The sequence below is a fragment of the Peribacillus sp. NPDC097264 genome (genome assembly GCF_050277925.1).
Classification (GTDB): domain Bacteria; phylum Bacillota; class Bacilli; order Bacillales; family DSM-1321; genus Peribacillus.
The window spans coordinates 518,368-570,373 of the sequence record NZ_JBNNSR010000001.1 but is presented as its reverse complement, the minus strand read 5'-3'; the positions used below and the strand labels follow the sequence as shown (position 1 = coordinate 570,373).

The window sequence follows — 52,006 nt, the reverse complement described above, 5'->3', positions numbered from 1 at the left end:
TTTTTTGCCATAGAAAAATCCCCTCCCAGATAGACTGTTAAGAACATTTTATCATGTTCTCTTTTTACTCCGTCTACCTGTAGGGGATAATACCAGTAAGCTAAATATGGCATACATTTTTTTAGATATTTCTTGTTAATTGAGTATAATTAAGGGTGGATATCAAACACTAGTAATTGCTATAATTCATTCCTAAAAAGAGAGGATGGAGCGGTCTTGGAGAACGAAGAGAACCAAAATAAACAGAAAAAAGGAAGCCGTACAGGTTATTTTCTATCAGGCTTAGGAGGCGCCATCATTGGGGCTCTGCTGATTTTATTAGCATTCCCGGGCGGTGGGGTATTAAATGATGAAATAAACCCAAACCAGACGGAAAAATCAACGGATGGTGAAGAGGCCAAGCCAATTCAGCAGAAAGTTTCCGTAGAGGTCACAAGTGCTGTTACGGGTGCGGTTGATAAGGCAAGCGATGCAGTTGTTGGCATCTCCAATATTCAGGAAACTTCCTTCTGGGGCGGAAAAGGAAACGAAAGCAGTTCAGCCGAAGCGGGTACTGGATCTGGAGTCGTATATAAAAAGGATGGTGGCAAAGCCTATATTGTCACGAACAATCATGTTATCGAGAATGCTAATGAGTTAGAGGTCACGTTAAGTGATGGAACCAAGCTACCTGCCGAGCTACAAGGAAGTGACCCTTGGACGGATTTAGCTGTCGTGGTAGTGGAAGCGGATAAAGTTAAGACGGTAGCAGAGTTTGGCACAACCGAAAAATTAAAGCCAGGTGAACCCGTCATAGCGATCGGTAACCCATTAGGACTTCAATTCTCTGGATCCGTTACACAAGGAATCATCTCAGGAGTAGAGCGTACCATTGAAGTGGATATCGATGAGGACGGACAGGTAGACTGGAATGCAGAAGTTATCCAAACCGATGCGGCGATTAACCCAGGAAATAGTGGCGGGGCCCTCGTAAACATGTCCGGTCAGGTCATTGGGATCAATTCCATGAAGATTGCGGAAAATGCTGTAGAAGGCATTGGTCTATCCATCCCGATTGATTCAGCGATTCCTATTATCAGTGATATTGAGAAATATGGTGAAGTGAAACGTGCCTACTTAGGTGTCAATCTGGCATCAGTTGAGGAAATTTCACAGTATCATCAGCAGAATACATTAAAATTGCCAAACAAAGTAACCTCTGGTGTGGCTGTGACTGGCGTTCAAAGTAACTCACCAGCGGCAAAAGCAGGCCTAGAGGAATTTGATGTAATTGTTGGTATGGATAATGAAAAAATTCATGATATCGTTGAATTAAGGAAGTACCTGTACAATGAAAAGAAAATTGGTGACACTGTAAAAATCACTTATTACCGAGACGGAAAAAAGGAAACCGCAGAAATTAAGCTTTCAAGTGGAGAAATCTAAAAGCAATAAAGCAGGGGAGTTTTGCTTTCCCTGTTTTTTTGCTTGTGTTTTTATTATCGTTTGATACCATTACTTGTGGATATTTTGCCGAATATGATGAATACTAAATGAATTGTGGATAAGTGGCATCAATAGATTGGCCAATAAAAAATGAAAAGGAGAATGAGGAATGAACCTATATTGTTGTCAGGAACACGTTGATATGGCGCTCGATGAAGTTGTATATGAGTGTGAAACGTATCCGTTATTAACGCTGGTTTCAGAAGAAAATAAGTTATCAACAACCTGTGAATATTGTCGAAACGTGGCAATATATCTAGTAGGGAACTAATATTCCCATACAAGATGTGGATAGAAATTGTGGATATGTGGATAAGTTTTGTGGATAACCTGTTCGTAACCTATTTGGAAAGACTAAAATACTGGAAAAAGTCATAATGAAAAACCACCGGCACTTTCTTTTAGAAGGGCTGGTTTTTTGTTATTTAGGAAGCAAATATAGTCCAATATTCTTTATAGGGAAGTCTCTTAAATCTTAACTTTTGGATTTGGAAAGGATTTGCTTGTTTTGTTTATGGGTCTCTCTAAGGTATGATAATAGGAGGTACTTCCAACAATTGAACTAAAAACATATGGAAAGTCAGAGGATATATATGAAGATAACGATCATTACGGTTGGCAAGCTCAAAGAAAAATACTTAAAGCAAGGAATGGCCGAATATACAAAACGGCTAGGAGCCTATGCTAATATAGATTTTATAGAAGTGCCTGATGAAAAGGCACCAGAAAACTTGAGTGCAGCGGATATGGATATCGTCAAGCAAAGAGAAGGTGAACGGATCTTGGCGAAAATCAGCCAGGATACTTATGTGATTACGCTTGAAATCAATGGGAAGCAGCTCACTTCTGAGCAACTTGCGACCCATATTGACCAACTTGCCACTTATGGAAAAAGCAAACTTGCCTTTATTATTGGTGGTTCACTGGGGCTTAGTGCCGATGTGATTTCTAGAAGCGATTATGCCCTTTCTTTTTCTAAAATGACCTTTCCGCATCAACTCATGAAGTTAGTTTTGTTGGAACAGATCTATCGGGCGTTTCGGATAAATAGAAATGAGCCATACCATAAATAATCACCCAATCGATGATGGGTGGTAGCGTTAGCTAGGTAAAGAATTTAATCTTAACGTTATGAAAAGAGGGTAACCATATGAATAAAGAGTCCATTTATGGATTAACATTTGAACAATTGACAGCTTGGCTTTTGGAGCATGGCCATAAAAAATTCCGGGCAACCCAAGTCTGGGAATGGCTTTATCGGACGCGCGTTACGGATTTCTCTGAAATGACAGATGTTAATAAAGAGTGCATTCAACTGATGGAAGAAAACTTTGTCATCCAGACTTTGACTGAACATGTTAAACAGGAGTCGGCGGATGGGACAATCAAGTTTCTATTCAAATTACTGGATGGTAACCTGATTGAAACGGTCATGATGCGCCATAAGTATGGGATATCCGTTTGTGTCACTACCCAAGTAGGCTGTAATATAGGCTGTAGTTTTTGCGCAAGCGGTTTATTAGCGAAGAGCCGTGACTTAACTGCTGGAGAAATAGTGGAACAGATCATGAATGTTCAACTCCATCTTGATCAGTTGGGACAAGGGGATATCGTCAGTCATGTAGTCGTAATGGGGATTGGCGAGCCTTTTGATAATTTCGATAATATGATCGACTTTTTGAAGGTCATCATGGACCATAAAGGGTTGGCTATTGCAGCAAGACGCATTACTGTTTCCACGAGTGGGCTGGCTAATAAAATCTATGAATTCACCGATACTCAATTACAGGTTAATTTGGCCATTTCTTTACATGCCCCGAATAATGAACTAAGAACGAGAATCATGAAAATAAATCGTGGCATTCCAATCGAAAAATTAATGAAGTCATTGGATTATTACTTGGAAAAAACGAATCGTAGAATTACGATTGAGTATATCCTATTGAGGGACGTCAACGATCATCGAGAAGAAGCCGAACAACTTGCCGAATTGCTTGATGACAAGAAACATCGTTTATATGTAAACTTGATTCCATATAACCCTGTAGATGAACACAGTCAATATCAAAGAAGCGAGAAGGAGTCAGTGCTAGCATTTTATGATACGCTGAAAAAACGAGGCGTGAATTGTAAAATCCGTCAGGAACATGGTACGGATATAGATGCTGCCTGTGGTCAGTTAAGAAGTAAACAAATCAAAAAAGCAGAGGCCAACTGAGAAAGGCCCCATGTATAGAAAAAACAGTATGTTTTTGCACACATACTGTTTTTTTATGCTGAAAGATGAACGGCCATGCTTCTAAAAACAAGAAAAATGGGGCTGTAAGGATACAGCCTCATTTAAATGAGAAGTTGATTATTTAGCGATTTCTTTTACAGAAGCGATTTCATATGTGACAATTTCGCTACCGATAATTGGTGATTCTTTTTTAGCTTCATCTGAAGAAGGTTCTGGACGTTTATGTGCAGCTTTAAACGCGTCACTGTTTCTCCATGCAGTAAAGCTGTCCATGTTTTCCCAGTACATATTCACGTTTAGTTCGTCGTAGTCCGTTAAGTTTTGTGTTAACAATACTTCAACTTTAACGAAGCCTTCTGTCGTATCTAGAGGGCCTGGTGCCGTAAAGCCTGGTGCCATTACTGCTCCCATTCCTTTTTTTACTTTGATTTTATTCGCTACGATTATCATCATTAATCTCTCCTTTTAAGGTTATTTAACTGATTCATTACATACATATTTTAGCACATTATTAAGCTTATAATCCATTTTGATTAATCAATAACTGTTGATTATGAATTCTATACTGGATTTGCTGTTTTGAGTATATATCGAACCATCTTATTATTTGTCTTTCAAAAAGTATTATACCCGGATGGCATGAAAGGAAGTCTTTGAAGCGGGAATTGGTTTAGGAATTATAAGGTTTATTGATGCATATCGCGTATAATAGAATTTAGTATAAGGAAATAACAATTACGGAAACAATAAAGCAAGATACTAAACAATAAAAGAGGCTGTTATATGACTGAAATTAAGTTTATTGATTATAAATTAAGTGATGAAATCGTTCGGGCGTTGGAAAGCCTAGGCTATCAGCATCCAACGGAAGTGCAACGTGAAGTGATTCCTGTTGCTTTGCAAAAAAGGGACCTGGTCGTGAAGTCGCAAACGGGAAGCGGAAAAACGGCTGCATTCGGCATACCGCTCTGTGATATGGTCGATTGGCAGGAGAATAAGCCACAGGCGCTCATTTTAACACCAACGCGAGAGCTTGCCGTACAGATTAAGGAGGACATTACGAATATTGGTCGATTTAAACGGATTAAAGCAACTGCGGTATATGGGAAGTCTCCCTTTGCCCAGCAAAAAGCGGAGTTGAAGCAAAAGAGCCACGTGGTTGTGGGTACGCCTGGACGTGTCCTTGATCATATTGAAAGAGGTACATTCGCTTTAGACCGATTAACCCATTTGGTAATCGATGAAGCCGATGAAATGTTAAATATGGGATTCATCGAGCAAGTGGAAGCCATCATTAAAGTACTGCCGCAGGATCGTGTGACGATGCTGTTTTCCGCTACTTTACCAGATAGCATAAAAAAACTGTGCCATAAATATATGAAGGAACCTTTGGATATTGAAATAAAGGCAACCGGCTTAACGACTGAAAAAATCGAACATGCTGTTATTGAAGTCAAGGAAGATGACAAGTTTACCCTGCTTAGAGATGTTACGATTGTCGAAAATCCAGATAGCTGCATCATTTTCTGTCGCACAAAAGACAAGGTCGACCAAGTATGTGAGCAGTTAGTGGAATTAGAGTATCCATGCGATATGATTCATGGAGGGATGCTTCAGGAGGACCGCCTGGCAGTGATGGACGAGTTCAGAAGAGGTGAATTCCGCTATCTAGTCGCGACCGATGTAGCGGCACGTGGAATTGATATTGATAATATCACCCATGTCATCAATTATGACCTACCACTTGAAAAGGAAAGCTATGTCCATCGTACAGGTAGAACAGGACGTGCGGGTAAACAGGGGAAGGCAATCACATTTGTGACTCCATTCGAAGGTAAGTTCCTCACCGAGATTCAAAGCTATATCGGATTTACGATCCCTACCATGCCGGCTCCATCAAAAGAATATGTCTTGGACATGAAGAATGATTTTGAAGCGAAGCTAAAGACACGGCCAAAAATTAAAAAAAGTAAAAGTGAACAGCTTAACAGACAAATTATGAAGCTGTATTTTAATGGCGGCAAGAAAAAGAAAATCAGGGCCGTAGATTTCGTGGGTACCATTGCAAAAATAGATGGAGTAAAGGCAGAGGACATCGGCATTATAACCATTCAGGATAATGTTTCCTATGTAGAGATATTGAATGGAAAAGGTCCGCTGGTCTTGAAAGTGATGAAGAATACGAAAGTCAAAGGCAAGGTTTTGAAGGTTTCCGAGGCAAATAAACGATAAATGGCAGGAAGAATCGGAAAAGACGTACATATATCTTTTCCGATTCTTGTAAGGCCGGTTTCGCTCTAATACTAGTGAAACAACGGAAACATTCACCTTTCTACGGAGTGCCACATCAGAGGCTACCCGGAGACTTCACTGGACATCCTATCCTTGGTTTTCCCGGCGAAAAACATGTGCGAAGATAGAAAGAGCTTTATTACCGTGAGTTACATAGTGTTAGCAATTGATATAAAGGTCGTCCTAAGGGATGATCTTTTTTTGTGTGCAGTTTTAATTTATGGGTAAAAATCGTAGCGGGCTTTCTGGTTTAATAGGGGAATGGTTAAAATGGCTCATGAAAGTAAAGAAGTGGATATGACCTATATACTTTATGCCTGTTCAACTATAAAAATTATACCAAAATATTCATAAAATAGGTTGTTTTTGGGTTTGTGGTAGGTCGATTAGAGGTAAATAAAGATAAGTGGAAAAAGAATCCAATACATACTAGTCTAAATCATTGATCTGCATTAACTAATGGTTCTCGGTATTCTTTTTCCCTATCCAAAGATCTCGCTGGAAAGTGTGCGGTCTTTTACTTATTTATAGGGGGGAATTTTGATGGTGTCTAAGTTAAGGGGTATTTCGCTATTGTTTATTTGTATGCTGTTGTTATCTGCATGCAGCAGTTCTAGTGGATCTTCGGAAAAAAAGAGCGATAGCAAGAGTAAGAATAAGGATTTAGAGGTATCCATTGAGGATGCATCTTTTGTGTTACTTGGAAAAGATGATGGTGTGGCTGAAGAAGGTACAGAAAAAGGAGTCCTGGCGGTTAAATTTAAGTTGAGTAATAAATCAAAGGATGGCATTCGACTCTCAACAAGAGATGGATTTAAGTTATACGATGGCGATGAAGAGACAAATGCCATTTCAGATGCATATAACACCAACGTAGGGATTGAGTTTGAGTCTAGTGGCGATTTGGGTGCCGGCAAAACGAAAACGACCACAGGCTTTTTTGAAGTAGAAAAAGATAAAGAGTATGAAATAGGGATAAAAGCGGCTTCAGAAGACTATGAAAAGAAAATTGAAGAAGTGATCATTAAGGTGAATACGGCAGATTATGCTGAAAGTTTTGATGCCCTTCAAGACCCGGCGAAAGCGTTAGCTGCTTATATTGATTCGATATACCTGGATAAGGACAATAGTGATTATGAAAAATTAGTATCTGCTGACAAAGCGGTTATACAGGAAGAAGCGAAAAAGGTATTCAAAGAGAAAATAAAAAGGTACTTTGTGGGGAAATTGACTGATGAAGAAGTAGATAAACTTTATGCTGCTTATAAATCGGCTCAGTCACAAAAGGCCGAGTTTAAAACGGTCACATCTGCCAAGGCAAATGGAAAAGCCGTGGTGCTAATTGAATTCTCAACGGTTTCATTGCGAAACATATATGAAGACCTTTCAGAATACCAATATGAATATAGAGAAAAAACGAAAAAATACGATGAAAAAGGTACCAAAAAGTATTTAATATCTAAATTCGATAAAATCATAAATAACCAAGAAGTAGAAGAAGGCGAAGATTTAAAGATTCATATGATAGAAGAGGATGGAAAGTGGAACGTTAATTCATCACAAGATGGTCAAGAAAGATTAACGAATATTTTTGCTGCAGGATCAAAATATTAAAGGAGCAGTGAGATATGTCGAAAAAAGCTTGGATTATAAGTGGGGTCTCCGCTGTTGCCTTAATTGCCGTGGTCTTGGTCACCATGCTTTTCGTTCAACAAAACAATAAACCCAAAAAAGTAGTGGCATCCTTTACAGAAGCAGTTGAAAAGAAAGATACGGACCAACTTAAGGAGTTACTCGATCCTGATAAAAAGGGAACGGTGGTAAATAATGCATCCATTAAGGCATTTGCTACGTACTTAAACAAAAATGACTCGAGTTTTGATGCCATCAAGGACGGATTGGATGAACAAGTAGAAGATAAGGATTTTTCGGCAACCAACCAGCAAGTCAGCTTGGTGGAGTCGGGGAAAAAATGGGGCATTTTCAAGGAATACAAAATGAGAGTCAAAACCGGATTCATTAAAGTGACGGGACAAAATGATGAAGATCAACTATCCCTTTCTGTAGATGACTTGAAGGAATCCGTAAAAGAGAGTAAGAAGGGCACGTATGGTCCATTTTTGCCTGGGACGTATAACACGGTCACTACAGTAAAGAACAAACTGGGTACTTTCATGAAAAAGGATAAGATAGATGTCTGGGGTGGATCTAAGGAAGTCACGCTTGTAGTGGATCCTGATTCCTTGGCTAGAAATGATAAAGATGTACAAAAATCGGTCATGTCCGCTGTCGATGTTTTCAATCATGACTGGGCCGTATTTGAAACCAGCAGTTTTGATACCAAGAAGCTTACCAATGTTTCGGATGACATTAAAGATGATACCTCCATTGTTGCGGAAAACTTTGAACAGGTCAAAAATTATGTCGATGAAGTACATTCACAATATTTAGGGGCCGTCATTAATCTGGATGATTTGGATATCAGTTACTTTGATAATCAGTGGAGAGCGGAAGCAGTAGCTGTAGTGTCCTATCACAGCAAAATGAAACTCAAAAACAAAAAGAAAATGGATGACCTTTCTTATAAAGCGGTGCGTGACTTTTCCATGATTTATAATGCCGATAAGAAGAAATGGATTATTGAAGAAATTAAGGAGTATGAGGCTGACGGAACGGAAGAGGATTGGGAGAATAAAAAGGAAATGAAAATTAAAGATCCAAAACTGCTCAAATGGAATCGCAAAGACAGTAGCAAGGGCTTGTAAGAGTGTGCAAAGCGGGAATAAAGAAAAAGGGTTTCTTCCATGGGGAGAAATCCTTTTTCTTTGGTTCCAAAGGAAATGGCTTTATAGAATTAAGATTTTTTCTTGCTAAAGTCACAAATTTTATTATTCAAAAAATAAATAAATCGATTCTAGAATATAATAATCGACATGAAACCTTTATAATTGGAGGTTTTTTATAAAAGGAAAAAATACTTCCATTGATAATGATTATCAATGATGATAAATTTAAAGTACGATTACTGTATAGTCCGTATTATGCTTATAGGGAAGTCCTTTTAGTCACTTCTTTGGCGGATAGGGTTTTCCAGTAAAGTACAGGGGAGCATCCCAATCTTGTACCCCTTAAGGATCTATTCACACAAAGTCTCACAACAGCATTGTTAGAGTTAGAGCAACACGAAGGAGGAAAAAAAGTGAATAAGAATAGAACGGACTTTCTGATGCTTGACACAGGAAGTTACTTTGGAAAGGCAAGGGTGAATGACCCGCAATATCAGGATGACTTTACCTTTGTTGATACATATGAACTGCCCAATATAGACTTAAAACCTTATAAATGCTTGGTCGTTCAAGGGTTAATCGATCAGAAATTCTTATTTAGACATAAAGAAGTCATTCGTGAGTTTTTGGATGATAAGAAGATTGTCGTTTTTAGTGGGAATTTGTTTTTGGACTGGTTACCTGGAGGTTCTTCTTTCATCCCTAAAACCATTCATAGTTACAAGGATTATGAGGTTTCAATCGATCATCACCATCCAATCTTTGACGGGGTAGAGGAAGATGATATGACTTATAATAAAGGAGTTTCGGGATTTTTCGCAAGGGGGCACCATCCAATTCCCGAAGGAGCGGAAGTTCTGTTGACCTTACCTGGCGGAGAACCTATCACGTATATTGACAGGAATAGTACAAAGGGCACTATTTTGGTTCATGCAGGTAGTGACCTTTTTGGTGCGATGAATGCAAGTGGAACGAAAAAGCGCATTGGTCCACAACTCATACAATGGGTACGGGATGAGTATTCAACGCTTCAGGAGAGAGGTGAAATGGGATGAGAAAAATTGCAGTCATCGATGGAGGCAGTTCGCAACATAATCGGACATATACCGAACCGAAATACAGAAAATACATTGAGAAACTTATTTATCTTCCCGATTTAGAAAAAACATCTATAGATGAATTTGATGTAATCCTTCTTCCTTCCCAGTTGCATATGGGCCTACTCATGAAATCCATGAAAAAAATAATGGATTTTGCTGATAAGGGAGGGATTATCGTTTCCTTTGGACCACAGTTAAATGAATGGCTACCAGGCCATAATTGGGAATTCAGAGAAACGAACTTTTGGTGGTGGCTTGATAAGGATGCCAAAAGTGGTTTAGTGTTGCAACGTCCCGATCATGATTTATTCAGTCGCTATCTTACACTTGCCGATGCGACATGGCATCAACACGGGGTGTATTGGCCTCCGGCAGGGACAGATATCCTGGTTTCAACGGAAGATGGTGGAGCTGTCCTATACATCGACAAGGTTAGTACAAAAGGTACTTGGGTAATCATGACACTTGACCCCGACTATCATTACGGCTCATACTTCATGCCTGCGACCGAGAAATTCCTAGATGGATTTTTCCCTTGGCTTGCGGAAGGCGAAGTGTAAGAAGCAAAGGGTTATAATGAATGGCTATGGAGAACAGCATCTCCGTAGCCATTTTTTTATAAAAAGATATGGAGGGAATAGTGGGGTAGTTCCCTCTTGGTCGTCATTTGTCTTAAGCTTTTAAAGAACTCTTGTCCTATAACTTTTGTGATTCCTGTTTATCGATGAAATTAGGGTGGTATTAAAGAATAAGATACTTATTTAGCATACATACATCATGATTTGGACTATACATCGACTTTTATCGACAAGGTACCGGAGGGAAGACAAGGATGAAAAAAGATAATGAACAAAGCAAGAACCAACAGTTGGAACAATATAGAGTGGATGATAGCGGGAAAAAGATGACAACCAATCAAGGTTTGCGAGTTTCCGAAGATGAACATTCCTTGAAGGCGGGGGATCGTGGACCAACTTTGATGGAGGACTTTCATTTCCGTGAGAAAATGACCCATTTTGACCATGAGCGCATTCCTGAGCGTATCGTACATGCACGTGGGTCAGGCGCACATGGTTATTTCCAGGTGTATGAGCCAATGGGCGAATTTACAAAGGCAAAATTTCTCCAAGACCCTTCTGTTAAGACCCCGGTATTTGTCCGTTACTCGACAGTAGCGGGTTCACGCGGCTCAGCAGATTCCGTCCGGGATGTCCGTGGATTTTCAACGAAGTTTTACACAGAAGAGGGGAACTATGACCTGGTTGGGAATAATATCCCGGTATTTTTCATACAGGATGCGATTAAATTCCCCGATTTGATCCATGCTGTTAAACCAGAACCCCATAATGAAATACCTCAAGCTGCAAGCGCCCATGATACATTTTGGGATTTTGTTGCGAACAATGAAGAAACAGCCCACATGGTAATGTGGCATTTGTCGGATAGAGCCATTCCTAGAAGCTTTCGCATGATGGAAGGATTCGGTGTCCATACTTTCCGTTTTGTGAATGCAGAAGGCGTCTCCCATTTCGTCAAGTTCCATTGGAAGCCTGTTCTTGGTGTGAAATCCCTTGTATGGGACGAGGCTCAGAAGATTGCCGGGAAAAATTCTGATTTCCACCGTCAAGACTTGTGGGAAGCGATTGAAGCAGGAAATTACCCCGAGTTCGAATTTGGTGTGCAAATGATTAAGGAGGAAGATGAATTCAACTTCGACTTCGACATCCTAGATCCTACGAAACTATGGCCGGAAGAACAGATTCCAGTGAAAATTATCGGGAAAATGGTATTGAACCAAAATACGGATAATTTCTTCGCCGAGACGGAACAAATCGCTTTTCACCCTGGGCATGTCGTACCGGGCATTGATTTTTCCAATGATCCGTTGCTTCAAGGACGACTATTCTCGTATACAGATACCCAGCTTTCACGTTTGGGTGGACCGAATTTCCATGAGATTCCGATTAACCGCTCAGTAGCACCGGTTAACAATAATCAACGTGATGGTATGCATCGCATGACGATCAACCAAGGACAAGTCAGCTACCATAAAAATGGGCTAGCCAATAACTCTCCCGAACCTGCATCGGAAGCGGAAGGTGGATATGCTCACTACCAAGAGAAGGTAGATGGCCGAAAAGTGCGTCAGCGTAGTGAAAGCTTTAAAGATCATTACAGCCAAGCGAAACTATTCTGGAATAGTATGACGGACGTGGAAAAAGAACATATAATCGAAGCTTTCCATTTTGAAGTGGGTAAAGTGAAAAGTAAAGATCTCCAACAACAAATTGTTGAGATGTTCAGCAATGTGGACTTGAAATTGGCTGAAAAAATTGCGGAAGGAGTCGGTGTAAACCCTCCTACCAATAAAAATGAATCGGAAGTAGAATTGGCTTCACCGGCTTTAAGCCAGGAGCAAAATAAGATCATTACGCCTGCAACGCGTAAAGTGGCTGTATTGGCTGCCGATGGATTTAAGGGCTCTGAAATGGACCAAGTCATGGACGCATTTAAAACAGCTGGAATCATGGCTGAAATCATCAGTACGAATCGCGGAATGATTACGAGTGAAGAAGGGCAACAACTAGAGGTGAGTCAAAGCTTCCTGACTGCGGACTCGGTTTTATATGATGCCGTTTATGTGGCGGGTGGCAAGAAAAGCATTGAGCAATTGAAAGCTGTAAAAGATGCCATCTATTTTGTTGACGAAGCTTATAACCATTTCAAAGCAATTGGGGCAGGGACAGAAGCAGCCGATATTCTGATCCAGGCAGGAATACCAGCAGGTGATCCTATTACAGGAGTTGTCACGATTACTGCAGATGCAGAGGGTAAATCCACTGCTAGTTTCATTGAGGCGATTGCCCAACATCGACATTGGTCACGTGCACTATAAGAATACTCCACATGCAAAAGCCCAGACTGTATAGAGTCTGGGCTTTTCGCGTGTGGTTAAAGCGATTAAACCGCCTTTTCCTCAAAGATTGAAGCAATTCCAATAATGACATTTGTTGCTTTCACCATATTATCGATGGAGATGAATTCATATTTTCCATGGAAGCTTTCGCCGCCTGTAAAGATATTAGGGGTAGGCAGTCCCATATAAGAGAGCTGAGACCCATCTGTCCCTCCACGGATTGGAGAGATTTTTGGTTCAATCCCGAGCCTTTCCATGGCTTCGTATGCGATATCGACGATTTCTTTGACCGGTTCTATTTTTTCTTTCATATTGTAGTATTGGTCAGTCAATTCCAGTTTGACTTGTTCATGTCCATACTTATCACTTAACTCGGCGACAATTTGCTTGATGAAGTTTTTACGATCATTAAATTTTTGCTTATCGAAATCCCGGATGATATAGGATAGTTTAGTTTCTTCTACGTCTCCATGGAATGAGCTAAGATGATAAAAGCCTTCATATCCTTCTGTGTATTCCGGTGCTTCGTTAACAGGCAGTTTGCTATGTAGCTCCATGGCTATTTTAGCGGAGTTGACCATTTTTCCCTTGGCTGTGCCCGGGTGGATGTTCGTGCCCTTTATGGTAATCTTGGCAGACGCAGCATTAAAGCTTTCATATTCGAGTTCACCAAGCGGGCCACCGTCCACTGTGTAAGCAAATTGGGCATTGAAGGCTTCCACGTCAAATTTATGGGGACCTCTTCCAATTTCCTCATCGGGAGTGAAGGCCACGCGGATTCTTCCATGCTTGATTTCTGGATGTTGAAGTAAATAGTCCATAGCCGTCATGATCTCAGCGATGCCTGCTTTATTATCCGCCCCAAGAAGGGTTGTTCCATCCGTCGTGATTAATGTGTGTCCTTTGTAGTCATGAAGGGAGGGAAAGTCATCAGGTGATAGAATGACATTCAATGTTCTATGTAATAGGAGGTCACTACCATCATAGGCTTCAATGATCTGAGGTTTCACATCTTTCCCTGTGAAATCCGTTGCCGTATCCACATGGGCCAGGAAGCCGATTGTCGGAACCTGCTTTTCTGAATTGGCAGGCAAAGTTGCCATGACATAACCATTTTCATCAATGGTGACATCGGACATTCCGATAGCTTGTAACTCCTCCACCAACTGTTGGGCTAAATGCAGTTGCCCAGCTGTGGAAGGACAACTGGAAACATCCTCGTTTGATTGTGTATCCACCTTCACATAAGATGTAAACCTCTCAATGATTTTATCTTTCATGATTCATCCAACTCCTTTTCCCTTATCTTACCATGGTTGCTGTGGATGGAGAAATCTTCGGGCATGCTTGAAATGGTGTAATGGGGGTTTCTTTTTCCATGAGAAACAACAGCAAAAACAGTAGGATGATGATGAACCTTACTGTTTTTGCTGTAGGAGGCAAATCCCTTATTGATTGAGTGCCCAAACGGATACGCTTTTTCCATGAACGGGAAACGTTGCATACCCATCTTCCTCTATCGTAATGTGGTCATCTCTATGGAAGGTTAGGTCGGTCCAGATTTCACCGGCGCGGTGCTCGCCAACAAACATCCTTTTCTCACTGTTTTGATCGCTGTTGGAGACGACGACGGCACATCCCGAGCCTTCTAGCTCTTCTACGCCTAGGCGAACCCAACCGATTGTATGGGGATCATCGAAATAATCCTTTTGCTCACCATAGGCTTTTTCATACCTTGCATGCAGGAGCCGGTCGATAATGTCTTTTTTACCGGGAACCGGGGAAGGACCGCCAATTCCATAGTAATCTCCATAAAAGACACAAGGGTAACCACAAAGTCTAAGCAGGATTAGGGCATATGCCGAGGGTTTGAACCAATCCTTAACCCATGATTCAAGTGATTCATGGGGCTGAGAGTCATGATTATCGACAAAAGTGACGGCCTGTGCCGGATTAGTTTGAACGAGGGTATGATCAAAGATGGTTGAGAGATCGAAGTCAGATCCTGCTTTTGAGGCTTCGTGAAATTTATAATGCAAGGAAACATCGAATAGATTGAGGTCATGATTCGTTTGGTCTAAAAAAGTTTGACAGGCATTTACGTCTGCCTTCCAGAATTCACCCACCATAAAGAAATGTTCCTTTGTGTAAGGGATGAGTTCTTGTAAAAATTCATTGATGAATTCATAATCAATGTGCTTTACAGCATCTAAACGAAAACCATCGCATTTCAATGTGTCGACCATCCATTTTCCCCAGGTGATCATCTCCTGCCGAACTTCTGGAAGACTGTAGTCAATGTTGGCAAACATCAGGTAATCGTAGTTCCCAAATTCATTAATGACATGCTTACTCCAATGCTTATTTTCGCCTGTTATCCGGTAAACGCCCATTTTGTCATGTTTGGCGTCATAGTCTGTTCCATTAAAATGAGTATGGTCCCATTTAAAAGAGGAGTACTGATTATTACGTCCGGGAAAATCGAATGTTGTCCATCCCTCTATTTCAAATGGTTCCGATATGTCTTCCATCCTATTCTCTGGATTGACTTCGATGACTTCGAACTTTTCAGTTCCATCAGCCCCAGCCTTATGGTTCATGACCAGGTCGATATATACGCATAGCCCGTAGTTATGACAGGCGGCAATCGCCTGATGCAATTCTTCCTTTGTCCCGTATTTAGTACGCACGGTACCTTTTTGGTCGAATTCCCCCAAATCGTACCCGTCATAAATACCATACCCATTATCCTCTAGGGATTGGCCCTTAGTAACAGGTGGAAGCCATATACAGTCAATTCCTGTATCCTTCAATTTCAGGGCCGCGTATTTCAATCTTTCCCAGTGCTTTCCATCCGCTTCTAAATGCCACTCGAAAAATTGCATCATCGTATGATTTCTTTTCATTCTTTCCCCCCTGACACCGACACGTTTGACAAGATACATATAGAACGATCGGAAAAGTGATAATGGAAATCTTTACCCTTTATAGAAAAATAATAAACAACTGAAAATGTTTAGATGAAAATAAAATACATCCTCCTATTATTTTACTACCTTGTAATAAAAATGGATATAGCGTTTCGGTTTGTAAAAAAATAAGGCGAAGTTATAAAGATTGGATGTCTCCTTATTGTCGTGTGTTTGATGAAATCAACATTGAAAAAGGCATCCCAAACTCGGGATACCTGATTGTGATGAATTTATAAACGATTAACCCTTTCTTCCTCTGCGTCTAAAGGAGTGAGCAAAGGCTATCGCACCGAACAGTAATAAAAGGAGGACAGATGATAGAATGATGGTTTCCTTGGAATAGCTGCTGTTAATTCCACCACCTGAATCCATATCTCGATTCATACCAGGAGGCTGCATGGCCATACCATTTTCCCCATCTTTCATGTTAGGAGGTTGCATGGGTACGCCATTTTCCCCGTCTCCCATGTTAGGAGGTTGCATAGGTGCTCCGTTTTCATCATTTCCCATGTTAGGAGGCTGCATAGCCGCACCCTTCTCCTTCTCCATATTAGGAGCGGCACCGCCCATACTACTTTGGGTTTCGGCTTCAACAACTAAATCTCCAGAAAGTTGAGCCAAGATAGAATCGGCACGTTGGGTAGCAAAATCAACCAGTGTTTCTTCTCCGGATATTGCTTTTGTATATTCATCCATCGTATAGAATTTAGTCGGATCCTTTTCTACATATGGTGTGATTAATGCAGTTACTTTTTCCGTCATGGCTGTCATATTTTCTTCAGAGAAATAGTCCGTGGCAATGTCGTTTAGATATTCATAATACTTTTCACGGTACTCTTCAGTAGAAAGCAGGGCATTCAATAAAGGACGATCCTCAAGTGTCGTTCCCATTACAGGCTCTGTAATACTGAAATTAATAGTGCTTTCATCCATAAAATTAGCGCTCATGTCCCCCATCATAGCACCACCGTTCATATTGGGTGCGCCATCAGGAAGCTTTGCTTTGGCATTGTTATCATTATTATTGGCAGGGGATGAATCTTCGGTAACCGTCGTTGGTTCTCTTTGGTCTACCGCCTTAACATCCCTATTATTTGCAGCCTCTTGTCCTTTTTCCGTCTCCTTATCACCGTCTGCGGCTGGACCACCACCGCCGCCAGAAAAGCCACCGAATGACATATTATAGTCCCATGGCAAGATGGAAAAGATCCCGTTCTCTTCGTATAAGTAGTAATTATGCTTCAACATGCCTTGATAGTGATCAAGGTTGACCAGGGCTGTATTGGCCGCAAAGTAGCGCAGCATTTCATCTACATCCAAAACTTCTTCCAAATCGCCCCCGTTATTGATGACATCGAGCATTTTGATCATGGCAGATTGATCAGAATTACCGTTTGTTTTCAAGTTTATCCCTGTATAGTCATCGATATCATCACTGATCCATTTTAGATCACTTCCCGTACCATCAGGATAATAAAGGTCGCCAGTGCCTTCAGAGAAATTGGTGTCTAAAAATGTTTCTTCAATCGCCTCGACACCTAAATACAAGCCCCATTCTTTTCCGTTAATAGTCACGTACATATAGGAATGACCGGGAGTCGCGATTCCCATCTTTTCCATGAGTGTGTAGGAAAGGTACTCCCTCGTATAGGTGGGATCACTGTAATTGTTGTTCAATGCTAATTTTTTCAGGCCATGTAAGTCCTGATCTTCCTGATAATGATCAAAGTCAATCTTCCAGCTATATCGATCGGAATCTTCCATTTGAACGACAGAATTTAAGGAAAGGTTCCCTTTGGTTCGAAACCCTACATTCTTAACGGTTTCTCCATCGATCGTCACATCAGCATTCACGATTTCCTTTTCAGAAGGATTTTCCAGGATGGAAGCTAGATCATCATCGGCTACTGTTATATCGACTTTTGTCACCTTACTTTGGTCAAATACCGTTTCTGTATAAGTATTCCCTTTATTGGCGATGTCGATTTGAAGATTAGGAAGGAAAAACATCACGGCAACGAAAATGACTATCAATAAACCAATCGATGCTACAACGTATCTTGTTTTTAACATAATAGGGCTCCTTCCTCCGCTTATCTATCTTAGGCAGTGAAGTTGCCGTCATAACTTAACATGATTGCAGATTGAACACTGTCCATATCCTTGACTTGATTAATGAACTCCGTATTATTATCTTTCAATCGAATTTCATATGTGACTTCATTGTTATTGTCAGGCATGACGGATTTCGATTTAATAGAATGTTTTTTCACCTTACCCGAAACCAATTCTTCCAACTGCTTCTCAATGGAAGCATTCGAGTATCTAACAATCAGTAAATAAGGGTTTTCTACAGTCAGACGATTTGCAAACACGAGCATGACAATACCAATTAAGATGGCACCTATAATGACGAGTGGAATGAGTCCGGCTCCGCATAATATCCCTGAAGCGGCTGCCCAAAATAGAAAAACCAAGTCCATTGGATCTTTAATCGGTGTCCTGAACCGTACGATAGAAAGGGCACCGACCATACCAAGCGAGATGACAATGTTAGTTGAGATTCCCATGATGATCAAAGCGGTAGCCATTGTCATGATGATTAAAGAGATGTTGAAATTGTGGGAGTACATCACGCCTGAAAAGGTCTTTTTATAAATGACGTAAATGAACAAACCGATGGCAAAAGCTAATAGTAATCCTATTAAAGAGTCAATAATTGAAAAGCTTTCTGTTTTGTCCAAAAAGCTGGATTTGAAAATATCATTAAACGTGGTCGTATTTGTATTCGTATCCATATGCTATTCCTCCAAATTATATTGTTCGCTAAATCAGCCATATCGTCGGCTTAGCTGATATTTTGAAAAAGCCGTTTTTCTTGTGTTGATAATAGAAAGCAGATGTTTAATGACATCGGGTAAGAATTCATCATATTTCACTTCCAAAATAACGTAATCAGGATCTAACGCATCGACAACGATTAAATCGGGGTTTAGAAAATCGGTATCACGATAACTTGTTTTGACATGGCTATCAAATGTCACCCGGACATTCCCGGATTCGTAAATGAACACTTCTCTTTCATAATCCACGACGGTAGTGGGCTTAATTTGAAAGAGAGTCATTTGGATATATAATTCCCGGATTAAATCCCTTGGGTCTTCGGCCATCCAATAGATATCGCCAAAACGAATCCATTCATATTCTTCGGCCGAAAGCCTGCATTTCTGCTTATACGTTAAGTTATCCCTCTTACTCTTTTTCTCTAGATTAATAAAATCAGTATTATAGTCGTAAAGCCTGGCCCTGAATTTATCTCTATGATAAAATCCCTCTGTTTTTTGGCGCATGATTTTATTCTCGAAGTTATCGAAATAGGCACTCCGGATTAAATACTTGCCATCCTCTCCATGAGGGTCGAGCTTCATGAAATTCTGTAGGTTACTTCTCAATAGATAGCAATCCGCCTTCGTGATTGTATGTTTAAGCTCACGCCTGCCTTTCAAACCATTCATTGGTATCCCTCCTTTTTTTGGCTTGTTTTACACCATAAAGCTTATAAGGGAAATCTTAAATAATCCTTAAGAAACGAATCCAGGTTCAGAAATGAATCGAATCTCCTATAGTGGTGACGAAAATTACGATGGAAAAAAGCGTCGACATGCATCTTGGCTTGAGAAAAAACACTTTACGAGAAGAAAGGTTATCTGCAACGAGTGAAGCGAAAAAATCTTGTTTTTTCGGAATTATTAACAAATCACTCAATATTCATCAAATTATATCGAAATAATGAATTGTGTTATGCTTTTTAGTGCAATATACCCATTAGATACTAAGGTATTAGGACTTGCCGTTCATATAAAATGATGATAAGCTAATGTGGAAACGGTTACAGATAACACATTGAGGTGAATGTATTGGCGACTATTCGGGATGTTGCAAAGGAAGCAGGATTTTCCGTAGCGACGGTTTCTAGAGTGATAAATGACAGCGGGTACGCACATGAAGATACAAGAAAAGCCGTCATGTTAGCTGTGGAAAAATTGAATTATAAGCCGAATGAAGTGGCTAGATCCCTCTATAAACGTAAATCTAAATTGATAGGCCTTATTTTACCTGACATTACGAACCCCTTCTTTCCTGAAATGGCAAGGGGAGTAGAAGATTATCTCCAACAATATGGGTATCGGTTAATCTTTGGCAATAGTGATGAGAAGAGAAATAAGGAAATAGAATATATAGATACTTTTTTGCAAAATAATGTAGTGGGAATGATTGCTTCTACAAGTGAAGTGGGAAATGAAAATTTTAGCAACCTGGAAATCCCCGTCGTCTTGCTTGACCGGACGGTAGAGGGCCTGCCCGCGGTTTATTCCGACCAAAGGGCGGGTGGCCAACTGGCGGCCCGAATACTGATAGATAGAGGAAGTAAGGACATCGTTTTAATCAGGGGACCTGTTGAAATAAAACCTGTGTATGACCGGTATGTAGCGGCAATGGAAGAATTAAGGCTTGCAAAGGTGAAGTTCCATGTTCTGGACTCGCCGCTTACCATTCAAGGTGGTCAGGTCTGTGCGCAAGAATTATTTGAAAAATATCCACAAGCAGATGGGGTCATTGCTTGTAATGATATTGTTGCGGCAGCGGTCTTGCAGGAAATCTTAAAAAGTGAAAAACGAATCCCTGATGACATCCAATTGATTGGGTACGATGATATTGCCTTCACAGCATTATTACACCCGCCTCTGTCGACTATTCGGCAGCCAGCTTATGAGATGGGAAAACAGGCAGCAGAGTTATTGATTAAAAGAATCAATCAAGAAGTAATAGAAGAGACACATAGAAAGCTTCCAGTTACATTTGTTGAAAGACTAACTACGAGAAAGAAGGCCGAGTCATGATAAAAATAGCGGTAGTCGGAAGTTCCTCCATGGACTTAGTCGTTACATCGCCTAAGCGTCCGATCGCAGGTGAAACGGTGCTTGGGGATTCCTTTGTAACAGTGCCAGGTGGAAAAGGAGCCAATCAAGCCGTTGCAGCAGCCCGTTTGGGTGCTGAAGTAACGATGATCGGTTGTGTAGGAGATGATTTCTATGGAGAAATTATCCTCGAAAATTTAAAAAACAACGGTGTTTTTACCAATTATGTGGAACCGGTTGCAGGTGAAGCTTCCGGAACTGCCCATATAACGCTTTCAGAGGGAGATAATAGCATTATAGTTGTTAAAGGTGCTAATGATTCCATCACCCCCGATTATGTCAAAAAGGCAATGAAAATTATAGAAGGGAGCGATATCGTTCTGGTTCAACAAGAAATACCGGAGGAAACTGTGGAATTTCTTGCTGAATTATGCGATAAGCTCCAGAAAAAATTACTGTTGAACCCTGCACCTGCACGTGAGATTAGTGAGCTTGTTATTCAGCGCTCATCCTTCATCACCCCGAATGAGCACGAATTCGACATTCTTTTCAAGGGAAGGAATCGGAGTGAAGTTTTGGCCGAATACCCTAATAAATTATTTATCACAGAAGGGAAAGACGGCGTGCGCTATTTCGATGGGGAACAAGAGAGAGTGGTTCCAAGTTTCGTGGTCGAGGCAGTCGATACAACAGGGGCCGGAGATACGTTTAATGCCGCATTTGCTGTGGCTGTTGCAGAAGGGAAAGGTTTCGAAGAGTGTTTGCTCTTTGCTAACCGGGCAGCCTCTATTTCAGTAACGAAGTTTGGCGCACAGGGCGGTATGCCGACAAGGGAAGAAGTCGAAGGGAGCTTTCATTCATGAAGCGTCTTGGAATCATCAATAGTTCTATCGCCAAGGTACTAGTCGATCTTGGACATACAGATTATATCGTCATTGGAGATGCAGGCCTGCCAGTTCCTGAGGGAGTGCTCAAAATAGATGTAGCATTAACGCCGGGAACACCTTCCTTTCAAGATGTCGTTCGTGCCGTTCACGACGATATGGTTATTGAAAAGGTAATTGCGGCTAATGAAATCATAGAAATAAATCCAGAACAGCATCTTTTCATGAAACAAGAATTCGGAGAATCGATTGATTATATTTCCCACGAGGAATTCAAAGTGTTGACGCGTAAAGCAAGGGCAGTTATCCGTACCGGAGAAACGACGCCGTATTCCAATTGCATTTTGCAGTCTGGCGTATTCTTTTAACGAAATGAGGTGAAAAGTATGCAAATTGAAATGAGTAATATCTATAAGGCATTTGGACAGAACAAAGTATTAGAGGGCGTTCATTTTTCTTTAGAGGCAGGGGAAGTCCACGCACTCATGGGGGAAAATGGAGCTGGAAAGTCAACTTTGATGAATATTTTGACCGGACTTCATAAACACGACCAGGGAACAATCATGATCAATGGCAAAGAGGTTTCCTTCAAGGACTCGAAGGAAGCGGAAAAAGCAGGATTGGCCTTTATCCGACAAGAGTTGAATATCTGGCCAGAAATGACGGTATTAGAAAACCTATTCATCGGTAAGGAAATGGTCAATGCTTTCGGTGTGTTGAAAAACAAACAAATGAAGGCTAAAGCCAATGAGATTTTTAAGACGCTTAATATTTCGCTTCCTTTTGATAAAGAAGCCGGTCTTTGCTCAGTTGGCGAACAGCAGATGATAGAGATTGCTAAAGCGCTGATGACGGATGCTGAGGTCATCATCATGGATGAACCAACCGCCGCCCTAACCGATCGGGAAATTGAGAAGTTGTTTGAAGTGATGAAAGGCCTTATAAAAAAAGGGGTATCACTTGTTTATATTTCTCATCGGATGGAAGAGATTTTTGCCATTTGTGACCAGATCACAGTCATGCGTGACGGTAAAACAGTGGATACCAAAAGAATCATAGATACTAATTTTGATGAAGTGGTCCAGAAGATGGTCGGTCGTGAGCTAGAGGACCGTTTCCCTCATCGTGAGGCATCCCCTGGAGAAGTGGTACTTGAAGTGAATGCACTCACTAAAAAAGGACTCTTTGAAGATATTCATTTTGCTGTCCGTCAAGGTGAAATTGTGGGTGTAGCCGGGTTAATGGGAGCAGGAAGAACGGAAATCATGCGTGCCATTTTCGGAATTGATCAAATAGGTAGTGGAGAGTTAAAGATAGAGGGTAAAAAGGTAGCCATACGTAAACCTACAGATGCAGTACGGCATGGTTTAGCCTTCATCACGGAAAATCGTAAAGAAGAAGGTTTGATCCTGGACTTTTCTATCCGCGAAAATATCGGTCTTCCAAACCTAAAGAGCTTTGCCCCTAACGGAATTGTAAAGACAGGTGATGAGAAAAAATTTGCGGAGATGATGGTCAAGCGTCTTCACGTGAAAACATCGTCTACAGAAGCGATTATTGGCAACTTGTCTGGAGGAAATCAACAAAAAGTGGTCATTGCCAAATGGATTGGAACTTCTCCTAAAGTGTTGATCATGGATGAGCCGACAAGGGGAATCGATGTCGGAGCGAAACGTGAAATATATGAATTGATGAATGAATTAACAGAACGAGGCATCGCCATCATTATGGTTTCGTCAGAACTTCCTGAAATTGTGGGAATGAGTGACAGAGTTCTTGTTGTACACGAAGGTAAAATTGCCGGGGAATTGATGAAGAAGGAAGCAACACAAGAAAAAATTATGGCATTGGCAACAGGAGGAAACTAGGATGAAACTTGAGGCTGCAGGGAAAACTGGAATCTGGCAGAAATTTGGTCCATTACTTGCTTTGATTCTTTTATTTATCGTAATAACCGTTTTAAATCCATCATTCATGGAACCGAGTAACATCTTGAATCTATTGCGTCAAACCTCCATTAATGCATTGATTGCGTTTGGGATGACCTTCATTATTTTGACTGGCGGAATTGATCTGTCGGTCGGCTCTATTCTAGCTCTATCTAGTGCACTTATGGCTGGCATGATGGTTTCAGGATTGGACCCTATTTTAGCTATATTAGTAGGCGTTTTATTAGGTACCATAATGGGTGTGATTAATGGGATTCTTATCTCGAAAGGAAAAATGGCGCCTTTCATTGTCACATTGGCAACGATGACCATTTTCCGTGGATTAACGCTTGTGTATACAGACGGTAAGCCGATTACGGGTATTGGTGACTCTTTGATGTTCCAATTGTTTGGTAGGGGATATTTCTTTGGAATTCCTGTTCCAGCGGTTGTGATGATCATCGCTTTCATCATTCTCTGGTTCTTGCTCCATAAAACATCATTTGGACGTAAGACGTATGCAATAGGTGGAAATGAGAAGGCTTCACGTATCTCAGGAATTAAAGTGGACCGGGTCAAGGTAGCTATTTATGGGCTTGCAGGCACAATGGCAGCGCTTGCCGGTGCCATTCTAACATCTCGTTTGAATTCAGCACAGCCGACTGCCGGTCAATCCTACGAAATGGATGCCATTGCTGCCGTTGTATTAGGCGGGACAAGCCTATCAGGAGGAAAGGGCCGGATGTTCGGTACGCTAGTCGGTGTCTTGATTATCGGTACATTGAACAACGGAATGAATTTACTTGGTGTGTCCTCTTTCTACCAGCAAGTCGTAAAGGGCGCAGTTATATTGGTTGCTGTTTTACTTGATCGTAAAAAATCATAAGTAGAGGTGTATCAAAATGAAAAAGGTTCTTTCGTTATTCATGGTTCTGTCTTTAGTGGTATTAGCAGCATGTTCAATGGAATCGGGATTCAATGATAATAAAAAAGAAGTAAAAGAGTCCATGAAAGACGTGAAGGTTGGAGTCAGCATTTCTACGTTAAATAATCCTTTCTTCGTTGCGTTGAAAGATGGGATTGAAAAAGAAGCGAAGGCAAAAGGTATGAAAGTGTCAGTGGTCGATGCACAAGATGATACAGCGAAACAAATAAGCGGGATTGAAGATTTAATTCTTCAAAACGTCGATATACTACTCGTCAACCCTACGGATTCGGCTGCGATTTCATCAGCGGTTCAATCGGCTAATGAAGCGGGTATTCCCGTCATAACAATTGACCGTTCTTCCGAGGAAGGCGACATTGAAACGTTCATTGCTTCAGATAATGTAGCCGGCGGAGAGACAGCGGCTGAATATCTTGTTAAACAACTTGGAGAACAGGCAAAAGTTGTGGAATTAGAAGGGGTTTCTGGAGCATCTGCAACGCGTGAGCGGGGGAAAGGGTTCCATAACATCGCAGATGAGCAATTAGATGTTCTGACAAGCCAAACGGCTGAATTTGACCGTACAAAAGGGCTTAACGTTATGGAAAACATCCTGCAAGGGAAAAAAGACATCCAAGCGGTCTTTGCTCATAATGATGAAATGGCATTAGGAGCAGTAGAGGCAATCAAAGCGGCCGGAAAAGACGTCATAGTCGTTGGTTTTGATGGAAACGAGGATGCTCTAAAAGCGGTTGAAAACGGTGAATTACAAGCAACCGTTGCTCAACAACCGGTCCTTATCGGTGAAGAAGCAGTTCATGCGGCTGAAAAAGTCCTGAAAGGCGAAAAAGTGGATAGTACGATTTCTGTTCCATTGAAGCTAGTGACTAAGGAATAAAAGTGTATGTAATAAAGGAGAGTGCCGGTATTTTGTCCGGCACTCTCCTTTGTTGTGGGATGTTACAATGAAGAGGAGGCGGTCCATTTGGACCGCCTCCTTCACTAGCTCTTAGAGTATCCCTTGAGTCATCATAGCGTCTGCTACTTTAAGGAATCCTGCAATGTTGGCTCCGACAACTAAGTTGCCTGGAACACCATATGCTTCAGCTGCTTCTATACTATTTTTGTAAATGTTTTTCATGATGCCATGCAGTTTTTCGTCGACTTCTTCAAACGTCCAAGGCATTCTGGCACTATTTTGTGCCATTTCAAGGGCTGAAACGGCTACGCCACCTGCATTGGCAGCTTTAGCTGGGCCAAAGAGGACACCATTGTTAAGGAATACGTCAATCGCTTCAAGAGTAGAAGGCATGTTAGCACCTTCGCCGACCGCTTTTACATTGTTTTTGATCAGCAGTTTTGCTGCATCTTCATCAATTTCATTCTGTGTTGCACAAGGAAGGGCGATGTCGCATGGGATAGACCAAATTCCGTAACTGCCTTCATTGTATTCCGCTTCAGGATGAACACTAACATAATCACATAGGCGTTTCCGTTCTACTTCTTTTAGTCGCTTAATTGTATCTAGGTTCAGACCGTTTTTATCATAAATGTATCCATTGGAATCACTGCAGGCGACTACTCTGGCACCTAATTGTGTGGCCTTTTCAATCGCATAGATGGAAACATTACCAGATCCCGAGATGACAACGGTACTGCCGTTGAATTGTAATCCTTTATCTTTTAGCATTTCTTCAACGAAGTAAACCGTTCCATAGCCGGTTGCTTCTGTACGTGCTAGACTGCCTCCGTAACTAATGCCTTTACCGGTTAAAACGCCGGCATGGTAGCTTCCTTGCATTTTCTTATACTGACCGAACAGATACCCGATTTCTCTGGCTCCCACTCCGATATCCCCAGCCGGTACGTCGGTGTCTGGTCCTATATGTAGTCCAAGTTCTGACATGAAGCTTTGACAGAAGCGCATGATTTCACCGTCTGATTTTCCTTTTGGATCAAAGTCGGCTCCACCTTTACCTCCGCCAATCGGTTGACCTGTTAAAGAGTTTTTAAAGATTTGTTCAAATCCAAGGAACTTGATGATGCTTGCATTTACCGTTGGATGGAAACGCAGGCCGCCTTTATAGGGTCCGATTGCGTTATTGAATTGTACGCGGAAACCTCGATTCACGTGTACATTGCCTAGGTCATCGACCCAAGGGACACGGAAGGTGATCATTCTCTCTGGTTCAACGATCCGCTCTAGTATCCCGTTTTTCATATAATCCGGATGTTGTGCAAATACCGGTACCAATGAAAGGAAGATTTCCTTTACAGCTTGTTGGAATTCACTTTCGTGGGGATTGCGTTCTTTCACTTTTGCATATACGTCGCTTACGTATTCTTTTGCAACTTGCAATTCATCTTGCTGGATTTCTTGGGATGTTATCATCTTCATTTAGCTCCCTTTTTTTTGTTATTTAGTAAAATAATTATAAGTAGTATTATCGATGGGTTCTTATGTGATAGTTTCATGATATAATTTAAATTCTAAAAGAACAATCTGAATATTAGATAAATTACATGCTGTTTTGATATGAAAGAAGGAACCAACATTGGAATTAAGACAAATCGAGTACTTCATTGAAGTGGCAAAACGAGAACATATGACTGAAGCAGCCGTGGCGTTGCATGTGGCCCAATCTGCGGTTAGTCGTCAAATATATAATTTAGAAGAAGAACTGGGTGTGCAGTTATTTATCCGTGAAGGACGGAAAATCAAGCTGACCCCCATAGGAAATACCTTTCTCATACATATGCAGAAGGCCGTCGACATGATTGAACGGGCAAAACGGGAGATGGCTGAAAGCTTGGATCCGGAAAAGGGAACGATTCGGATTGGTTTTCCGAGTAGTTTAGCTTCCTATATATTGCCAAAGGTCATTTCTGACTTCAGGGAAATATATCCGCAAGCTAAATTCACATTAAAACAAGGATCCTATCGCTACTTAATAGATTCTGTAATAAAAGGAAATATCAATATGGCCTTGATCGGTCCGTTACCACCCAATGAGAAGAAAATTCATGGAGAAACGTTATTTATTGAACAGCTAGTTGCCCTTCTATCGGAAAATCATCCATTGGCAAAGAGGAAGTCCATCAAGTTAAATGAATTACAGGGAAACCCATTCATTGTCTACCCTAAGGGATATGTTCTGCGGGAATTGGTCATGAAGGCGTGTAAGCTTAACGGCTTTGAGCCAGAGGTTGCCTTCGAAGGGAAAGACACCGATGCTATTAAAGGGTTGGTGGCAGCCGGGCTTGGCGTCACGCTGATACCTGAAATTTCTTTGATTGATAGCCTGCCTCGCTTCACGGTGAGATTGCCTTTAGAGGAACCTTCCGTAACACGTGCAGTTGGTGTTATCATTCCTACTGAAAGAGAATTAATGCCAACGGAAAAGTTATTTTATAAATTTCTTAGAGAAACCTTTGCTACCCTTGAAGGCTTTCAATAGTAGGAAAGGCAAGGAAATCAATAAAAAAAAAGGAGAATCTGCTGTAAAGTGGTTCTCTTTTTTGTCAGGAAAGAAAAAATCGTCTATTATAGTGAAATAACTAAGGAATCGGAGGAGTGAAGGGATTGATTATATGGAGAATTTAACCATAAACCTTGTGCTGAATAGTCATGAAGATAATAAGTGGAAGGTAAATGGTTAGCGCTAAATGAAGAAATCATTCCTTTTTGTAAGCGTTTTTATTTTATTAGAATAAAAATCCTGTTTACATTGTCAGAATATTCGTGTTACTATACGAACAAGCTCAATTAATGAAGGAGAAAATCAATTGTCTAACCTCTATCTAACGATGGATAGTATGGGGTATATTCTACCTTTTATATAGGCTTTGCGTAGTCAGTTTTTTATTTGATATTTAATGTTAGAATATTTAAAAAATAGGAGTGGAGATCCAGTGAGCAGAAAAGAATACATCACAGAACGAATGTATAAGGCTTCAACGGGAATCGCCAATGCTGTATTGGTAACATTAGGAATCGGTTTATTGTTTGAATCAATAGGAGGGTATTTAGACTGGGAAGTCTTCCTTGCAATCGGCGGGGCCACTAAGGTCTTGTTGGCACCAGCTTTAGGAGCTGGAATAGCATACCAACTCGGGGGTAATTCGTTGGTCATCTTTAGTGCGATGGCTTCAAGTGCGGTCGGTGGAGCTGCAATTAACCGAACGGCAGAGGGGGCTTTTACGATTGTCACCGGTCAGCCGATCAGTGCTGTTCTGGCTGCATTGATTGCCACGTATGTCGGTAAACGTTTGATAGGGAAAACCAAGTTGGATATCATGGCCATCCCGTTGGCTGCTGTCCTTGTCGGAGGGGTGTCAGGTTATGGACTTGCGCTTGTTACGACACCGTTACTGACTTGGTTAAGCGGTCAAATTACCGCCGCTGTTTCCGGTTCTCCTTTAATTGGTTCCATGGTCATTGCGTTAGTCTTTAGCATTTTATTGATGACACCGGCTTCTTCCGCTGCTTTAGCAATTGCGCTCCAGTTGGATCCCGTTTCTAGTGCGGCAGCGTTAATTGGGTGCACTGTTCAGTTTGTTGGCTTTACTGTTATGTCTTATAAAGATAATGATATGGGCGGTTTTCTAGCCCAGATGGTCGTGACTCCAAAGGTTCAATTTCCCAACTTAATAAAGAATCCGTTATACGTCATTCCGCCATTCGTGGCAGCTATTGTCTGTGCTCCAATTGCCACGATGGTCTTTGATTTTCAAGTGTCTTATGAGCTTGGAGGAATGGGGCTAAGCTCCTTAATCGCTCCGATTGCCGTACTGACGGGTCAAGGGTTGTATACGTTTCTTATCTATGTGGCAGTAGGGATGGTGCTGCCCGCCTTAATTACCATCGTTTTACACCGGGCCTTGAAAGTGATGGGGAAAGCCCATGCCGGGGACCTTCACTTGAAAATCTCATGAATCGATAGAGTTTTAGAAACCAGCTTGGTCAGGGAACCAAGCTGGTTTTTATTTATGTGGGGATTAGGGTAAAATGGGGAGGAAAGCAATACCAAAGATAGGATGATATATTTGATAAAAGAAATAGATGTAAAAGTTAAAACTAAATTCGTAAGTAAAATCGCAAAAGGCTATCCTCTGATTGCCAAGGAGGCGATTGGCAACCTCAATGACCTTCAGGAAGAAGGATGCTTGTTGCGATTGGTCGACGAAAACAATCGCTTTCTTGCCAAGGGCTATTATGGAAGACAGAATAAAGGCTATGGATGGGTGTTGACGCACAAAGAGGGCGAAAACATTGACCAGGAGTTTTTCAATCAAAAAATCCAGGCTGCTTATGACTATCGAAAGCCTTTCTTCAAAGATAACGAAACGACGGCATTCCGCTTCTTCAATGGTGAGGGAGATGGAGTTGGTGGGATAATCATTGATCACTACGAGGGCAACTATGTCATCAACTGGTATAGCAAGGGAATCTATTCATTTAAAGACTATATTATTAAAGCCTTGCAGAATACGGTCAATGTCAAATCCATCTATCAGAAGAAACGCTTTGATACAAAGGGACAATATGTAGAGGAAGATGACTTTGTCATGGGTGTGCAGCCGGAATTTCCACTTATCGTCAAGGAAAATGGTGTTCAATTTGCGGTTTACCTGAACGATGGAGCAATGGTAGGCGTTTTCCTCGATCAACGTGATGTTAGAAGGACCATCAGGGATAAGTATGCAAAAGGGAAAACTGTCTTGAATATGTTCTCTTACACCGGTGCCTTCTCTGTATTTGCAGCTTTAGGCGGTGCCATTAAAACGACAAGTGTGGACTTGGCTAACCGCAGTTTGCCTAAAACGATTGAACAATTTAACGTGAATGGAATTGATCCAGAAGCGCAGAACATCGTCGTAATGGATGTATTTAATTACTTTAAGTATGCGATGAAGAAAGCTTTGAAATTTGATATAGTCATCCTGGATCCGCCGAGTTTTGCCAAATCAAAGAAGTTTACCTTTAGTGCTGGTAAAGACTATACGAACTTATTGAAAGATGCTATTGCCATTACAGAGGACAATGGAGTGATTATTGCATCTACGAACTGTAGCACCTTTGATATGAAAAAATTCAAAAGCTTCATTGACGCGGCATTTAGAGAAATGAATGGAAAATATGAATTGATGGAAGAGTTCACGCTCCCCACCGATTTTAGAACAAATTCGAACTTCAAAGAGGGCAATTATTTAAAAGTGGCATTTATCAAGAAAATCAAAGGATGAAATCCCTATGTAGGTATGCAACGGTCTGGAATAAGACTGTGCATACCTTTTTTATGTATCGAATAGGAATGAAATTAGTCGTATATAGTCGGTTCATCATACTTTCGGTTTATCAATGAAGGATAAGCATATTTTGGCCGAATGCTAGAAGCGATGAAGAATTGAGCTGTATAGTAGGTAAGCATGATCAGGGGACCGGCAAAGGTAATATCTTCGACGAATTTATTCCAGGATAAAATGGAGTCTGAAATGACAAACAGCAAACCACCGATAATGGCAGCAGCCTTCCCAGTCATGAATGCGGTCCAGCCCATGATGGAAATCACGGTTATATAGCAAATGACGGGAATGATCAAACTGCTCTCCCCCTTCTCAGTCAAAGAAAGAACTATTTCCCGGCCAATCCAAGTGGAATAGACCCCAATGGGAAGAATGCTTGCCATGCGCAGCCATGAAAAATTCCACTGGTTCAAGAATGCGGCAATATAGAAGATGTGTCCAATCAAGAAAGCCGTTAGGCCAATAACAAACCAGATTAATAAGCCGTCACCTAGCATGCAAAAGAATAGACCAAGTAATACAAGTTGTTGATAGCGGGTCATACGATCCATATTTTTGGTGTAGGCATAAAACAGGATCAATATCATGGGGATAATCTTGAATAGAATCTTTATAGCTAACGGTTCTTCAGGTATGAAAAATATATAGAGTAAGCCCATGATAAGAATTCCAGCAGGCAGCCACTTATTCAATATTCTACCCCTCCTCGCGTTCTTTCTCCTTTAATTCGATTTAAGGAAGGGAAAATCCTTTTCTGCTGAAAACTTGTTTCAAGACAATTAAGGAATAAAAAATAGACTCCAAATCTTTTGGAGTCTATTTCATACGAAGCTTATATAGTAGGATCCTCTTTTACAAAGGCCTGTTTTACCCAGTTCTTACCCTCGACAAGCCGTGTGACAAGCATAGCGCACACGGTATTCCCTGTTGAGTTTAGAAGTGTAGCGGGTGCATCGATAATGGTAGAGATGACAGCAATAATTGGTAAGACTTCGATAGGGAAGCCAAACACGCTTAGAATCAACATTTCCCCAATCATGCCACCTCCAGGAATGGCGCCCATGACCGCACCGACTAAAAAGGCCACGGCAAGGATGCTTAGAATGCTGGAAATACTCGTCATATCTTTGCCGAATAGGGTGAAAAGGAAAACAATCTTCAAGACACCACCAAATACAGAACCATCTTTATGTGTGTTGGCTCCAAGTGGGATGATTGTTTCGGCAATATCCTTTGGTACACCCATTTTTCGGACGTATTCCAAGTTGACTGGAATCGAAGCCGCACTCGAGCAGGTAGCGATGGCTGTAATGGAAGGCGTGAATGCGTTTTTCCAGAACAATTTAATACCCTCTTTGCCACCAGCAAGAAAGGCATATAGAGTGAAGAACCCAAAATAATAGATCACGGTCAAAATGAGATAAAGAACGAATGTGCGTGCATAACCTTCTAAAATTTGTGGTCCAAGCTGACCGATGATGGAAGCGAAGTAAGCGCCTAGACCAATCGGTGCATAATACATGACAATTTTAACGACTTTCATCATCACAGCCGTACCAGCTGATAAAAACACAGTAATCGGTTTGGCTTTTTCGCCGACTAATGCGGTGGAAAGTCCAATTAAAACAGAGAAGACAATTAACTGTAGCATATTGCTTCTTGAGAACAGTTCGGGAAAGTCGGAGACCGTAACCGTTTGAACGAGCTGGCTAAGTAATGAAACCTCTTCAACAGGCTCCTGTGAACCACCATTTTCCATTAGTTCTTTAATCGCAGTGGTATCTGTGCCTTCCAATGGATTGATGATAGTTGTCCCAACGAAGCCAATTACGGCAGCCAGCGCAGCTGTTGCTAAGAAAACGAAGACGATGCTGCCCATGATTTTCCCTAGACGATTCATCCCATTCATATTGGCGATGGCCGAAGAGATACTGAAAAATACCAGTGGCACAATTATTGTGAACATTAAATTTAGAAATAAGTCCCCCAGCGGCTGGATGATGGAGGTCTTCTCTCCAAATATCAGACCAGCTATACCGCCAATAATAATTGCCGTCAGCAATATTAGTGAGGATCGATAGTTTTTAAAGAAGCTTTTCATGAAATATTCCTTCCTTTCAGGATGTGGCTAACAATAATTACACGCTCAATTATCAGCTTTAGAGCGTAGTTTGACAATAATTAATTAAAGGAAGTTTAGTTAAAAGAATAATCAGATAAAAATAGTGCGGTGAGTTAGCAGTTGGCATTTGAGAAATCTCTCATGTGTTATGTAACAATAAATATCAGAATCTTTGTGAAAATATGTAGGCCTAGGGGGCAATTTGGTTGACCATGTACGGATTAGAAAAGGTGAATTCGATAAAACACTGAAATAGCAAGGAGATATGTTCCATTGGCCAACGAGGTGGATATGCCTGTTACCAAGTACCGTGGATGTTGGGGCAGTTGAAAGTAGTGGGATTCCAGTCTTTAAGAACCAGCCCTTGCAGGATGTAGAAGGCTTGATGAGGTTACTAGGTGGAAAAGGGGGTACCCTTCGATTAGCGTAATGAGGAATATAAATAATAGGGAGAGATTTGTTAGAATAATCGGCTTATTTAGGAAGGGTTAGCTATATCCTTTTTTCGAAAATTAGGCTATCATGGAATGAATTTGGAAGGGTTAGTTTTTACTTATAAAGCAAGCATTTCCTATATAGGAAGTAATGGAGAGGATACGATGGAAAGTCAGTTTCAGACGAATGAAATTATAGATGTTTGTTTGCTTGCAGGGAAAATCATGCTCCAAAACGGGGCGGAAACCTCCAGGGTGGAAGATACGATGGTTAGGATAGCGGCCGCTTTTGGTTGTGATGAATCGCATAGCTTTTCAACGCCGACAGGAATTATCTTCTCCTTGGATGGGGAACACCCCGCCTCTAAGCTAATCAGGGTTTCCCAAAGGTCCACTGATTTACACAAGGTGACGTTAGTGAACAGCATTTCCCGTAGCATATCAAGTCGGGAAATGACGCCACAGCAAGCTTATTCCCGTCTGAAGGAAATAGAAAAGGAAGGCATGGGGTATTCCGTGTGGGTACAGATTTTTGCAGCCTTCATATCAAGTGGTTGTTTTTTAATTATGTTCCAAGGACAGTGGAGTGATTTTATCTGGTCGTGTATCGCCGGAGGGTTAGGGTTTTCTTGCCTGCTGTATTTGCATTGGTTATTGGAGGTCCGTTTTTTTGCCGAGTTTATCGCTTCGTTAGTTGTGGGCATGGCCGCCATGTTATTTGTGCAATTAGGTTTGGGTAGTCAGTTGGATAAGATCATTATTGGAGCCGTGATGCCACTTGTGCCGGGATTATTAATTACGAATGCAGCAAGGGATTTAATTGCAGGGCATTTAGTTTCAGGGCTGTCCAAAGGAGCAGATGCAGGTTTGACCGCCTTGGCCATTGGTACTGGGATTGCGGTTGCCTTTGTTTTCCTATGATGTTGGGGAGGTAGAAAAATGATTGCACAGTTAATTACAAGTTTTATTGCCTCTGCTGCATTTGGAGTCATTTTCAATGTGCCAAAAAAATCGTTGATTCAATGTGGTACGGTTGGAATGGTAGGTTGGTTTCTCTATTATTATCTGGTCGAAAATGAGATAAATAGCATTGCTGCTACATTGGCAGCGGCATTCCTCGTAGCAGTTATCAGCCAATATTTTGCGAAGAGGTATAAAACACCGATTACAATCTTTAATGTGTCAGGGATTATCCCACTCGTACCTGGGGGACTATCCTATGATGCGATGAAGCATTTTGTGGAAAATGATTTCAATATGGCCGTCCAGCTGGCAGCAAAAGCATTTATGCTAGCAGGGGCGATTGCCATGGGTTTGATTTTTGCTGAGGTTATGAATCAGTTAGTGAATAAATACAATAAAAGAAAATTAAAGAGGCTAAATAAGATATAGAAATAGCTGGAATGTTACCAAATAGGAAAAGAGGGGAAAAATGATCCCCCTCTTTTCCTATTTGGGTTAAATTGAATCCTTCATCCCCGTATTAGCCTTGACTAATATTTCATCATATTTCTTGGCATCCGCTTTTTTACTGGACAACAAGGTTCCTACGATTGCAGCGATAAAGCCAATCGGGATGGAGATGATTCCTGGATTTTCAAGAGGAAAGAGCGGATTCCCTACAAAGATAGCATTCCCATCCGGAGACCAGACATTCGGGCTTAAGAACACGAGCAACAGGGAGCTGACTAGGCCGACAAGCATGCCTGTGACTGCTCCGGCTGTGTTGAAGCGTTTCCAGAATACCGTAAAGAGAATGATGGGAAGATTGGCGCTAGCGGCAACGGCAAAGGCAAGGGATACAAGGAAGGCAACATTCATATTTTGGGCAAATAGAGCAAGGATGATGGAAAGGATGGACACACCGATGGATGCCCAACGAGCGGCTACGACTTGTTCTTTATCAGTGGCTTCACCTTTACGAATGATATGACCATAAAAATCATGGGCAAAGGCGGAGGCGGCAGATAGAACAAGACCGGCCACAACCGCTAAGATGGTAGCAAAAGCAACGGCTGATACAAAGGCGAAAAGGAAATCTCCGCCTAGGGCTTCAGCAAGCAAGGGAGCAGCCATATTGCCAGCAGAATTCGCTCCAACGATTTTGTCATATCCTACGAAGGCTGCTGCCCCGAATCCAAGGAATATGGTCATGATATAGAAAATTCCAATGATCCATGTAGCATAGACCACGGACTTTCGCGCAGTGATGGCATCTTTCACTGTAAAGAATCGAATGAGTATATGCGGAAGTCCAGCCGTTCCTAGCACGAGGGCCAGATTGAGTGATAAAGTGTCCAATGGATCCTTAAACTTGTTTCCTGGGTTCAGGAAATCACCTCCGAGAGGAGTGGCTGTTTTCATCTGCCGGAACATCTCCAACACACTGAAGTCGAATTTTGCCAGTACGATAATGGAGATGATGAATGTCCCGGCCATCAATAAAACGGCTTTGACGATTTGCACCCAGCTAGTTGCGGTCATCCCACCAAATACGACGTATACGGTCATTAAAACCCCAACAATGATAACGGAGTATAAGTAATCGATTCCAAGTAATAATTTTATGAGGGCGCCTGCACCGACAAGTTGGGCAATCATATAAAAGGTAGAAATGGAAATCGTATTTAAAGCAGCCACGCCGCGTACCTTCTTTTCATTGAAGCGTGCAGCAATCATGTCGGCAAGAGTGTATTTCCCAAGATTACGAAGGGGCTCGGCTACAATATAGAGTACGACGAGGTAAGCGACTAGAAAACCGATGCTATAGAAGAACCCATCGAATCCAGAGAGTGCGACCATCCCCGCAATTCCCAGAAATGAAGCGGCGGACATATAGTCCCCGGCTATTGCCCAGCCATTTTGCCAACCGGTTAGACTGCTATCCGCCGTATAGAAGTCAGCTGTCGTTTTGGTGCGGCGTGAGGCAAAGAAGGTTATGACCAAGGTTAGACCGACTATGAGAAGAAATAAGACAAAAGCAAGTACATTCATGCCCTCTTCACCCCCTTCCTTTCGCTTCTTTTATAATATGTTCGACAAGCTTGTCGAAAGTTGCAGCCTTTTTGGAGTAAAGCACACATAGGGTCCATGTCATGATGAATTGTGCGAAGGCAAGCACCCAGGCCCAACTGATAGCGCCGAAAGCATTTGAATTCAGGACTGTAGAATAGGAAGTGAGAATGGGTAAGGAGAAATAAAAGACCATGAAAAAGATGGAAAGTGGAACGATGAACTTACGTTTTTTTCTAAGGAGATCTTGAAATGATGGTGATTGGACAATTTCGGTGTAATTTTTGGAAGCGCTTACTTTTTGATCTTCAGCCATTGATTCATTTGATGGCAATGTGGTTCCCCCTTTATAAATCAATATAATTTACCTAGTGGAGCCCGATAACACTCTCAGTATATATTTATTAGAATATTTTGTAAATTTAATTTTAAAAAAATCCCCTTTTTTTGTTCGACATAGAATTTAGTAAAGCGAAGAAAAGAAATCTTCGTTCATTTGTTACATATAAAGGCAGCCATCATTAAGGAAAAGTTAAGCTTCTTTCGTAATACTGATTTCATTATACATCTTTAAAAAAGCAGGATGATGTTGTCAGGTTTTCTTTTATATATATAAAGGGGTAGGATTACAATATATTTACAGGAGAATTTTGTCGGGAGGGAGCCTTTTGATGAAGGTATTAGTGGTAGAGGATAATGCTTCATTATTAGAGTCAATGAGGCAAATTTTAGAGGATGAATATGAAGTGGATACAGCTGATAACGGGGAAGATGGGCTTTTTTTGGCCCAGCAACGTATATACGATATCATTCTTTTGGATGTAATGCTTCCGGGTATGGATGGATTCGAGATCATCCGCCACATGAGGAACGCCAAAATTGATACGAGTGTTTTATTTTTAACCGCAAAAGATTCCCTGGAGGATCGGGTAAGGGGCCTAGAACTTGGAGGGGACGATTACTTGGTCAAGCCATTTCAGGCAGCCGAGCTTAAGGCAAGAATACGGGCCCTTCTGCGTAGGAGTGGAATACTTTCGCTTGAACAGGGTTTGAAATACAGGGGAATTGAATTTTTGGAGAAGGAAAAGGATATTTTGGTAGACGGTGAGCCGGTAAGACTAACGTTGAAGCAATATGAGCTGCTTGAATACCTCATTCAAAATAAAGGGAAAATCCTTACCCGTGAACAGATTTTTGACCGCATCTGGGGGTTTGATTCCGATACGACGATCGCTATCGTTGAAGTGTTTGTGCACCATTTAAGAAAGAAATTGGAACCCTTTCAATACCATAAGGACATACAGACTATCCGAGGAATTGGCTATATGTTAAAACAACCTTAAGGGGGGGTAGCATGTTTCAAAAAACGAGGCTTCAGTTGACACTATTAAATTCAATCGTCTTCATAGTTCTTATTGCCATATTAAGCAGAACGATTTATTTCTATACAGAAAGTCAGATTTATAAAGAAGTGAATGATTCCTTGCGTGATCAAAGGATTGGGGGCATGCCAGGGGGGATTCGCCCCCCAGGTGAATTTCAGTTAGGTCCAGGTCCAAGTGTGATTGTTTGGGGTCCGAATGAAACAATCATTGAGCCGAGGTTGAACGAAAACAATTTCTTCAAGGTCAATGAACCGGAGTTTTTCCCGAAAACGTTTGATGAGATTGAAGAAATTTCCGTCGATGGTGCTACGTATCGAGCGGTTTCCACACAGGTAGAAACAGAATACGGACAAATGACGTGGCAATTCATTCGGAATGTAGATTCGGAAAAAGCTATGCTCAATCGCTTATTGCTCATATTGCTCATGGGTGGAGGAATTGGAAGCCTTTTGGCCATTGGAGCTGGTTACCTTTTGGCGGGGAGGGCCCTCATCCCGATAAAAAAATCATGGGAGCAACAGCAGCAGTTCGTTTCCGATGCTTCGCATGAAATCAGGACACCGCTTGCTGTCATTCAATCGAGAGCCGATTTGTTGTTTCAATCACCTTCCGCGACAATCGAAGAAAAAGCGGTCGATATATCGATTATTTCTAAAGAAGTGCGACGTTTGAATAAGTTAGTTACAAGCCTTTTAACCTTGACTCGAACGGATTCCAATCAAATGGAGGTTACAAAAGGGAGGTTTTTCTTAGATGAAGTCATTAGCGAGATTGTTGAACAGTATATTGATATAGCTTCTTTTCAGGATAAAACAATGGTTAGCATAGTCCCGGAACAAGTTGAGTTTTTCGGGGATAAAGAAAGAATTCATCAATTACTGGTGATATTAGTCGATAATGCATTGAAGTTTACGGAAAAAGGCGGGGAAATTTCGATATCCTGCGTCAAGAGCGCTTCGTCCATCATTCTTTCTGTAGAAGATGATGGAAAAGGGATTCCTCAAGAGGAAATATCGAAAATCTTTGATCGATTTTATCAAGTGGAACAAGCCCGTTCCTTAAACGAAGGGTCAGGACTTGGTCTCTCTATTGCCAAGTGGATTGTCCAAATGCATCAAGGGATTATTAAAGTGACGAGTGAAGAGAGAAAACGCACGCGTTTCGAAATTACCTTTCCAAAAAAACCAAAGATATAAATAAAAAGATAGGCTCTAATTTCCCCTTTTATCTTAAGGGAAAGTTAAGGGTCTTTTTTAACCCTAAGTTTTTTTTGATCGTTGCTGTTTCGTTAGATGTGGATATAGAGAAACCAGTTGGGGAAACTTTTAATAAAATGGGTTTGTCAGTTACCAAATATTGTATTGTGCTTATAGAAAAAAATTAATTGCACTACAAAAAATATTAGTATAGTATATAAAATTGAAGAGGTACGGACAAGGTATTTTGGCTAAAAGAGAAAACGCTTGCATAATTCTTTTAAGGTACCAGTTAAAATAAATTAAATTCACCTAAGTGGAGGCCGCATAATGAAATTTCTGATAGCAATTTTAGGGCTGATCGTCGTTTTTGGACTTGCTGTATTAGTGAGCAGTGACCGTAAGAAAATCAAAGTTAAACCAATCATCATAATGATCCTGATTCAGCTTATCTTGACGTATATATTATTAAATACGAAGTTTGGTCTTGTCATCATCAATGCTATTGCTGACGCATTTGGAATGCTTTTGAAATGGGCCAATGAAGGGGTAACATTCGTCTTCGGCGGAATCGTCAATGAAGGCGCATCACCGTTCTTTTTAAATGTTCTTCTTCCGATTGTCTTTATATCCGCCTTAATTGGTATTTTACAGTATTTAAGAATCCTTCCATTCATTATGAAGTGGATTGGTTTACTAATCAGTAAAATAAATGGGATGGGTAAGCTTGAATCCTATAATGCGGTTGCTTCGGCTATCGTTGGTCAATCAGAAGTATTCATTACTTTGAAGAAACAGCTGGGTGCCATACCGCCTTCACGTATGTACACGCTTTGTGCATCGGCCATGTCCACTGTATCCATGTCGATTGTAGGAGCTTACATGACTATGGTTGAGCCAAGGTATGTGGTGACAGCCATTGTTATTAACATGTTTGGTGGATTTATTATCGCTTCTATCATCAATCCATATACAGTTTCCGAGGAAGAAGATATTCTCGCTGTTGAAGAAGGGGCAGAAAAGCAATCCTTCTTCGAGATGCTCGGAGAATATATCATGGATGGATTCAAAGTGGCGATAACTGTTGCTGCCATGTTAATTGGTTTTGTCGCATTAATCGCTGGTATAAACAGCTTATTCGACTTGATTCTAGGTATTAGCTTCCAAGAAATCCTAGGATATATCTTTGCTCCATTTGCCTTCATCATGGGTGTTCCGGCATCTGAAATTGTATCTGCTGGTGGAATCATGGCCACTAAATTAGTGACGAATGAATTCGTTGCCATGTTGAGCTTAGCGGATGCTGGATTCAGTGAGAGAACTTTAGGTATTGTATCGGTGTTCTTGGTATCTTTTGCAAACTTCTCATCAATCGGGATTATCGCTGGTGCAGTTAAAGGACTAAATGAAAAGCAAGGGAACGTTGTGGCACGATTTGGCTTGAAGTTACTTTATGGTGCGACGCTTGTCAGCATTCTATCAGCCATCATCGTCAGTGTCATCCTTTAATAGGTTCCAGGCTATAATAAATGATTATGTAAGGCACTTAGGTTGATTCCTAAGTGCCTCTTTTTATAGAATGGCATGAAATGAAAGAGTTAGTTTGTTGTTTGGGTATGTAATAATATAACAAAGTAAATAGTAGGAAAGGGTGCCAAGTGTGACAGTGAATGATAGAGAGATCGCGACCTTTGCAGGGGGATGCTTTTGGTGTATGGTAGCTCCCTTTGATGAGATGGATGGAATGATTGAGGTGACTTCGGGGTATACGGGCGGAAAGGTACCGAACCCACGTTACAAGCAGGTAACTTCGGGTCAGACCGATCATGTAGAAGCGGTTCAGCTTGTGTTTGATCCTCGCCTCATTTCTTATAAAGATTTACTTCGGATATTCTGGCAGCAGATTGACCCTACCGATGTTGGTGGACAATTTTCTGATAGGGGTAATCAATATAAATCTGCGATATTTTATCATAATGATCGTCAACGATTAGAAGCCGAGGAGTCCAAGAAAGAAATAATGGAGAATAATCTGTTCGATGACCCCATCGTAACGGATATTTTACCGGCCATGGAGTTTCATCCTGCTGAGGAATATCACCAGGATTTCCATAAAAAGAATCAATTTAGGTACGCCTTGTATCGTAAGGGTTCAGGCCGCGATGCTTTCTTAAAAGAAAACTGGCCTAAGGATCAATCCCACCTTAAGGAAATCTTGACTGAGAGGCAATTTTTCGTTACACAGGAAAATGGGACAGAGCCACCTTTTGACAATGAGTACTGGGATCACTTTAAAGAAGGCATCTATGTGGATGTCGTTTCTGGAGAGCCCCTATTCAGCTCCAGGAATAAGTATGATAGTGGATGTGGATGGCCAAGCTTTACAAAGCCGATCATGTCTGCCAGTGTTCATGAAAAGATTGACGTAAGCTATCGATCTACCCGTACTGAGGTGCGGAGCAGGGAAGGCGATTCCCATCTAGGACATGTGTTTTCGGATGGTCCTGCCCCCAAGGGAACTCGTTATTGCATCAATTCGGCTGCACTTCGGTTCATCCCTAGAAATGAAATGGAAGAGGAAGGATACGGAGACCTATTATTGCTATTTCAAATGGAGTGATGTTGTTGAGGGATGGAAGATGCAAGATAATTCATAAGCATATGAAAAGGACCAAACTCCATTATGGAATTTGGTCCTTTTCATTAGTTTTTATAATTTGGCTCTGTTAAAGTTAAATGTTGATATTTGCTTATAACGAACAAACGTTCTATAATGGAGTCATCAAATATAAGTTGGTGATGACTGTGAGAACAACGGATATACTTAAAGCCATTCAAAAACTGAATCCAGCGGAAAAACATCGATTACGGGAATATTTAATCGATGCTCTTACTGCTTCGTCATCCACAGGAACGGTACTGGAAGAAATCTCGGAACGTAAAAATAGGAATGGCTATCGGTGTCCCGATTGTGAGTCTGACCACATTGTACGATTTGGAAAATATTCTACTATCGTAGGTGGTGAAGAAATAAAGAAACAACGTTATCGCTGTAAGGCTTGTAAAAAAACTTTCACTGACCTCACCAATACGGCATTATATCGAACCCGTCACCTCAATCGTTGGATAAAGTTTATAGAATGTATGATAGAAGGTTATTCGCTTCGTAAATCAGCAGAGTTGATTGGTAACGTCACTCACGTCACATTATTTTATTGGAGGCACAAGTTCCTAACAGCATTAAGACAACTTGAGGTCTCAAAATTCCAAGGTATCGTTGAAATGGACGAGACTTATTTCCTTTACTCAGAAAAAGGGCAAAGGAAGATTAAAAATAGAAAGCCACGCAAACGGGGCGGTTCCGCAAAGAAACGTGGCATAAGTAACGAACAGGTATGCGTCCTGGTCGCAAGAGACCGTGACAAAGTGACCTTCTCACAGACGTTAGGTATGGGACGTTTAACCAAAGAACAATTAGACAAAGCCATCGGTTATAAACTTTCCAGCGAGAATGTGTTATGCACCGATGCTTGGCGTGCCTTTAAAACCTATGCCGCCGAAAAGGATATATCCATTTACCAGTTTAAGTCTGACGGTAAAATTCGCACCAAGGGTCTATATCACATCCAAAATGTCAACAACTACCACCGAAGACTGAAAGGTTGGATACAACGTTTTAACGGAGTGGCGACCAAATATCTGAACAATTACCTTGCGTGGTTTCAAGTATTAGAAAGCATCCATCATCAGAGAAATGAAGTTACGGTTAACGATATGATAATAAAAGGGAATTTAATTCCAAATATAGAAACGTATGATACACTTAGATTATCTAAGTTTACTGTTTAAGGGTATCTCTTTAATCAACTAACGGGGCAGTTTAGCGGAAGAAGGTATGGAATTTTTAAAGGTATTTTTCTCTTTAATGTAGAACCAATATAAAGAATTTGTTTAATTAGAGGTGAAACCAATGAGAAATTTGAATAAGTTAATCCCTATCGAAGCAGCACATCAATTTATTAATGAGCATTTTCCCAATTGTCAAGGAGCTTTATTAGCAGGGAGTGTTGTTCGGGGCGAAGCAACAGAAACATCTGACCTAGATATTGTTATTTTCGATAATAACCTTAGTTCATCTTACAGAGAGTCATTAATACAATATGGTTGGGCAATTGAGGTCTTTGTGCATAACTTAACCTCTTATAAACAATTTTTTGAAATGGATTATGAAAGAGCGAGACCTTCAATGCCAAGGATGGTTTCAGAAGGAACAATCTTAAAAGATGATGGAGTAATTGATTCCATAAAAAAAGAGGCAATGGATATATTAAGTAACGGACCAAAAGAATGGTCAAAAGAAACTATAAATACAAAGCGATATTTTATTACGGATGCACTAGATGATTTTATAGGTTGTTCTAATAGAGCAGAAGAACTATTTATCGCTAATACACTTGCTGAATTATTAAGCGAATTCGTTTTGAGAACAAACCGTCAATGGATTGGTGCATCAAAATGGATACTTCGTTCATTAAGAAATTTTGATGAACGGTTTTCAAATCAATTTGTAGAGGCTTTTGATATTTTTTATAAGACAGGTAACAAAAATCAAGTTATACAATTAGTTGATTATGTCTTACACCCCTTTGGAGGACGGTTGTTTGATGGTTTTTCGTTAGGGAAAAGCTAGATGTTCATCTTCAACTAACGGGGGCGTTAGTTCAATAAGACAATAAAACAAACGGAACTTCCAAGCTTATGGAAGTTCTGTTTTTCTTTGAATACATAATCAACAATAAACTTTAACAAAGCCTATAATTTAAATGAACTCTTCAAGCTAACGATTTGATTGAAGACGAGCTGATCGGATGACGTAAGTTTAGGATCGACATTGTAATAGCCATGTCTGAAAAACTGGAATTTATCCTGTGGCTTGACGTCTTTCATATTAGGCTCAACAAATCCTTGTAAGACTTCTATGGAATCAGGGTTAACCCGCTCTAAAAATGATTTTTCTTCTTCTTCATTTTGCTCATTATCCAAGATTAAAGGTTGGAAGTTACGGAATTCTGCTGAAATAGCTTGTGTAGCTTCGACCCAGTGAAGTGTCCCTTTCACCTTACGGCCGGTGAAACCAGATCCGCTCTTTGTTTCAACATCATATGTGCAATGAAGCTCAATGACATTTCCAGCCTCATCTTTTATCACGTCTTCGCATTTAATGAAATAAGCGTGTTTCAAACGGACTTCATTACCCGGGAAAAGACGGAAGTACTTTTTCGGTGGATTCTCCATGAAATCATCTTGCTCGATGTATATTTCACGTGAAAATGGAATTTGTCGAGTACCCATCTCAGGTACTTCGGGATTGATTTCAGCTTCAAGCATTTCAACTTCACCTTCTGGATAGTTGGTGATGACGACTTTAAGTGGCTTTAAAACACCCATGGTACGTGGAGCCTTCAGCTTCAAATCCTCACGGACAAAGTGATCAAGCATTTGGGAATCGACGACACCACTCGTTTTAGCAACACCTATTTCCTGGCAGAAAGCACGAATCGCTTCCGGTGTATATCCCCGTCTCCGTAAACCGGAGATGGTAGGCATACGTGGATCATCCCAGCCGTCGACAAATTTCTCATCGACAAGCTGTTTCAATTTACGCTTGCTCATCACCGTATTCGTCAGGTTTAAACGGCCAAATTCATATTGTTGTGGTTTGCTTTCCATTTCACAATTATCAACGATCCAGTCATAAAGCGGACGTTGATCTTCAAACTCCAACGTACAGATGGAATGAGTGACGCCTTCAATGGCATCCTCAATTGGGTGAGCAAATGCATACATCGGATAGATGCACCATTTATCTCCTGTATTGTGGTGTTCCGTATGGGAAATACGGTAAATAACAGGATCCCGCAGGTTAATATTTGGCGAGCTCATATCGATTTTTGCACGCAATACCTTTTGGCCATTCTCAAATTCGCCGTTACGCATCTTTTCAAATAGCTCAAGGTTTTCCTCAACCGTTCTATTGCGGTAAGGGCTATCTTTTCCAGGTTCCGTTAATGTTCCACGATATTCACGGATTTGGTCTGCATTTAGGTCATCCACATAGGCTAGACCTTTAGTGATTAGCAATACAGCCTTTTGATACATCTTATCAAAGTAATCGGAAGCAAAGAAAAGGTTATCCCAGTCATAACCAAGCCATTTGACATCTTCCTTGATGGAATTGACATACTCAATATCTTCCTTCAATGGATTCGTGTCATCGAAACGCAGGTTCGTTTTCCCATTGAATTCATCAGCCACACCAAAATTCAGTATGATGGATTTTGCGTGCCCGATGTGTAAGTAACCATTTGGCTCAGGAGGGAAACGGGTGACGATATGATTATGTTTTCCGGACTCTAGATCATCGTTTATAATATTTTTAATAAAGTTTGAAGAGTTATGTTCCAACAGAATTCGACCTCTTTCATTTATATACTTCTTTTAATTTTACCTGTATATATACCATAAATACAGACATTTTTCCATGTTCGAGCCGGAATGGGGGGAGTGAGGATATATTCTGAAACAATTCATCTAGTATTTAGTTTGCACATTTGGGAAGAATATATCCCTGAAACTTTGGTGGCAACTGATAAATCTATATAACTAGTATTGTTCAGAAAAGAAGCAATGCAGAGTTTCTCTGCATTGCTTCGGATGGTGTCATTTAAAATACAGTCGTTTGTAAAAATTCCTTCGTCCGTTCTTCTTTTGGATTGGAGAAAAATTCCGTAGGTGGGCCGCTTTCTATCACACGTCCGTTGTGCATGAAGACAATCCAGTCTCCTACTTCACGGGCAAAGCTCATCTCATGGGTCACGACGACCATTGTCATGCCTTCAATGGCCAGTTCCTTCATTGTCGCTAACACTTCACCGACAAGTTCCGGGTCGAGAGCGGAAGTGGGTTCGTCAAAGAGTAGGATATCCGGTTTCATGGCTAGTGCCCGAGCTATGGCAACCCGTTGTTTTTGCCCACCCGATAGTTTGCTTGGGTAGACATCCGCTTTATCCGAGAGTCCCACTTTAACCAATAACTCTTTTGCTTCCTTAATGGCTTGGGCCTTAGGGACCATCTTGACGTGAGTAGGTGCTTCTATAATATTCTCAAGCACTGTCATATGTGGGAAAAGGTAAAAATGCTGAAAAACCATGCCCACTTTTTCCCGAATCTTATTAATATCATGTTTTCCAGGCTGAATCTCTGTTCCCTCGATCAGGATCTGTCCACTGTCCTTTTTCTCTAAATAGTTCAAGCAACGGAGCAATGTACTTTTACCAGAGCCACTAGGGCCTATCAGGCAGACTACATCGCTATCCAGCACCTTCATATCGATATCCTTAAGCACATGAAGATCTCCATATGATTTATTCAAGTTTCTTATGCGAATCATTTCTTTTTGTTCCATGTTCATTTCCCCCTATCGATCGCTAATGGACAGTTTCTTTTCGAATGCATTGACGGCTATGGTTAAGATTGCTACAAGTATCAAGTAATAGACGGCTACAATCAGAAGGTAAGTCATTTCATCAAAGTTATTAGATCCTAACGTAGTGGCAACGTTAAAGAGCTCATTCATTGAGATGAATGCGGCTAATGAGGAATCCTTAAGGCCGATGATGAATTGATTGCCTAGTGGTGGCAGTGCACGGCGGAAAGCCTGTGGCAGGATGATTCTTCTTAATGTGAGAGACTTGCTCATTCCTAGCGAGCGACCAGCTTCCACCTGTCCTTTGTCGATGGATTGAATCGTTCCACGAAGTATTTCCGAAATATAAGCACCGTTATGGAAGGCGAGTGCAAGAGATGCTGCCCAAAAATCAGGAAGCAGGAAGATGTTACTAATACCAAAGTAAAGGATGAATATTTGTACGATCAATGGTGTACCCCGGACTAGGAATACATAAGCATCTGAAATCCATGCGAGGATCTTAATATTAGAAATTTTTAAGAGTGCAAAAAGTAATCCGATGACGGTCCCCACTAAAATGGATACGACAGTAAGCTCCAAGGTGAGGAGCATGGCTCGGATGAACACATCCGAAGAGCTAAATAATGTATCAAAGAAATGTGAAAAACTTGGCAATGGAACAACTCCCTTTCTATCTATCTTTATTCAGGTTTGGTCGTGATATCTTCACCAAAGTACTTTTTGCTGATTTCAGCAAGCGTTCCGTCTTCACGGAGATTGTCGAGTGCTGCATTGACACGTGCGAGCAACTCAGGGTTATCTTGTGGCAGTACAATCGCCTGCTCACTCCGTTCAATCAATTGTCGTCCTTCAATTTCAAAGCCTTCTTTCACGGCTTCTTTTCCGGTGACAAAATCCGTTATGACAGCATCATGACGCCCCCCGCTCAACGCTTTAAGGGCCGTGATGTCGCTATCATAGGTTTTTACATTGGTTGTATATTCTTCAGCGGTGTTTGCGTATGTAGAACCTTTAGACGCGGCTACCTCTTTTCCTTTTAAATCCTCGATTGTCTCGATATCACTATCAGGGCGCACAAAGATTTGAGGACCAGAGTAGTAATAGGGAGTAGAGAAGGAAACGTGTTTACTACGCTGTTCATTGATGGTATGACTGGCAACAGCTGCATCTGCCCGACCAGTCTTGACCCCTTCAACAATTCCTTTGAATTTTATTCGCTTAGGAACTGCTTCAAGTCCTAATTCTTTGGCAATGGCCGTTCCCACCTCGACATCAAATCCAGTTACAGTCATGTCATCATTGACATAGCTGAATGGTTTGAATTCACCTGAGGAAGCGAAGATAAACTGATCCTCATTAATCAGCTTACTACCATCTTCAAGCTGATCCTTCTCAGCACAGCCGGACATGAGACCAAGAATGACCAATAATGCAAGAATGAATTTTACTGATAATTTCATGATTATTTCTAATCCCCCTTTTAGGTACTGATAAAGTGTTTTATACCCAACATGTCTTCTGTCATAACCTCCAATTTTGGGAAGAACGTCCCAAAATGTCCAAATATCAAAAAAAATCGTCCTTAATCAGGCCGACTCTTCTCTTTTAATCTCTTTTACTATGCAATTCTTAAAGGTTCTGGGACTTTGCATTTACTTCTTCTACATTTCCCGTTATGTTCAAGTCACTGGATAGCTGGGCGTCTATCAAGTCATTGAAAATCCAATCGAAAAAAATCCCCCTTATTAAAACGGTACGCAAGTGGAAACCGCCGAAGAAATAATAAAAAAACCGGTATACGGGGATGTATTACCTTCCAATCCGGAGTGGGTGTTGAAATCAGTGCAGGTTTCAGACAAGGATTATCGTGCTTATTAATCGGGGAGTAATGGACTGACTTTAACATTGCTGACGAAATAAAGTATAATAGAGCCAAAAAGACGAAGGGCAGTTGGGATAATGGTGAACAACTTTGTGCAAGAGCAATTACAGGCATACCGTGAAAAAAATGAAGATAGAGGACGTTTGATAATAAAATGTCCGGATCAACCAGGCATAGTCGCAACGGTAACGGCTTTTTTAAAAGAATATGAAGCGAATATTGTTGAATTGAGTCAGTATTCCATGAATCCAAATGGCGGGACTTTTTTTACTAGAATTGAATTTGATTGCCCCAACTTAAAAGCGAAATCAGGAGACATGGAAAAAGATTTTCAAGAAATTTCAGAAAAGTTTTCCATGCAATGGACGTTCAATTACGTTAGTGATTTAAAGAGGACGGCGATTTTCGTTTCGAAAGAACCACATTGTCTACTTGAGTTGTTATGGGAGTGGCAAAGCGGCAATCTACTGGCAGATATAGCGATGGTCATCAGTAATCATGAAGATACTAGGGAAATTGTCGAATCCATGAATATTCCTTTTTATTATATTCCGGCAAATAAAGAGATTCGTAAAGAAGTGGAAGCGCAGCAGCTTAAATTGCTGGAGGACTTTAAGATTGATTTAATCGTATTGGCTCGATATATGCAGATTTTGACACCCGATTTCGTGGCAGCCCATCCGAATAAAATCATCAACATCCATCATTCATTCCTACCTGCATTCATAGGGGCTCGACCTTATGAACGCGCATATACCCGCGGTGTTAAGTTGATAGGGGCAACATCCCACTATGTGACAAATGATTTAGATGAAGGTCCCATCATCGAGCAGGACATAGAACGTGTCGATCACCGTGACTCTGCAGAAGAGATGAAGAAAATTGGTCGTTCTGCAGAACGCAGGGTACTTGCTCATGCTGTGAAGTGGCATTTGGAAGACCGCGTTCTTGTTCATGAAAACAAAACAGTCGTCTTTTAAAAACAAAAACCCTCTATTGGCAAGTAGCCTTGCCAATAGAGGGTTTTACTTTGGAAACCGGCAACTTAGTAAGTATATTCCACTCTTACTGTAGCGGTAATGTTCAATTCACCAGGTTGGATGGGGGTAGTGGCTGCTTTGGTGTAGGAACTGGTTTGGAAAAGAACAGGAGGAGTCGTTTCCGACATTTCTTCAACGAGAGTGGGAATGGGGTTCAAGGTAACTCCTATCGTTCTCGCCATGGAGAGTGCTTTTTCATAAGCATTCTTTAAAGCTAGTGAAAGGGCTTGATTGTAATAGACCTCTGGAGTGGACAAGGAAAAACGGATATTGGAGATGGAATTGGCCCCATTGCTGACAGCCGTGTCAATTATGATGCCAATGGCCTCAATCTCAGTTGTTTGGACTTGGATTATATAATGGACCTTATAATTTTTAAACTGTTCTTTTCCACCAACATAATCATATTGCGGGTCAATCCTATATTCACTCGTTTTCAATTGATCTTCGGAAATGCCAATGGACTTCAGTCCAGCAATGACTCGTGCAATGCTTTGTGAATTGGCTTGTTGAGCCTTCCGGGGGTCCTCATCCTCTGTTATGACCCCCAGGGTAATGGTCGCCTGATCAGGGGCAGCCTGAAGCGTCTCAGAGCCGGACACCTTTAAAGCGTGAGGGTTATCAAGATAATTTCGATTGGGGGTGCTAAATTCCTGATTCATAAGACACCAACCTTTTATAAAAGTGAGTTTATCCTATTGTACGGGACCGTAAGGGAAAACATGCTCCCTTTTGTTGAAGGATTGATCGAAAGAATAAGGATATAAAAAAACACTCGGTTTCAAACCGAGTGCATGTTATTTATGAATGACCTGGACCCTGCCAACTTGGCCGTCTGTCAACCGTACTTTTATTCCATGTGGGTGACTGCTAGAGTTTGTTAAGATGTCCTTTACTGTACCACTTGTTAGTTTTCCGCTTCGTTGATCTGCTTTCAGTACAATGTCTACAGAGGTTCCTGGAGTGATATCTTTTCGGTTTTTACCGTTCATTTTACTTCAATCCCTTTTAGAGGTATTTGCAAGTTACTGCAGTCCCTTCAGTATAAGGAAAACAGTTGTTATAGTCGAGAATAATAGGGCAATGTACGCTAGGTATCCGTTATTACCGAATTTTCTTGAGGGGCTCGACTGCAGGACCTTCCATAACTTCTCCAGTAATAGAGTAACGTGAGCCATGGCACGGACAATCCCAAGTCCTATCCCCACTGTTCCACGCGACTTCACATCCCATATGGGTACATGTCGAGTCCACGATGAATAGTTGACCTTCTTTATCTCGGTAACACCCAGCCTTATCCCCATTCACTTTGACAATGGCCCCTTCATCCAATCCTAGGTCGTCTGGCTTTTTATGAAGGATGGAAAGCTTGCCCTGAATCATATGCTTCGCGACATCCGCATTATCTTTCACCATGTTTTTCATTCCATCTAATCTGGCGGGATCATACAAGTCCGCATATCGGTTATCCTTTTGTAAAATGCGGTCAGTCAAGATTTTTGCGGCAATGGTTCCATTTGTCATGCCCCATTTTGCATAACCGGTTGCAATGAGCACCCGGGGATGATTGGGGGTTGCCGGGCCAACGAATGGCAGGTCATCAGGCGTCACGATATCCTGAGCCGACCAACGGTAAGGGATGTCCTCCACTTTGAAATAGTGGGAGCCAAAATCCTGTAAAGCCTCATAATGGTTTATTGTGGATATACCTTGCCCGGTTTTATGCCCTTCTCCGCCTACAAGAATCAGCTTTTCACCATTGTCGTTTTCCGTATAGCGAAGGGAACGGGAAGGGCTATCCGCGCTATAAAACATGCCTCCCGGATATTCCTGTTTCATCCTAATGCCAAGGACATAGGATCTTTTTACATGGACCCGTGCAAAGTATAAACCCATCTCATCATTAAAAGGAAAATGAGAAGCGACGATGACATGGTTGCATTTAATTTTATGACCATCCTCAGTCAGAACGGTCGGATTCTCTCCATCTTCAATCTTCATGGCTGTCGTATGTTCAAAGATTTTCCCGCCACCATCCAGAATGGGGGAGGTAAGTCCCAGTAAATATTTCAATGGATGGAACTGTGCCTGGTCCTTCATGATTACCGCGGCTTTGCATGGAATGGAGAAGGGTATAGTGTCGGTATAATCACCGGGAATACCGAGTTTACGATAGGCCCTCAATTCTTTTTGAATCTTACTAACATATTCTTCAGTATTTGCATACACATAAGCATCTTGTTTAGATAAATTACATTCTATAGAATGTTCCTCGACCAATTCCTTGATTAAATTCATTGCTTCAGTATTTGCTTCATAGTATAGTTTTGCCTTTTCCTCGCCATGCGCTGCAATTAGCTTGTCATAAACCAGTCCATGCTGGGCGGTAATCTTGGCTGTTGTATGTCCTGTGGTTCCGTTTAGGATCTCGCTCGCCTCAATGAGTGTGACTTGAACTCCTTGCTTGGCTAATAGATAAGCGGAAGTTATGCCTGTGATCCCGCCCCCAACAATCAAGACATCTGTTTTAATATCTTCTTCTACCTTGGGGAATGAAGGAAAAGTCAATGTACTTCTCCAGAAGGGTTCAGGATACTGTGGGAGTTCTGTATTTTTTTCAGTCATTTTTAAATTCCTCCAGACGTTTAGGAATGGTTTCCGTTTATTACCATTCCCTTTCACCTAGCTTTTTA

At 41.2% G+C, this 52,006-nt stretch carries 47 protein-coding genes; 29 read left to right on the top strand and 18 right to left on the bottom strand.

The genetic code is table 11. The annotated features are described in order from the left end of the window. Window positions 1-216 precede the first annotated feature (216 nt). The 4 genes from ACQKL0_RS02720 to rlmN all read left to right on the top strand — a co-directional run bounded on the left by ACQKL0_RS02720 (window position 217) and on the right by rlmN (window position 3,703). Entirely contained in the window at window positions 217-1,425 is a 1,209-nt protein-coding gene (locus tag ACQKL0_RS02720; protein WP_402991128.1) for a S1C family serine protease, read from the top strand. 169 nt (window positions 1,426-1,594) lie between these two features. Beyond that, on the top strand, window positions 1,595-1,756 hold the full coding sequence (locus ACQKL0_RS02715) for a CxxH/CxxC protein (RefSeq protein WP_402869992.1): 162 nt from the start codon (window positions 1,595-1,597) through the stop codon (window positions 1,754-1,756). A 322-nt stretch (window positions 1,757-2,078) separates the two neighbouring features. After that, on the top strand, window positions 2,079-2,558 hold the full coding sequence (gene rlmH / locus ACQKL0_RS02710) for a 23S rRNA (pseudouridine(1915)-N(3))-methyltransferase RlmH (protein ID WP_402955073.1): 480 nt from the start codon (window positions 2,079-2,081) through the stop codon (window positions 2,556-2,558). Window positions 2,559-2,635: 77 nt separating this feature from the next. Beyond that, window positions 2,636-3,703 (top strand): 23S rRNA (adenine(2503)-C(2))-methyltransferase RlmN, encoded by a 1,068-nt coding sequence (gene rlmN / locus ACQKL0_RS02705; protein ID WP_427686033.1) that lies wholly within the window; start codon window positions 2,636-2,638, stop codon window positions 3,701-3,703. 138 nt (window positions 3,704-3,841) lie between these two features. Here the strand turns inward: rlmN and ACQKL0_RS02700 are convergent, their stop codons facing one another. Next, window positions 3,842-4,174 carry a heme oxygenase gene (locus ACQKL0_RS02700; RefSeq protein WP_402869999.1) on the bottom strand — a complete coding sequence of 111 codons (333 nt, stop codon included), beginning with the start codon at window positions 4,172-4,174 and terminating at the stop codon, window positions 3,842-3,844. Window positions 4,175-4,507: 333 nt separating this feature from the next. Here ACQKL0_RS02700 and ACQKL0_RS02695 point away from each other — a divergent pair, with 333 nt between their 5' ends. From ACQKL0_RS02695 to ACQKL0_RS02670, 6 genes are all read left to right on the top strand, one after another. After that, on the top strand, window positions 4,508-5,956 hold the full coding sequence (locus ACQKL0_RS02695) for a DEAD/DEAH box helicase (protein WP_427686031.1): 1,449 nt from the start codon (window positions 4,508-4,510) through the stop codon (window positions 5,954-5,956). Between the two features lie 603 nt (window positions 5,957-6,559). Next, window positions 6,560-7,630 carry a DUF5105 domain-containing protein gene (locus ACQKL0_RS02690; protein WP_402955062.1) on the top strand — a complete coding sequence of 357 codons (1,071 nt, stop codon included), beginning with the start codon at window positions 6,560-6,562 and terminating at the stop codon, window positions 7,628-7,630. A gap of 14 nt (window positions 7,631-7,644) precedes the next feature. Beyond that, on the top strand, window positions 7,645-8,781 hold the full coding sequence (locus ACQKL0_RS02685; protein ID WP_402870006.1) for a TcaA second domain-containing protein: 1,137 nt from the start codon (window positions 7,645-7,647) through the stop codon (window positions 8,779-8,781). A gap of 434 nt (window positions 8,782-9,215) precedes the next feature. Next, complete coding sequence (locus ACQKL0_RS02680) at window positions 9,216-9,857, top strand: phosphate starvation-inducible protein PhoH (protein ID WP_402870009.1); 642 nt, start codon at window positions 9,216-9,218, stop codon at window positions 9,855-9,857. Further along, entirely contained in the window at window positions 9,854-10,462 is a 609-nt protein-coding gene (locus ACQKL0_RS02675; RefSeq protein WP_427686029.1) for a hypothetical protein, read from the top strand. The genes ACQKL0_RS02680 and ACQKL0_RS02675 overlap by 4 nt, the downstream gene beginning before the upstream one ends. Before the next feature lie 272 nt (window positions 10,463-10,734). Beyond that, window positions 10,735-12,798 (top strand): catalase, encoded by a 2,064-nt coding sequence (locus ACQKL0_RS02670; RefSeq protein WP_427686027.1) that lies wholly within the window; start codon window positions 10,735-10,737, stop codon window positions 12,796-12,798. Between the two features lie 65 nt (window positions 12,799-12,863). Here ACQKL0_RS02670 and pepT read toward each other — a convergent pair whose 3' ends face one another. From pepT to ACQKL0_RS02645, 5 genes are all read right to left on the bottom strand, one after another. Beyond that, on the bottom strand, window positions 12,864-14,099 hold the full coding sequence (pepT, locus tag ACQKL0_RS02665; protein WP_427686026.1) for a peptidase T: 1,236 nt from the start codon (window positions 14,097-14,099) through the stop codon (window positions 12,864-12,866). A 168-nt stretch (window positions 14,100-14,267) separates the two neighbouring features. Further along, the gene (locus ACQKL0_RS02660; RefSeq protein WP_402870020.1) at window positions 14,268-15,725 is read right to left on the bottom strand and encodes an alpha-amylase; all 1,458 of its coding nucleotides are present in this window, start codon (window positions 15,723-15,725) and stop codon (window positions 14,268-14,270) included. A gap of 306 nt (window positions 15,726-16,031) precedes the next feature. Then, window positions 16,032-17,864, bottom strand: coding sequence for a CotH kinase family protein (locus tag ACQKL0_RS02655; protein WP_427686024.1), 1,833 nt, complete (start codon window positions 17,862-17,864; stop codon window positions 16,032-16,034). Window positions 17,865-17,893: 29 nt separating this feature from the next. Beyond that, on the bottom strand, window positions 17,894-18,589 hold the full coding sequence (locus tag ACQKL0_RS02650; RefSeq protein ID WP_427686022.1) for a DUF4956 domain-containing protein: 696 nt from the start codon (window positions 18,587-18,589) through the stop codon (window positions 17,894-17,896). A 33-nt stretch (window positions 18,590-18,622) separates the two neighbouring features. Further along, entirely contained in the window at window positions 18,623-19,306 is a 684-nt protein-coding gene (locus ACQKL0_RS02645) for a polyphosphate polymerase domain-containing protein (RefSeq protein WP_427686020.1), read from the bottom strand. Between the two features lie 402 nt (window positions 19,307-19,708). On the opposite strand from ACQKL0_RS02645, the gene ACQKL0_RS02640 reads away from it, so the two are divergent. The 6 genes from ACQKL0_RS02640 to rbsB are packed head-to-tail and all read left to right on the top strand — an operon-like array spanning window position 19,709 to window position 25,345. Then, window positions 19,709-20,692 carry a LacI family DNA-binding transcriptional regulator gene (locus ACQKL0_RS02640; RefSeq protein WP_427686018.1) on the top strand — a complete coding sequence of 328 codons (984 nt, stop codon included), beginning with the start codon at window positions 19,709-19,711 and terminating at the stop codon, window positions 20,690-20,692. Continuing rightward, on the top strand, window positions 20,689-21,573 hold the full coding sequence (gene rbsK, locus ACQKL0_RS02635; protein WP_427686016.1) for a ribokinase: 885 nt from the start codon (window positions 20,689-20,691) through the stop codon (window positions 21,571-21,573). The genes ACQKL0_RS02640 and rbsK overlap by 4 nt, the downstream gene beginning before the upstream one ends. Next, the gene (gene rbsD, locus ACQKL0_RS02630; protein WP_427686014.1) at window positions 21,570-21,962 is read left to right on the top strand and encodes a D-ribose pyranase; all 393 of its coding nucleotides are present in this window, start codon (window positions 21,570-21,572) and stop codon (window positions 21,960-21,962) included. Before rbsK ends, rbsD begins: the two co-directional genes overlap by 4 nt. 18 nt (window positions 21,963-21,980) lie before the next feature. Beyond that, window positions 21,981-23,462 carry a sugar ABC transporter ATP-binding protein gene (locus tag ACQKL0_RS02625; protein ID WP_427686013.1) on the top strand — a complete coding sequence of 494 codons (1,482 nt, stop codon included), beginning with the start codon at window positions 21,981-21,983 and terminating at the stop codon, window positions 23,460-23,462. Window position 23,463: 1 nt separating this feature from the next. Beyond that, window positions 23,464-24,408: an ABC transporter permease gene (locus ACQKL0_RS02620; RefSeq protein WP_402870036.1), complete on the top strand. Its 945-nt coding sequence runs from the start codon at window positions 23,464-23,466 to the stop codon at window positions 24,406-24,408. Between the two features lie 16 nt (window positions 24,409-24,424). Then, the gene (gene rbsB / locus ACQKL0_RS02615) at window positions 24,425-25,345 is read left to right on the top strand and encodes a ribose ABC transporter substrate-binding protein RbsB (RefSeq protein ID WP_402870039.1); all 921 of its coding nucleotides are present in this window, start codon (window positions 24,425-24,427) and stop codon (window positions 25,343-25,345) included. 111 nt (window positions 25,346-25,456) lie between these two features. Here rbsB and gdhA read toward each other — a convergent pair whose 3' ends face one another. Beyond that, window positions 25,457-26,839, bottom strand: coding sequence for an NADP-specific glutamate dehydrogenase (gdhA, locus tag ACQKL0_RS02610; RefSeq protein WP_427686011.1), 1,383 nt, complete (start codon window positions 26,837-26,839; stop codon window positions 25,457-25,459). Window positions 26,840-27,002: 163 nt separating this feature from the next. Between gdhA and ACQKL0_RS02605 the strand changes: the two genes are divergently transcribed. From ACQKL0_RS02605 to ACQKL0_RS02595, 3 genes are all read left to right on the top strand, one after another. Then, window positions 27,003-27,905 (top strand): LysR family transcriptional regulator, encoded by a 903-nt coding sequence (locus ACQKL0_RS02605; protein ID WP_402870044.1) that lies wholly within the window; start codon window positions 27,003-27,005, stop codon window positions 27,903-27,905. Window positions 27,906-28,389: 484 nt separating this feature from the next. After that, window positions 28,390-29,382 (top strand): PTS transporter subunit IIC, encoded by a 993-nt coding sequence (locus ACQKL0_RS02600; RefSeq protein ID WP_402871292.1) that lies wholly within the window; start codon window positions 28,390-28,392, stop codon window positions 29,380-29,382. Window positions 29,383-29,493: 111 nt separating this feature from the next. Beyond that, window positions 29,494-30,693, top strand: coding sequence for a class I SAM-dependent rRNA methyltransferase (locus ACQKL0_RS02595; protein ID WP_403124228.1), 1,200 nt, complete (start codon window positions 29,494-29,496; stop codon window positions 30,691-30,693). A 74-nt stretch (window positions 30,694-30,767) separates the two neighbouring features. Here the strand turns inward: ACQKL0_RS02595 and ACQKL0_RS02590 are convergent, their stop codons facing one another. Next, window positions 30,768-31,445 (bottom strand): lysoplasmalogenase, encoded by a 678-nt coding sequence (locus ACQKL0_RS02590; protein ID WP_402870050.1) that lies wholly within the window; start codon window positions 31,443-31,445, stop codon window positions 30,768-30,770. A gap of 140 nt (window positions 31,446-31,585) precedes the next feature. Next, complete coding sequence (locus ACQKL0_RS02585) at window positions 31,586-32,854, bottom strand: dicarboxylate/amino acid:cation symporter (RefSeq protein ID WP_402870052.1); 1,269 nt, start codon at window positions 32,852-32,854, stop codon at window positions 31,586-31,588. Window positions 32,855-33,140: 286 nt separating this feature from the next. Here ACQKL0_RS02585 and ACQKL0_RS02580 point away from each other — a divergent pair, with 286 nt between their 5' ends. The 3 genes from ACQKL0_RS02580 to ACQKL0_RS02570 all read left to right on the top strand — a co-directional run bounded on the left by ACQKL0_RS02580 (window position 33,141) and on the right by ACQKL0_RS02570 (window position 34,701). Beyond that, window positions 33,141-33,305: a hypothetical protein gene (locus tag ACQKL0_RS02580; RefSeq protein ID WP_403124222.1), complete on the top strand. Its 165-nt coding sequence runs from the start codon at window positions 33,141-33,143 to the stop codon at window positions 33,303-33,305. Window positions 33,306-33,474: 169 nt separating this feature from the next. Continuing rightward, a complete protein-coding gene (locus tag ACQKL0_RS02575; protein ID WP_403124219.1) occupies window positions 33,475-34,230 on the top strand; it encodes a threonine/serine exporter family protein in 756 nt (251 codons plus the stop codon). 18 nt (window positions 34,231-34,248) lie between these two features. Continuing rightward, entirely contained in the window at window positions 34,249-34,701 is a 453-nt protein-coding gene (locus ACQKL0_RS02570; protein WP_402870056.1) for a threonine/serine exporter family protein, read from the top strand. A 66-nt stretch (window positions 34,702-34,767) separates the two neighbouring features. Here ACQKL0_RS02570 and ACQKL0_RS02565 read toward each other — a convergent pair whose 3' ends face one another. Further along, window positions 34,768-36,303, bottom strand: coding sequence for a solute symporter family protein (locus ACQKL0_RS02565; protein ID WP_427591674.1), 1,536 nt, complete (start codon window positions 36,301-36,303; stop codon window positions 34,768-34,770). 7 nt (window positions 36,304-36,310) lie between these two features. Continuing rightward, window positions 36,311-36,637, bottom strand: coding sequence for a DUF485 domain-containing protein (locus ACQKL0_RS02560; protein WP_402871295.1), 327 nt, complete (start codon window positions 36,635-36,637; stop codon window positions 36,311-36,313). A gap of 355 nt (window positions 36,638-36,992) precedes the next feature. Between ACQKL0_RS02560 and ACQKL0_RS02555 the strand changes: the two genes are divergently transcribed. From ACQKL0_RS02555 to ACQKL0_RS02530, 6 genes are all read left to right on the top strand, one after another. Next, window positions 36,993-37,664 carry a response regulator transcription factor gene (locus tag ACQKL0_RS02555; RefSeq protein WP_427591720.1) on the top strand — a complete coding sequence of 224 codons (672 nt, stop codon included), beginning with the start codon at window positions 36,993-36,995 and terminating at the stop codon, window positions 37,662-37,664. Between the two features lie 11 nt (window positions 37,665-37,675). Next, the gene (locus ACQKL0_RS02550) at window positions 37,676-38,902 is read left to right on the top strand and encodes a sensor histidine kinase (protein ID WP_427686008.1); all 1,227 of its coding nucleotides are present in this window, start codon (window positions 37,676-37,678) and stop codon (window positions 38,900-38,902) included. Window positions 38,903-39,232: 330 nt separating this feature from the next. Beyond that, window positions 39,233-40,411: a NupC/NupG family nucleoside CNT transporter gene (locus ACQKL0_RS02545; protein ID WP_402870067.1), complete on the top strand. Its 1,179-nt coding sequence runs from the start codon at window positions 39,233-39,235 to the stop codon at window positions 40,409-40,411. 151 nt (window positions 40,412-40,562) lie between these two features. Continuing rightward, window positions 40,563-41,522 (top strand): peptide-methionine (R)-S-oxide reductase MsrB, encoded by a 960-nt coding sequence (msrB, locus tag ACQKL0_RS02540; protein WP_427686007.1) that lies wholly within the window; start codon window positions 40,563-40,565, stop codon window positions 41,520-41,522. 179 nt (window positions 41,523-41,701) lie between these two features. Beyond that, on the top strand, window positions 41,702-42,751 hold the full coding sequence (locus ACQKL0_RS02535; RefSeq protein WP_427686057.1) for an IS1595 family transposase: 1,050 nt from the start codon (window positions 41,702-41,704) through the stop codon (window positions 42,749-42,751). 121 nt (window positions 42,752-42,872) lie between these two features. Continuing rightward, entirely contained in the window at window positions 42,873-43,592 is a 720-nt protein-coding gene (locus tag ACQKL0_RS02530) for a nucleotidyltransferase domain-containing protein (RefSeq protein WP_427686005.1), read from the top strand. Between the two features lie 122 nt (window positions 43,593-43,714). Here the strand turns inward: ACQKL0_RS02530 and ACQKL0_RS02525 are convergent, their stop codons facing one another. The 4 genes from ACQKL0_RS02525 to ACQKL0_RS02510 all read right to left on the bottom strand — a co-directional run bounded on the left by ACQKL0_RS02525 (window position 43,715) and on the right by ACQKL0_RS02510 (window position 47,851). Continuing rightward, window positions 43,715-45,367 (bottom strand): glutamine--tRNA ligase/YqeY domain fusion protein, encoded by a 1,653-nt coding sequence (locus tag ACQKL0_RS02525; protein ID WP_402870072.1) that lies wholly within the window; start codon window positions 45,365-45,367, stop codon window positions 43,715-43,717. 259 nt (window positions 45,368-45,626) lie between these two features. Then, entirely contained in the window at window positions 45,627-46,367 is a 741-nt protein-coding gene (locus ACQKL0_RS02520) for an amino acid ABC transporter ATP-binding protein (protein WP_427686003.1), read from the bottom strand. A 12-nt stretch (window positions 46,368-46,379) separates the two neighbouring features. Beyond that, on the bottom strand, window positions 46,380-47,045 hold the full coding sequence (locus ACQKL0_RS02515) for an amino acid ABC transporter permease (RefSeq protein WP_402870078.1): 666 nt from the start codon (window positions 47,043-47,045) through the stop codon (window positions 46,380-46,382). Window positions 47,046-47,071: 26 nt separating this feature from the next. Beyond that, on the bottom strand, window positions 47,072-47,851 hold the full coding sequence (locus ACQKL0_RS02510) for a transporter substrate-binding domain-containing protein (protein WP_402870080.1): 780 nt from the start codon (window positions 47,849-47,851) through the stop codon (window positions 47,072-47,074). Window positions 47,852-48,350: 499 nt separating this feature from the next. Here ACQKL0_RS02510 and purU point away from each other — a divergent pair, with 499 nt between their 5' ends. After that, entirely contained in the window at window positions 48,351-49,253 is a 903-nt protein-coding gene (gene purU / locus ACQKL0_RS02505) for a formyltetrahydrofolate deformylase (RefSeq protein WP_402870082.1), read from the top strand. Between the two features lie 65 nt (window positions 49,254-49,318). Here the strand turns inward: purU and ACQKL0_RS02500 are convergent, their stop codons facing one another. The 3 genes from ACQKL0_RS02500 to ACQKL0_RS02490 all read right to left on the bottom strand — a co-directional run bounded on the left by ACQKL0_RS02500 (window position 49,319) and on the right by ACQKL0_RS02490 (window position 51,938). Continuing rightward, entirely contained in the window at window positions 49,319-49,975 is a 657-nt protein-coding gene (locus ACQKL0_RS02500) for an SIMPL domain-containing protein (protein ID WP_402991168.1), read from the bottom strand. Between the two features lie 135 nt (window positions 49,976-50,110). Further along, window positions 50,111-50,305, bottom strand: a complete 195-nt coding sequence (locus tag ACQKL0_RS02495; RefSeq protein ID WP_057914066.1) for a YwbE family protein — start codon at window positions 50,303-50,305, stop codon at window positions 50,111-50,113. A gap of 112 nt (window positions 50,306-50,417) precedes the next feature. Next, complete coding sequence (locus ACQKL0_RS02490; protein ID WP_402991171.1) at window positions 50,418-51,938, bottom strand: FAD-dependent oxidoreductase; 1,521 nt, start codon at window positions 51,936-51,938, stop codon at window positions 50,418-50,420. Window positions 51,939-52,006 lie beyond the last annotated feature (68 nt).

What these genes read in the sequence shown, in the direction of transcription:
- ACQKL0_RS02715 (WP_402869992.1), top strand. Translation starts at nt 1,595, where the DNA reads ATGAACCTATATTGTTGTCAGGAACACGTTGATATGGCGCTCGATGAA.
- rlmH (WP_402955073.1), top strand. Translation starts at nt 2,079, where the DNA reads ATGAAGATAACGATCATTACGGTTGGCAAGCTCAAAGAAAAATACTTA.
- rlmN (WP_427686033.1), top strand. Translation starts at nt 2,636, where the DNA reads ATGAATAAAGAGTCCATTTATGGATTAACATTTGAACAATTGACAGCT.
- ACQKL0_RS02700 (WP_402869999.1), bottom strand. Translation starts at nt 4,174, where the DNA reads ATGATAATCGTAGCGAATAAAATCAAAGTAAAAAAAGGAATGGGAGCA.
- ACQKL0_RS02695 (WP_427686031.1), top strand. Translation starts at nt 4,508, where the DNA reads ATGACTGAAATTAAGTTTATTGATTATAAATTAAGTGATGAAATCGTT.
- ACQKL0_RS02690 (WP_402955062.1), top strand. Translation starts at nt 6,560, where the DNA reads ATGGTGTCTAAGTTAAGGGGTATTTCGCTATTGTTTATTTGTATGCTG.
- ACQKL0_RS02685 (WP_402870006.1), top strand. Translation starts at nt 7,645, where the DNA reads ATGTCGAAAAAAGCTTGGATTATAAGTGGGGTCTCCGCTGTTGCCTTA.
- ACQKL0_RS02675 (WP_427686029.1), top strand. Translation starts at nt 9,854, where the DNA reads ATGAGAAAAATTGCAGTCATCGATGGAGGCAGTTCGCAACATAATCGG.
- ACQKL0_RS02670 (WP_427686027.1), top strand. Translation starts at nt 10,735, where the DNA reads ATGAAAAAAGATAATGAACAAAGCAAGAACCAACAGTTGGAACAATAT.
- pepT (WP_427686026.1), bottom strand. Translation starts at nt 14,099, where the DNA reads ATGAAAGATAAAATCATTGAGAGGTTTACATCTTATGTGAAGGTGGAT.
- ACQKL0_RS02660 (WP_402870020.1), bottom strand. Translation starts at nt 15,725, where the DNA reads ATGAAAAGAAATCATACGATGATGCAATTTTTCGAGTGGCATTTAGAA.
- ACQKL0_RS02655 (WP_427686024.1), bottom strand. Translation starts at nt 17,864, where the DNA reads ATGTTAAAAACAAGATACGTTGTAGCATCGATTGGTTTATTGATAGTC.
- ACQKL0_RS02650 (WP_427686022.1), bottom strand. Translation starts at nt 18,589, where the DNA reads ATGGATACGAATACAAATACGACCACGTTTAATGATATTTTCAAATCC.
- ACQKL0_RS02645 (WP_427686020.1), bottom strand. Translation starts at nt 19,306, where the DNA reads ATGAATGGTTTGAAAGGCAGGCGTGAGCTTAAACATACAATCACGAAG.
- rbsK (WP_427686016.1), top strand. Translation starts at nt 20,689, where the DNA reads ATGATAAAAATAGCGGTAGTCGGAAGTTCCTCCATGGACTTAGTCGTT.
- rbsD (WP_427686014.1), top strand. Translation starts at nt 21,570, where the DNA reads ATGAAGCGTCTTGGAATCATCAATAGTTCTATCGCCAAGGTACTAGTC.
- ACQKL0_RS02625 (WP_427686013.1), top strand. Translation starts at nt 21,981, where the DNA reads ATGCAAATTGAAATGAGTAATATCTATAAGGCATTTGGACAGAACAAA.
- ACQKL0_RS02620 (WP_402870036.1), top strand. Translation starts at nt 23,464, where the DNA reads ATGAAACTTGAGGCTGCAGGGAAAACTGGAATCTGGCAGAAATTTGGT.
- rbsB (WP_402870039.1), top strand. Translation starts at nt 24,425, where the DNA reads ATGAAAAAGGTTCTTTCGTTATTCATGGTTCTGTCTTTAGTGGTATTA.
- gdhA (WP_427686011.1), bottom strand. Translation starts at nt 26,839, where the DNA reads ATGATAACATCCCAAGAAATCCAGCAAGATGAATTGCAAGTTGCAAAA.
- ACQKL0_RS02600 (WP_402871292.1), top strand. Translation starts at nt 28,390, where the DNA reads ATGTATAAGGCTTCAACGGGAATCGCCAATGCTGTATTGGTAACATTA.
- ACQKL0_RS02585 (WP_402870052.1), bottom strand. Translation starts at nt 32,854, where the DNA reads ATGAAAAGCTTCTTTAAAAACTATCGATCCTCACTAATATTGCTGACG.
- ACQKL0_RS02580 (WP_403124222.1), top strand. Translation starts at nt 33,141, where the DNA reads ATGTTCCATTGGCCAACGAGGTGGATATGCCTGTTACCAAGTACCGTG.
- ACQKL0_RS02575 (WP_403124219.1), top strand. Translation starts at nt 33,475, where the DNA reads ATGGAAAGTCAGTTTCAGACGAATGAAATTATAGATGTTTGTTTGCTT.
- ACQKL0_RS02570 (WP_402870056.1), top strand. Translation starts at nt 34,249, where the DNA reads ATGATTGCACAGTTAATTACAAGTTTTATTGCCTCTGCTGCATTTGGA.
- ACQKL0_RS02565 (WP_427591674.1), bottom strand. Translation starts at nt 36,303, where the DNA reads ATGAATGTACTTGCTTTTGTCTTATTTCTTCTCATAGTCGGTCTAACC.
- ACQKL0_RS02560 (WP_402871295.1), bottom strand. Translation starts at nt 36,637, where the DNA reads ATGGCTGAAGATCAAAAAGTAAGCGCTTCCAAAAATTACACCGAAATT.
- ACQKL0_RS02555 (WP_427591720.1), top strand. Translation starts at nt 36,993, where the DNA reads ATGAAGGTATTAGTGGTAGAGGATAATGCTTCATTATTAGAGTCAATG.
- ACQKL0_RS02550 (WP_427686008.1), top strand. Translation starts at nt 37,676, where the DNA reads ATGTTTCAAAAAACGAGGCTTCAGTTGACACTATTAAATTCAATCGTC.
- ACQKL0_RS02545 (WP_402870067.1), top strand. Translation starts at nt 39,233, where the DNA reads ATGAAATTTCTGATAGCAATTTTAGGGCTGATCGTCGTTTTTGGACTT.
- ACQKL0_RS02535 (WP_427686057.1), top strand. Translation starts at nt 41,702, where the DNA reads ATGACTGTGAGAACAACGGATATACTTAAAGCCATTCAAAAACTGAAT.
- ACQKL0_RS02530 (WP_427686005.1), top strand. Translation starts at nt 42,873, where the DNA reads ATGAGAAATTTGAATAAGTTAATCCCTATCGAAGCAGCACATCAATTT.
- ACQKL0_RS02520 (WP_427686003.1), bottom strand. Translation starts at nt 46,367, where the DNA reads ATGGAACAAAAAGAAATGATTCGCATAAGAAACTTGAATAAATCATAT.
- ACQKL0_RS02510 (WP_402870080.1), bottom strand. Translation starts at nt 47,851, where the DNA reads ATGAAATTATCAGTAAAATTCATTCTTGCATTATTGGTCATTCTTGGT.
- purU (WP_402870082.1), top strand. Translation starts at nt 48,351, where the DNA reads ATGGTGAACAACTTTGTGCAAGAGCAATTACAGGCATACCGTGAAAAA.
- ACQKL0_RS02500 (WP_402991168.1), bottom strand. Translation starts at nt 49,975, where the DNA reads ATGAATCAGGAATTTAGCACCCCCAATCGAAATTATCTTGATAACCCT.
- ACQKL0_RS02495 (WP_057914066.1), bottom strand. Translation starts at nt 50,305, where the DNA reads ATGAACGGTAAAAACCGAAAAGATATCACTCCAGGAACCTCTGTAGAC.
- ACQKL0_RS02490 (WP_402991171.1), bottom strand. Translation starts at nt 51,938, where the DNA reads ATGACTGAAAAAAATACAGAACTCCCACAGTATCCTGAACCCTTCTGG.